The sequence below is a fragment of the Streptomyces sp. NPDC021356 genome (assembly GCF_040641015.1).
Taxonomy (GTDB): domain Bacteria; phylum Actinomycetota; class Actinomycetes; order Streptomycetales; family Streptomycetaceae; genus Streptomyces.
On the sequence record NZ_JBFACU010000040.1, the window covers coordinates 16005 to 65727 of the forward strand.

The following is a 49723-nucleotide window of genomic DNA, read 5'->3' on the forward strand; positions in this document are numbered from 1 at the left end:
ACGGGGCAACGGGCAACGGGCAACGGGCAACGGGCAACGGGCAACGGGCAACGGGCAACGGGCAACGGGCAACGGGCAACGGGCAACGGGCAACGGGCAACGGGCAGACGAACAGCCGGTCACGGCATCCGGCCGGCCCGCCTGGCGTCCCATGGCCACGGACGGAGGCGGCCGGCAGCCGGTCCCCCGGTCCCCCGGTCCCCCGGTCGTCAGCCGGTCATGGAGCGTACGGTCGTGTACACGTCGAAGACGGCGAGGGTCAGCGGCACGAGTGCCAGCAGGACGAAACCCTCGGCGATCTCCATGAAACGGCCCCAGAAGGGACTGAGCCCGCTGCGCGGCACGATGAGGCCGACGGCGGTGACCAGCACCGCTCCCGCGGCGACGGCGGCCGTGAGCCAGACGGTACGCAGGTCCAGGGCCCCGCGGTCGCCGTGGTACAGGAAGTCGGCCAAAGCCGTGCTCGGCGGGTTCAGGGCGAGGCCGAGCAGCAGCAGCGCGACGGCCGCGAGGCCGGCGACCAGGACGCACGACACCTGGGAGGTGTAGCGGAACAGACGCGCGCGGAACAGCATGGCCAGGCCCGAGGCGAGGGCGAGGAGCTGCGCCCAGACGTCGTGGGAGAAGCCGAGGACGGCCGCCGAGCCGACGACCACGGCGGCCGTGCCACCGACCAGTCCCAGCAGCATCTCGTGACCGCGCCGAGCCTGGGCGGCGATGCGCTCGGCGTCGAGTGGGTCGGCGTCCCGGCCGTCGGCGGGCTCGGGGTCGAAGTCGTCCTGGGCGGCCGAGCGCGGGGAGGCGTAGCCGATGGGCAGCCGCGCGAAGCGGCTGGAGAGGCCGGGCAGGAAGGCGACCAGACCGATCACGACGGTGGCGCACGCGGCGGCGGTCTCGGTGGCCGAGGCGTCGGCCAGGACGGCCGCGAAAGCGGCCAGGGTGCCGGTCAGTGCCGCGAACGCCGCGGCCACGAAGGGCGCGTCCCCTCCGGGGGTCAGGGCCACCAGCGCGACGGCCGCGACCAGGACGGCGACGCAGCCCAGCATGAACTGGAGCTTGCCCGGCCCTTGTCCGGCGTCGGGCCCGACGATTCCGGTGCCCGCGATCATCAGCAGCGGCAGGGCGCCGAGGCCCACGGAGGCCGCGGCGGCCCGGTCCCCGTACACCCGCGCGCGTATGCCCGCGAAGGCCGTCAGCAGCACGCCGAGGCCGCCCGCGACGACCCCGGGCAGCCCGTGCATGTCGTGGCGGGCGGGGTCGGCGCACCACAGGACGAATCCGCACAGCAGCAACAGCAGCGCCCCGCCCGCCAGCCCCGCGCCCCGCAGCAGGTCGTCGCCCCACAGGTGCCGGTCGCGTACGACGGCGGAGGCGACGGCGTCCGAGACGTCGTCGTAGACCGCGGGCGGGAGGGACTCCGCGAAGGGCCTGAGGCCGAGCACCTCTCCGTCGAGCACCCGCTCGTCCGCCAGGGTTCGGGCGCTGTCGAGGACACGACCGTCGCGGCGCACCAGGTGGTACCCGGTCGGCGTGCCGACGGGCTGCGTCTGGCCGGTCAGGCGCAGGATCTCCGGGTAGACGTCGGCGACGGCGATGTCCACCGGGAGCGCCACGTCGATCCGGCTGTCGGGTGCCACGACAGTGACTCTGCAGAACCCCGTCGCCGCGGTCGTACTCACCTTCACTGACCCCCTGTTCGCGGATGCGTACGCTGCGTGCGTCACCCTACCGGCAGGGGGTGCCGGCGCCGGCAAGTAGGATCGCCGCCAAAGCGGGAGACGACCGTCGCCACGGGGGTGCCGGCGGGCAACCGTTCGTCCGTACAGGGGGATTGATGCTCCGGTGAGCCAGATCGTCATCAAGCGCCCGCCCCGCACGCTACCGCCCGAAGTGCCCTCCGACGAGCTGCAATTGGAGACTCCTCCCGAGCTTCCGCGCGGGCAGCAGGAGGGCATGCTGATGCAGGTCCTGCCGACCCTCGGCATGGGCTCGTCCGTGGTGTTCTACTTCGCCTCGCCGAACGCCCACCCCTTCATGCGGATCATGGGCGTCGTGATGCTCGTGTCCACCGCCGCGATGGTGGTCTCGCAGATCGTCCGGCACCGCCGCGGTACGCAAGGGCAAATGGCCGATGTGCGCCGTGACTACCTCCGTTACCTGGCGCAGACGCGTCGTACGGTCCGCAGGACGGCACTGCGTCAACGTGACGCCCAGTTGTACCTCCACCCCGCGCCCGAGCAGCTGTGGTCGGTGGTCGCCGAGGGCAGCCGGGTGTGGGAACGGCGGGTCGGGGACGACGACTTCGGGCAGGTGCGGATCGGCCTGGGCCCGCAGCAGCTGGCCACTCCCCTGGTGGCGCCGCAGACCGCGCCCGTGGACGAACTGGAGCCGCTGTGCGCCGGCGCGATGCAGCGCTTCCTGGCGGTGCACGGCCAGCTGGAGGCACTGCCCGTGGCGCTGTCGCTGCGCGCCTTCTACCACGTGACCGTCTCCGGCACGGCCGAGCGCGCCCAGGCCGCGGCCCGTGCGCTGGTGGCCCAGGCGGTCACCCTGCACTCCCCCGACGACCTGATCGTGGCCGTGGTGACGTCTCCGGGCGCCCTCGCCCGCTGGGACTGGACCAAGTGGCTGCCGCACTGCCAGTCGCCGGGCCAGTTCGACGGGGCGGGCACCCGCCGCCTGTTCAGCGACGACCTGGGAGAACTGGAGCAGTTGCTGGCGGGCGCCCTGGAAAACCGCCCCCGCTTCAGCCGGGACGGCCGGCCGCTGCTGGACCAGCCGCACGTCCTGGTGGTGCTGGACGGTGGCATGGTCCCTCCCACCTCGGCGTTCGCCGCCGTGGAAGGCCTCCAGGGAGTGACGGTCGTCGAGGTCGTCTCCGGTGACCTCGACCAGCCCCGCGGCGACCTCTCGGTGGTCGTACGGCCGGAGCGGCTGTGGCTCGACTCCGGGGGCGGTGTCGCCTACGAAGGTGTGCCCGACGGGCTGTCGCTGCCTGCCGCCGAGGCGCTGGCCCGGCAGCTCGCCCCCTTGCGCGTGGGTGGCGGGGACGACGACGAACCACTGCTGGCCAACCTGGACTTCACCGAGCTGCTGGGGCTGGGCGACGCGGCCTCCGTGGACGTGACGCGCACGTGGCGGCCCCGCTCCATGCCGGAGCGGCTGCGCGTGCCCATCGGTGTGGGAGAGGACGGCCAGCCGGTCATGCTGGACCTCAAGGAGGCGGCGCAGGAGGGCATGGGCCCGCACGGCCTGTGTGTCGGCGCCACCGGTTCCGGCAAGTCGGAGCTGCTGCGCACCCTGGTGCTGGGCCTCGCGGTCACGCACTCCTCGGAGACGCTCAACTTCGTCCTCGCCGACTTCAAGGGCGGCGCGACCTTCGCCGGCATGTCGCAGATGCCGCACGTCGCCGCCGTGATCACCAACCTCGCGGACGACCTCACCCTGGTCGACCGCATGGGGGACGCGATCCGGGGCGAACTGCAGCGCCGCCAGGAGCTGCTGCGCTCGGCCGGCAACCACGCCAGCATCCACGACTACGAGAAGGCGCGCGCCGCCGGTGCGCCGCTGGAGCCGCTGGCCTCGCTGGTCCTCGTGATCGACGAGTTCAGCGAACTGCTGACGGCCAAGCCCGACTTCATCGACATGTTCATCCAGATCGGCCGCATCGGACGCTCGCTGGGTGTGCACCTGCTGCTCGCCTCGCAACGGCTGGAGGAGGGCCGGCTGCGCGGTCTGGACACCTACCTCTCGTACCGGATCGGCCTCAGGACGTTCTCCGCCGCCGAGTCCCGTACGGCCCTTGGGGTGCCGGACGCCTACCACCTGCCGTCCGTCCCCGGTTCCGGCTACCTGAAGTTCGGCACGGTCGAGATGGTCCGCTTCAAGGCGGCATACGTGTCGGGAACGTACCGGGCGGGCGGCCCGGAGGTCACGCAGGACAGCCGGCCCGTCGCGCGCCGCCCGGCACTGTTCACGGCGGCGGCCGTTCCCGTCGCTCCGGTGGCTCCCGGGCCGGGCGGGGCGCCTACTGCCCGTCCCGACGACGACGCGCTGGCCGACACGGTGCTGGACGTCGTCGTGCAGCGGCTGGAGGGCCAGGGTGTGCCCGCCCACCAGGTGTGGCTGCCCCCGCTGGACCGTGCGCCGACGCTGGACCAACTGCTGCCCACGCTTTCCGTGTCGGCGGAACGCGGCCTCCAGGCTCCGCAGTACACGCGTCCGGGCGGCCTCACCGTTCCGCTCGGGCTGATCGACAAGCCGTTCGAGCAGAAGCGTGAGGTGCTGTACCGGGACTTCTCCGGGGCGGCCGGCCACATGATGGTCGTGGGCGGTCCGCAGTCCGGGAAGTCGACGGTCCTGCGGACCCTGGTGACCTCCTTCGCGCTCACGCACACCCCGTACGAAGTGCAGTTCTACTGCCTGGACTTCGGCGGTGGCGGCCTGGTGGCGCTGACGGACCTGCCCCACGTGGGCGGGGTGGCCTCCCGCCTGGACCCCGAGCGGGTCCGGCGTACGGTCGCGGAGGTGGCAGGCATCCTCAACCGGCGCGAGCAGTTCTTCCGGGCCAACGGCATCGACTCGATCACCACCTACCGCAGGCGACGCGCTGCGGGCGACCTGCCCGGTGAGGCCTGGGGCGACGTCTTCCTGGTCATCGACGGCTGGGGCAACTTCAAGACCGATTACGAGGGCCTGGAAGGCGTCGTCAACGACATCGCCGGCCGGGGCCTCGGCTACGGCGTGCACGTCGTCGTCACGGCGTCGCGCTACATGGAGGTACGAGCTGCGCTCAAGGACCAGATCCTGGGCCGGCTCGAACTGCGCCTGGGCGACCCCATGGATTCCGAGTTCGACCGCAAAGTGGCCGCGAACGTGCCCGCGGGCGTGCCGGGCCGCGGCCAGGTCGCGCAGAAGCTGCACTTCATGACGGCTCTGCCACGCATCGACGCGTCACCTTCCTCCGACGACCTGTCGGACGCGACGGCGCAGCTCGTCCGGTCCGTGCAGGCCGGCTGGCAGGGCCCGTCGGCCCCCACGGTCCGCCTCCTGCCCCGCAAGCTCCCCGCCGACCAGTTGCCCAAGGGCTTCGAGTTCCCGCAGCACGGCATCGCGATCGGCATCGACGAGGCGAACCTGGAACCGGTCTTCGTCGACCTCGACACGGACCCGTTCTTCCTGGTGTTCGGCGAGAGCGAGTCCGGCAAGACGAATCTGCTGCGGCTGATCGCGCAGCGGATCAGCGAGCGCTACACGCCCGACGAGGCCCGTATCGTCGTCGGCGACTACCGGCGCACCATGCTGGAGGCGGTGCCCGAGAGCCACCTGCTCGAATACGCGCCCATGGCGTCGGCGATGCAGGTCCACATGGACGCCATCCGGCAGTTCATGGAGATGCGGGAGCCGAAGCCGGACATCACCCCGCAGCAGCTGCGCGACCGCAGCTGGTGGAGCGGGCCACAACTGTTCGTCATCGTCGACGACTACGAACTGGTGGCCGCCAACTCCGGTAATCCGCTGGCCCAGTTGGTGGACCACCTGCCCTTCGCGCGCGACGTGGGCGTCAAGTTCGTCATCGCGCGCAACGCGGCCGGCGCCTCACGGGCCATGTACGAACCTTTCATGCAGCGGGTGAAGGAGCTGGGCGCGCAGGGTCTGGTTCTGTCCGGCGACCCCGGGGAGGGTGACATCCTCGGCAATGTCCGGGCTCGGCCGATGCCGCCGGGTCGTGGCGCGTTCGTGTCCCGCAAGCGCGGGACGTCGCTCGTGCAGGTGGGGCAGCTCCCGCAACGCCACTAGAGTGACAGATCAAGTTTTTCGCTCCGTCCACACTTCGGAGCGTACGGGGAGAACGGGGAGGCGGCTGAGGTGAGTTCGAACGGGGGAGGCGGCCCGGACGGAGCGCACCGCGCACCGGACACCGGCAAGTCCTTCGACAGCCTGGCGGGCGTGAACCCGCAGATGGCGCTGGACATCCAGCACAGCGCCATGAAGAAGTTCAAGCAGCGCGTCGACGCCTTGCTCGCGGAGCTGGACAAGTCGGAGGCCGCCCCGGGAAAGGTCGGCCAGGACCGCCTGACCCGCACCCAGCTGGGCTCCTCCGACTTCAAGGAAGCACAGTTCCTCTACGACTCCTACGCCATCGTCCACGACGAGTTGGAGAACCTCTCGAAGGCGCTGAGCGCCCAGATCGAGGGGATGGGCCTTGCGGTGCACGCGTCGCGAGTGGGTTACGCGAACCTCGACGAGGACATCAAGGCACGGATGAAGGCCGTCAACGCGGAGGCGGAGAGGTATTACGTGGTGGGGCGGGATCCGTACGTCCAGCAACCAGATCAGTCGACGGCGTCCGGCTCCGACGAGACAAAGGGGCAGTGGTGATGGGCGAGGAACAGAAGCCACGGGAGCCCCGACTCGCCCGCACGGACTTCGAGTCCATGACGCACGAGCAACTAGCCACAATGCTCAACTCGGCGAGTACGGCCGGAGCGTCCCACCTCGCGGTCAAGCTCTCCAAGGCGGCGTCGACGATCTCCAAGATCGGCTCCGACCTCATGGATCACGTCAAGGGCCTGGAATGGCAGGGCGAAGGCGGTGACGCGTTCCGCGACTGGGGCGGTCAGACGGCGAGCTCCACCCTGCGGCTGGGCCAGTACGCCGAGGTCGCGTCCCGCTGGATGGACACCGTGTCGCAGGCCATCGCCGAGGCGAAGGCCGCCATGCCCGACACCTCGGAGACGACGAAGGCAAAAGCGGCCCTCGCCAATGCCCACAAGACGATCGAGGCAACGCAACAACCCGGGGCCCACAACGATCCCGACGCACGCAAAGCCGCTCAGACGGCCCAGACCGACGCCACGGCCGCGCAACATCGCATCGAGGCAGCCCGAGGCGAGGCGATCCAGCAGATGCGGAAGCTGGCGCAGACGTATGAGTTCTCAGCACAACAGGTGAACAGCGTGCCACCGCCTACGTTTTCGCCGCCGGCGGGGCGAACAGGTCGGGACGACTGGTGGTACGACGACGGTAAAGGCCGGTTGCCCGAAGGCAGCCACTCCGCGAGCGGCAGTGCACCGGGAGCAGGTGTACACCGATACACGGGTGGCACGAGGACCTCTGCGGGAGCAGTCCCTGCGTCCCACACCGTCCATGGGCAGACCACCACACCCACGACCGGTCCGCACGTACAAGTCCCACACACACATCCGGCGCAGCCGACGTCCCTGGACCTGGACGGCCTAGAGACGCTACCGAGGCATCAGACACCGGGCACCACTGGTCCGGCCCACCCGCAGACAGGTGTTCCCCGCGTCGAGGTACCGGCGACTGCACAACACGTCGTTGCCCCGCCGCCGCTCAACGAGAGTGGACGCGTTCGTCTTCCGAAGTCATCGTCGCAGGTGGCGCTTCCTTCCAAGCCACCTCAGTCGGCCCGTTCCTCGGGTCTCGCCACCGGCCGGGTCCCCGCGCCGCCCCGGGAGGCGGGCATCGTCGGTGGCCGCCCTGTCCCCTCCGGGCCCGGCCGCCCTCAGAGCGGCGTCACCCGCGGCACGATCATCGGCAACAACAACGTCCAGGGCCGGACAGGCACGGCACGTGGAGTCACCACAGGCAGTCCCGGTGCTGTCGGCTCGCCGAGGGGTGCCGTTGGTGGGCGCCGTCTGGCACCGGAGACCGGTGGGGGCACCGGCAACCGGACGGTGCAGCAGAACCGCAGCGGGGGACGCCCCTTCACTCCGGGCGGATCGGGTCTTCTGCGCTCCTCATCGGGGGGCGAAACGAAGCCTGGTTCTGTGAACGGACGTACGAGGGCGGCATCGAATACGGCCAAGCCGACGGGCTCGCGCAAGGACCAGCGTCCCGACTACCTCGTCGAGGACGAGGAGACCTGGGTACGTGGCGGCCGTCCTCCCCTCCCACCCGTCGTCAGCTGACTCAAGGCCACTTGCTCACCAGGAAGGCACATGCGTAACAGCCTCATGCGAAGGCCACGCTGGTCGGCGGCGGCGGCTCTGGGCGCGCTACTCGTCGCCCTCACCACTACTCCGGCTCACGCGGAGTCCGTACGCTCACGCCAGTGGCATCTGGACTCCATGCACGCGCAGGACATGTGGAAGACCAGTACTGGACGCGGCATCACCGTGGCCCTCATCGACTCGGGTGTCGACGGCTCTCTCATCGATCTCAGAGGCCAGGTTCTGGACGGCAAGGATTTTTCAGGCCAGCAGGGAGACGAGCATACGGACATTTCCGGGCACGGCACCGACATGGCCGCGCTCATCGCGGCCACGGGTGCCCGTGGGTCCCTGAACGGGTCATACGGTCTGGCTCCGGGAGCGAAGATTCTCCCGATTCGTATGCGATACGCCACCGAGAGTTCCGAACAGCTCGACAACAAAGCCGAGTTCTCCCGCGTACTCAGCAAGGCCGTCCGCTACGCCGCGGACAGCGATGCCCAGATCATCAACATGTCTCTGGGTGCCTCCAATTCGCCAGGTACGCAGAATGTAGGAACGCCTGAACTGGCGTCGGCAGTAAAGTACGCTCTTTCCAAAGGAAAGCTGCTGTTCGCCGCTGTGGGAAACAGCGGCGACAAGTCCAATCTTACTGAGTATCCGGCCGCCACGCCCGGTGTGGTCGGCGTGGGTGCGGCGGACGAGAAGGCGAAGACCGCTTCGTTCTCCCAATCGGGCCCACAGGTCGACCTGGTGGCTCCGGGCGTGCATATGGTTCATGCCTGTATCGGCGGTAGTCAGATCTGCTGGACACGAGGAACAAGCGACGCCAGCGCAATCGCTTCCGCGTCCGCCGCCCTCATCTGGTCCAAGCATCCCGACTGGACCAACAACCAGGTCCTCCGTGTCATGCTGAACACCGCCAGCAAGCCTGCGGGCGGCGAGAAGCACAGCGACTTCGTCGGCTACGGCGGTGTCCGTCCACGCGTGGCTCTGGCCGACCCCGGGGCCCCCGGCCCCCCAGACGAGTACCCGCTCCCTGACCTCGCCGCATCCGCCTCTCCGTCTCCCACCGCCTCGCAGCCGACGCAGCCCGCGGCTGCGGAGCGGGATCAGGGCAGCCCCGCGGCCGCGGCCTCCCACGCCACCGGTGAGGGCGACACGGCTCTGTGGCTTGGGCTCGGCATCGCGGCTGCTGTGCTGGTCGGAGTCGTCGTCACGATGCTGACGCGCCGGGCCCGACGCCGCCCGACCGGCATGGCGACGCCGCCTGCCGTGCCTGCGGCGCCTCCGTACCCTCCCTTCACGGCCCAAACCCCGCCCCATCCACCGCAAGCCCCGTATCCACCGCCCGGCGGCCCCGGGCAGTCGGTGTGAGCCCACTGCTGTAAAGCACCAGTCCTGTCGAGAGTCAGTCACTCAACAAGGAGGTCCCGTGTCTTTCGAAGACCAGTGGGCAGTTGTGCGCGCTCAGGCGTTGACCGGGGCAGACGCGTCCGAAAACTCCCAGATGTCGCTGGCTTCCACGGGTTCGGGTGGAAGCAAACAAGGAAAATTGGTTTACGTGGAGTATCCGTGGACCGATGGAGCCAGGATTCTCGCCGAGTTGTACACCACTACGAACACATCGGTGACACAGGTGACGGAGGAGCAGGGCAGGGGTTCGGAAGGAACCGCGGGGCTCGCCTCCGCTCTGGCCATGGATGCGGTCAGGAGCAGTTGGCAACACCGGCTCAAGGCCGTTCGTGACGAATGCGAAAAACTGGAGCAGCCCATGCGGCAGGCGGCCAAGGATCACGGGGAGAACAGCGCACGGATCAAGGCTGCCATCGCGGCTGAGCGCATGGCGGCCAAGCCGTTCGAGAAGGGCCAGTAGTCGTGATCAGTCTCGACCAGCTTCGGAACCTCAAGTTGTCCGAGCTCACCGAAGAGGCCCGCAGTTGGTCCGCCATCAGCAATCGCTCCTACGCGTCCCGGGACAGAGTCAGCGATGAGATAGCGCCCGGCCTCTCCACGACGCAGCTGGGCGACGCCTCTTTCTGGGCCATCGTCGGGCTCGGTCGCCTCAGCAACAATTATCAGTACATTTACACCGAGTGCGGTTTGATCGCCGCTGCACTCACCGGGCTGGCGGAAGAATTGGCGCCACTTCAACGCAACCTGCTAAATGCCTTGCAGGATGCGAAGCAGGCCGGGTTCGAGGTGTATGACGACGGATCCGTGCGCTACCCGGAGACGGGCTCGGGTGACACGCAGGTACAGGGCGGTACAGCAGCAGGCAACAGTGACTTTATCGGCCAGGCCCTGGGAAATGCCGCCGCAATGACGAGCAGGAATCGAAACGCTGTCGCGGCCCAGGAAATCGCGGATACGATCGCAAGCGCGTTGTCACAGGCCACCGAGATCGATGAACAGTACGCGAATGCCATCCGTGGCCTCAAGGCAGCCGAAGGGCTGGACGTCACAGAATCGACGTGGGCCGATGTCAGCGGCGACACGGCCGCCGTGCACGGTGCGGCTGACGATGTACTGAAGGACAACATCCCAACCGATCAGTCACCGGCTGAACGCAAGGATTGGTGGAACGGCCTCAGCAAGGAGGAGCAGACGGAGTATCTGGCTGTCTACCCTGATGTCATCGGGAACCTCGACGGCATCCCGGCCGTGTCCCGGGACGAGGCCAACCGCCTGTACCTTCCGCAACTCATGGGCAAGCTCGAGTCCCAGGGGGACGAGGCGTCCATGACCAAGTTGGACGGCCTGCGTGGGATCGACGAACAGCTGAGGGCCGGCAGCGAACCCCCCGTGCTGCTCCTTGGCGTCGGCGAACAAGGCAACGGCCGAGCGATCGTGTCCTTCGGAGATCCCGACACCTCGAAGAACGTATCAGCTTATGTTCCGGGGCTGGGGACTAAACTCGACGGCGGCTTCGCGGACGGCACGGTGAAGCGAGCCAGAGATACGGCGGTCGGCGCACGGGAGATCGATCCCTCCAGTGCCTCGATCGTGTGGCTCGGTTATGACGCACCGCAGGGCGTGGATGTCGCGGGCACTGGTGACGCGGAAAGAGGCGCTCCCGCATACCAGACCTTCATGAGCGGTCTTGCCACAACCAATGAGAACGCCGATCTGCATCTCACCGCCATCGGGCATTCCTACGGTTCGCTAACCGTGGGCACGGCGAGCCAGCAGCCAGGCGGCATGCCGGATGTGGATGACTACGTCCTGCTGGGAAGTCCGGGAGTGGGCGTGGACCACGCCGAAGACCTGGGCGTGGGCAAGCAGCATGTCTTCGTCGGAGCGGCGGAGAACGACCTCGTGAGCAAGGCTCCTTCCAAGGGGTCGGTGGCCGGCGGAGTCATCGGCGGCGCCAGCGGGTTCGCCCTGGGAGGACCGGCCGGCGCCGTGGTCGGCGCCGGGGTGGGCGCGGATCTGGGCGATCTGGGTGATGACGACAACTGGTTCGGCAAGGACCCAGCCAGTGACGAGTTCGGAGCGACGCGCTTCCGGACCGAGGATGGCCCGAACGCTTTCACTCACTGGACATTCGAGGCGCATTCCAACTACTTCAACCCTGAAAAGGATCAGATGTCTGCCGACAGTATCGCCAACATCGTCGCAGGGAACCCGGGCGGCATCACTCCGGAGGCACGTCGATGAAAGCACGTCTAGGCCTGATCACGATCCTTGTGGCGTTGACCGCCGGGTGCAGCATGTTTGGTGAGAAAGAGGGAGGTGAGACTGTTTCCATGGACATGCAGGAAGCAGCCGATCGAGCCGACAGCATTCTGTACGACACCATGAGCCATATCACTCCGGAAGTCATTTGGGTGCACGGGATCTCCACCGACCTGACCTGCTCGGTATCGAGAAGAGTGTCCGTGACGACGGTCATCTCTGCAGAGCGGAGAGGCAGCTTCCTGGGCGTCGTGGAACGCTATTGGAAGACCGCTGGGTTCACCCATCGCGGTTCGAACAGCAGCAAGACCACTCCCGCCACCTATTTCAGGACTCCGGATGATTTCCAGGTCCGAGTACTGTTCAGCAAGCAAGGACAGGCGCAATTCGAAGTGACGACTCCGTGCGTGGAAAAGTCCGCGGTAGCACCACCGAAGCAACGGGAAGGTGCACCTGCGTACGACGGCTCGCAACCTCCCGCACCGAGTGAGCATTCCGACTTCTGGTCTGCCAGCACTCCGGTTCCCGGAACAACATCCCGTTGAGGGAGAGCAGGGGGCGGAAAGCGACGAGGAGGGAGGCAGCGCTACACGCGCTGTCTCCCTCCTCGCGTTTCGCAAGGGGGCGGGGTGGTCAGCCGCCCATCAGCATCCGAAAACGTGCCGCGTTGCCTTTGTCCGTGTCGTGGTAGCCGATGACAGAGTCGTCGAGGAGACGGGCGATGCGGCCCAACTTCTGGCACATCTGGGCCATCTGCTCGTTGCTGTCCCGCTGGATCTCACCGTAGGCCGTCTTGGCCTCGCCCTCCCAGGTCTCGGCCACGGCCTTGACCCGGCGCATGAGGTCCTCGAGTTGGTCTGCGAGGCTCTTGGCAGTGCTGCGTACGTCATTGGCGGCTTGGGTGACCGTGTCGTAATTGACCGCGGTACGGTCGGCGCTGAAGCTCATGTTGCTGTCTCCCTCAGAATTCGGCGCGAAATTCAGGCAAGGTCCGTGATGCGGCTGGTGACCTGGTAGGAGTTGTCCACCTTCCGGATCTCGGCGATGCGCTCCTGCTCCTGGTCGGTGAAGCCGCCGACGCTCGCCCGCATCGCCTCTTCGAGGTCGACCAGGTCGTCCTGAAGCTTCCGAAGGTGCTGGTTGACACCCTGCTGAACGGTGTCGAACTCCTTGCCCGCAGCGCCCTGCCAGCCGGCCTGGATCATGTCGACGACCCGGTTGAGCGAGGTCACGCGCTCGCTCACCTGGCCGTGGAAGTCGCGGATGTCGTTCGCGAGCTTGGTTAGATCGTGTGCACTGTGTGCAAGGCTCATGCCTGCTTGCCCTCCTCGAATTGCGACGGTGACCTTCACCACCGCCGTGGGTCCGTCCGGACGCCGGTCCGAACCTTCCTGGCGGGCAAGACCTGCTGCGCTCCACGCACCGCGTGACCGCAGCGTCGCGCCGCCCCCGTGCCGTACCGCGCATGGACACGCGCGTGGTACGCGGAGCCACTTTAGTCACTCGGCGTTGCCCTTCCAACTGCAAAGGGCGGCACGGTAGTTCTGTCAGCCACCCTTCGTGCCCTCTCGGCACACAGCCGCCCTCAGCCCCGGAGTCTGCCCCGGTCATGCCGACGCCGGCGCAGGTCGCGTAGGGCGACGGCTGTGCCGGTGATGACCGCGAGCAGTACGACGGTGAGGCCCAGGGCGTACGTGGCGTAGCGTTCGTCGCGCTCCCTGGGGGTCTCCGCGAGGGAGAACGGGGCCACGTCGGGGAGCGGGGCCTTGGCCGGGCCGCGGTCGGGGGCCGGGGAGGAGGGCGGGTCGGCGATGTCCGACTCCTGGACGGCGCGGACGGGGTCGACGATGCCCCAGCCGACGAAGTTGTCGTGGCCGTTGGTGGAGCGTTCTGCCGTCTGTTCGATCTGGGTGACGATCTGGGCGCTGGTCCAGTGCGGGTGCTTCTCCTTGAGGAGCGCCGCCACTCCGGCTACGAACGGGGCGGAGAAGCTCGTGCCGTTGTCGGCGCACTGGCCGCCGGCGGGGACGGTCGAGACGATGTCGACGCCCGGGGCCGCGACGCCCACGAAGGTACCGGCCTGGGAGAAGGACGCCCGCTCGTTGTTGCGGTCGGAGGAGGCCACGGCGAGGACGCCGGCGAAGGCGGCGGGGTAGGTGTTCTTGGCGGTGCCGTCCAGGCCGTCGTTGCCCGCGGAGGCGACCACGACGACGTTCCGGTCGATCGCCTTGCGCACGGCGCGGGCGAGGGCGGACGTGCCGGAGAGGGGCTTGGTGGTGTCCTGGGAGATGTTGATGACGTCGGCGCCCCGGTCGACGGCGTACGTGATGGCCGCGGCCATGGTGTCCGAGTCGCCGCTGTTCTCGGCGTCGTTCTGGCGGATGGGGATGATGGTGGCGTTCGGTGCCAGGCCGACGAAACCCGTGCCCTTGCGGGGGCGGGCCGCGATGATCCCCGCCACCTTGGTGCCGTGCCCCACCTGGTCGTTCGTCGGGTCGCCGCCCTTGCCCCCGGTGAGGTAGTCACGGCCGGCCGCCTTGTCGACGGCGGGCGCGAGCTGGGGATTCTTGTCGTCGACGCCGGTGTCGATGACGGCCACGCGCACCCCTTTGCCCTTGCCCGTGCCCTGCCACAGCTGGTCGAGCAGCACGCGCTGCAACGACCAGGGGGCGCCGGCGATCGGTTCGGCGGGGAAGGTGCATTCGCCGCTGCCGTCGAGCCGGAGGGCGGGAGCGGGCCGCGCAGTGCCCGAGCCGGTCAGGACCACGGCTGCTGCGATCAGTACGGACGCCTTCATCGGCAGCACTCGCGTGGTGCTCCTTGTCGGGCTTTTCGTCATGTCCATATGTCCATGGAAGGAGGCGGGTCACGAACCCTGGGGCTGACGTGCGCTGTTGGTGTCCAGGCGGGGGCCCTTCGCCAGCAGCTCCGACCAGGCGGCGGGGACCTTGGCGGGCCGCACGTTCTGGTAGCCGAGTTTGACCTGCGCCTCGCTGGGCTCGGGAGTGCCGTCCGGGCTCTTCTTCTTGCCGTCGGCGCCGATGTCCGACTTGCGGCTGTCACTGTCGCCGTTGGCCTGGACGGCGTACCGGAGGCCGGTGTCCGTGATCAGGAAGAGCGCTCCCGCGGCGGTCTCGGTGCCCTGGCTCTGGGTGTAGAGCAGACCGGTGCCCGGGGTGACGTACGTGCTGGTGCCGTCGGCGGTGGTCTCGGCCGGATAGTCGGTGGCCGCCCAGGTGCTGAGCGAGGTCGTGTTGTCGTCGCCGACGCGGCGCAGCACGCTGCACACGGTGTCGCGACCCGACGCGGCGGTGACGTCGTTGACCTGCCGGGCCCGCTGCCGCGGCCAGTGGGCGGCCTGCCCGGCGAAGGGGGCGGGGTCGGCGGTGAAGTCCTGCACGCCCACTGTGCGGGCCTTGCCGTTCATGTTCAGCGGGCCCGTCTGGGGCGAGGAGATGAGCAGCCAGGCGGTGAACTCGCTGATGGGCTGCACCTTCCCGGGCAGGACGACGTAGTACTTGGTGCCTTCGCCGGTCTCGGTCCTGAGGACCATGCCGACCCTGTTCTCCCCGGCCGAGAGCAGTCCCGGCACGTGCGCCGGCGAGCCGATGCCGTCAGGCAACCGCGGGAAGGCGACGGGGTCGCCCTGGTGGAGGGTGGCCAGCCATTCCTTGGTGACGAGTTGTGGCTTGCGGGTGCCGACGAGAGCGGTCGTCAGTGTGTCGGTCTCGGCTCCGGTGACGGCGTACGCCGTTCCTCGGGCGTCGACCAGGTGACGCTCGCCGGTTCGGGTCCTGACGTAGAGCACGTCACCGGCGGTGAGGCGGTGGGCGTCGTCCGTCCTGCGCTCGTCGCGCCGGGCCAGCACGAAGGTCGCCTGCTGGGTGGTCTCGCCCTTGCCGCCGGGCTGTTCGCACACGGCCCAGCGTTTGGCCCTGCCCGCCTCGTCGGACGACGGCAGCCGGTCGGGCGCGTAGGGGATGCCGAGGATGGGACCGCGCAGCGGCTTGCCCGAGTCCAGGATCTTGTCGCTGACTTGGATGACCTGGTAGTCCGCGTCGTTCATCAGAAGGCGTGCGGAGGCGAGGTTCAGCACCGGGTGGAGCCGGGTCGTCCCGTCCGTCTTGAGGACGACGTACCGGGTGGTCGACTGCTTGCCGACGATGACCCGGGTGCCGGGCTTGTCCCAGCCGGCCGGCGCGGTGGGCTGGAACATGCCCCAGGCGCCGAACACGGCCATGGCCACCGCGCCCGCGACCAGGCTGGGCACGACGGCCCGCAGCGGCTTGGGGGCGCCCTCTTCGGACCCGGACGGCGACGGCTGGAGGAAGGCGGCGAGCGTGCGCCTCTTCGCGAACGTATAGGCGTTGAGTTCGTCCCGCCGTGATGCCATGACTGCCTGTGTCTCCCCGTTGTCCCCACCCGCGGGTACCCGTCCCGCCCGGCGATGTCAGACCGGCCCCCTACTATGCATGGTGTCGGCGAGGACCGGTGGCGGGGGTAGGGTACCGGGGCCTTCCGGAGGTCCAAGTGCGCTGCGTGACGCAGTGAGTTATGAGCAAAACGGGGAGATGCAGTGATGGCTTCCGGTACGCGGTCGCGACCGCGTGGCCGACCGCGGGCCGACGACTCCCGGGCGCCCGGCCCGGGTTCCGCCGGCGGCGCACCCGATCGGCCGGCCCGTGCGCAGTCGGCGGGCACGCTGCAGCCGCGCGCACGGCGGACACAGGGCGGCCCGTTCCGGCTGCAACGGCTCGTGCTGTGGGAACTGGCGGCGGCGGTCCTGGTCGTCGGGTGGGCGGCCGGCCCGGTGGGGCTGGTTCCCGCGGTGGTCGTGGCGGTGTTCCTGGTGCTGTCGGCGGTGGTGCGCCGCAGAGGCCGTTCGCTGCCCGAATGGCTGGCCACCGCACACGCGTTGAAGACGCGGCAGCGACGGGCCGCCGCCACACCGGTTCCGCCCGGTACGGAGCCGGCACTGGTCCCTGCCGTGGAGTGCGAGCCCAGCCTGCGGACGTACACGTGCGGGGTGCGGGACAGGCGCCTCGTCGGAATCGTCGGGGACGGCACGTTCGTGACCGCGGTGATCCAGGTGGAGGCCGACGCGAGCGCACTGCGCGCCGAGCGGACCCGGCAGCCGCTGCCGTTGGCTCTGGTACGGGACGCCCTGGAGGTGGACGGCATCCGGCTGGAGTCGGCGCAGATCGTGCAGCACACCCAGCCGGCCCCCGCGCTGCATCTGCCGCGGCAGTCGGTGGCGGTGGCCAACTACCGGCCGCTCCAGGAACAGACGGGCGCCCCGGCGGTGCGGATCACCTGGATCGCGCTCAAGCTGGATCCCGAGCTGTGCGCGGAAGCCGTGGCCGCGCGCGGCGGCGGACTGGCCGGAGCCCAGAAGTGCGTGGTGCGCGCCGCGGACCACCTCGCCAGCCGGCTGACCGGGGCGGGGTTCCGGGCGACCGTGCTCGACGAGGAGGAACTGATCGCCGCGCTCGCCACCTCGGCCTGCGCGAATCCGCTGGTGACGGCCGAGTCCGGGCGCACGGAGGCACGCGAGCGGCGGACACAGGAGTCGGGGCGCAGTTGGCGGTGCGACAACCGCAGGCACACGACGTACTGGATCCGGCGCTGGCCTCAACTCGGCGGGGAGCGCGGCGCGTCGCTGCCCCAGTTCCTCGCCCGGGTCACGGCGATACCCGCCCTCGCCACCACCTTCAGCCTCACCCTCGCGCGCGGCGAGCGGCAGGAGGTCTCGTTGTGCGGGCATCTGCGGGTGACCGGCCGCAGCGACGACGAACTGGTCGCGGCCCGGCACGCGCTGGAGGGTGCGGCGCGGCAGGCCGGCGCCGGACTCAGCAGACTCGACCGGGAGCAACTGCCCGGCATGCTGGCCACGTTCCCTCTGGGAGGTGCGCGGTGACATTCCCCGCGACAGCGCGGCCGGAGGCCGACGCCCAGACGGCCCCGGACGGCGCCGGACCGTCCACCGCCCGCTCGGTGGGCGAGCGACTGCGGCACGGCTTCGGACTGTTCGGCCCCCGGCACGGGCGTCACGCCGTGCCCGCGCAGCAACTGGACGCCCTCGCCCTGCCCATCGGGGACGACGGCGTGGTCGCCGGGGTGGACACGGAGGGGCAGCCGGCCGTCCTGGGCATCAACCGGCCCACGCCCTACGACGTCGTGCTCATCGGCGGCCTGTGGACGGCGCAGGTGCTCGCGCTGCGCACCGCGGCGACGGGGGCGCGGGTCGCCGTGGAGACCGGCCGGCCGCAGGCATGGATGCAGATGGTCCACGCCATGGGCGGTGGGCAGAACGGGCTCGCCGTGTACGAGGTGGGCCGTGTGCCGCCCCAGGGCGCCTCGGCCGGAACGCCGGTGCTGGTGGTGCGGGACTGTGGCATGCGTCCGCCGCGCGGACGGGTGGGGTCCGGCCCGTGGCAGTCGGTGCTCACGCTGCTGCCGTACCTCAGCCCGGTCGCCCCCCGGCTGCTGCGGCAGGCGCGGCTCGCGGGGGTCCAGCGCGTCTCGCCGGACGAGGCGTCGGAGCTGGGGCGCACCATGGGACTGACCCGCACCGAGCGGGAATCCCTGCCGACGCTGCCCGACGGCGTCACACTCTGGTGCGCCGACCATGACCGGCAGTACGTGATGACCCAGCCCACCGATGCCGAGATCGGATTGTTGGGTACGCCACGCCGGATGGACTGAACTGTCCTTCCCTGACCCTTTTGTTCGCCGTTGGTGCGGTGGGGTCGTTCCTGGCTCCGCCGCTTCCTGGGCGCGTTGCGGCCGTGTGGGCGTGCGCCGGGGGACGGGCGGGCCTGCCGGGACGCCGCTCGCGGTGATTAGGCTGGGAGTGGACGCGATGCCAGTACCCGTGGACCAGGCATCGGCGGTCCGGGGGGAGCCGGTGGGATCGGACTGCCTCGAACGACTACGGACGACTCGGAACGACATGACATGGTCGCCCCGGCAGCATGAGCGTGCCCGACCACACCAGGAGGAACTGTGAGCAGCGATCGGGACGGGATCCGCGGGGGCTGGGCCACACCCGGCGATGACCAGCCCGACGCGGAATCGGCCATCGAGACGACCGGCGAGTTCACCATCGACTACGCACCACCTGCCTGGTACACGCAGAACGCCCACGGCGCTTCCGGGGAGCAGGAACCCCCGGACGGCGCGGGCCAGGCAGGCGGGGTCGCCGCATTCGGCGCTCCCGCTGCCCCCGCCGCTTCCGGTGTGCCGGAGGGGATGGTTCCGTCCGCGGATCCGGGCGGTTCGGGCGGTTCCGGCCCGGCTCCGTTCACACCTGCCGCGCCGACCACGCCTACCGCTCCTCCGCCTCCCTTCCCGCCGCCGACCGGGGAAGCGGTTCCCGGCGTACCGGCGCCCTTCACCCCTCCTCCCCCGGCGCCCGCCCCCGGTGTGCCGTCCTTCGCGCCCCCGGCCCCTCAGCCGAGCGCCCCCTTGGCGCAACCCGCGGCAGACCCGGTCGTCGTACCCGGGCTGCCGGCGGGAAGCGAGTTCGAACCGCACACACAGCCGCCGCGGCCCACACCGCAGGAGGAACAGCGGGCAGGCAGTGCGGTTCTCGGAGCCGCTGACCTCGAGAGCGGCGCCACCATGCGGTTCTCCGCCGCCTCCTTGAAGCAGGAGATCACGGCACGAGCCGCCGCGGGCGAGGAGGAGGGTCCGGGAACGGCGCGCGCACCCGGTGCCACGGACTCGCCCGAGACCGCTTCCGCACTCGCCTCCGCCTCCGCACTCGTATCCCCATCCGCATCCGCGGCAGATGACGCGCCCGCGTCGGACGGCGAGTCCGCGAACGGCGGCTCGCACCGCGGCGAATCGAAGGACGGTGGGGCGCAGGGCGGCGAGCCCGGTCCCGACGCCGTGGACGACGTGGGTACGGCATCGGATGCCGACTCCGCCGCGGACCCGGCCGGAACGGGAGCGCCGGACGCCGCACCGGCCGTCGTCACCGACGCACCGGACGCGGACGGCGACACCCCGGGCGGGACGCCGGTGGATTCCACGGCTCCGGACACTGGGTCCGGCACCGACACCCCTCCCGCCGCCACGGCAGCCGACGGACAGGACGCCGCCCCGCCGCACGACGCCGTCCCCGCGGACGCGTCGCCGCTCGCGGAACCTCAGGACGCCGCGCCTCCGGCCGCGCCGGCCGCCCCACAGAGCACCCCCGGTGCCTGGCCTCCGCCGCCCGCGCCGCAGGGCCCGGTGCCCCCGCTCCCCCCGTCCTACCAGCCGGCCGCGCCGCCGCCCGCGCCCCAGTGGCCCGCGCAGCCGCAGCCCGGGGCCGTGCCCGCACAGCCGCAGCCGCCCTTCCAGCCGCAAGCTCCACGGCCGGAGGAGGCCGCTGGTTCGCACCATCCCGGGTACGGCTTCCCGCAGCCCGGGCCTCAGCAGGCTGCCGCCCAGCAACCGCCGAGCGCCGCCCCGGCCGGGTACGGCTTCCCGCCCGCTCCGGGGGTGCCCGGCGCCCCCGTCCCGCCGGCCGCGCCGACCGGGTACGGATTCCCCCCCAACCAGCCCTCCGCACCGAGCGCGCCCACCGCACCCGTCCCTCCCGGCCAGCCCGGCCGTCCCGACGGTTACGGCTTCCCGCAGCCGCCCGTGCAGTCGGACGGTACGCAGCACCCGGGGGCGGCGCCCGCACCCGGTGCTCCGCAGCCGCCCGTCGACCCCCGCACCGGGGCCGGCTGGCCGCAGCCCGTACAGCATGACCAGCGGCAGCCGACCAACCCCGGGGTCGCGCCGCTGGGGTACACGGCGGCCGTCGAGTTGTCGTCCGACCGGCTGCTCAACAACAAGAAGCAGAAGGCGCGCAGCGGGCGGTCGGCGGTGGCCGGGGGGCGGTTCCGGATCGGGGCGAAGAAGGAGGAGGCCGAGCGGCAGCGGAAGCTGGAGCTGATCCGTACGCCGGTGCTGTCCTGCTACCGGATCGCGGTGATCAGCCTCAAGGGCGGTGTCGGCAAGACGACCACCACCACCGCCCTGGGCTCCACGCTCGCCACGGAGCGGCAGGACAAGATCCTCGCCATCGACGCCAACCCGGACGCGGGCACGCTCGGCCGCCGGGTGCGGCGGGAGACCGGGGCCACCATCCGCGACCTGGTCCAGGCGATCCCCTACCTCAACTCCTACATGGACATCCGGCGGTTCACCTCGCAGGCGCCCTCCGGTCTGGAGATCATCGCCAACGACGTCGACCCGGCCGTGTCGACGACGTTCAACGACGAGGACTACCGGCGCGCGATCGACGTGCTCGGCAACCAGTACCCGGTCATCCTGACCGACTCCGGTACGGGTCTGCTCTACAGCGCCATGCGGGGTGTGCTGGACCTCGCCGACCAGCTCATCATCATCTCCACGCCGTCGGTCGACGGCGCCAGCAGCGCCAGTACGACGCTGGACTGGCTCTCCGCGCACGGGTACGCCGATCTGGTCGCGCGGTCCCTCACCGTGATCTCGGGGGTGCGCGAGACCGGGAAGATGATCAAGGTGGAGGACATCGTCTCCCACTTCGAGACGCGTTGCCGGGGTGTCGTCGTCGTGCCGTTCGACGAGCATCTGGCGGCCGGTGCCGAGGTCGACCTCGACATGATGCGGCCGAAGGTGCGGGAGGCGTACTTCAACCTCGCGGCGATGGTCGCCGAGGACTTCGTCCGGCACCAGCAGGCGCACGGTCTGTGGACGTCCGACGGGAATCCGCCCCCGGTGGCGGCCCCGCCGATGCCCGGCCAGCCGTTGCCGCCGTACCAGCCGCTGCCGGGGCAGCCCATGCCCGGCCGGCCCATGCCCGGGCAGCCGTACACCGGTCAGCCCCAGCCTGGTCAACCCCCGGCCGGTCAGCCGTACCCCGGTCAGCCCTACCCCGGGCAGCCGGGGCAGTTCGCGCCCCCGCCGCAGCCCGGACAGCCCGGACAGCCCGGACAGGTTTACGGGCAGCAGGCCGGCCCCGCGCCCGTACCCGGGGCTCAGCCCATGCCCGGACAGCCCTACCCGCAGCCGGGCGCCGGCCCCCAGCCGGGACACTTCGGCCAGCCCGCTCAGCCCGGGCAGTTCCCGCCGCCGCCCCAGCCCCCGGCCCAGCCCGGCCAGCCCTATCCCCCGCAGCCCCCGCCGGGTCACCCCCCGGCCGGGCCGCCGCAGGCCCCGCAGGACGGTCAGGCTCCGCCGCCTCCCCCGCCCGCGCAGCAGCAGTAGGCAGCCGCACTCGCAGACGCGAAGGCCCGTTCCGTCTCCCGACGGGGCGGGCCTTCGCGCATGCGCAGGCAGAAGCGGCGGAAATCGGCCGCCACGCTCTCACCAGCGAGGCGTCAGTGGTCTCCACCAATGGGGGCCACGGAGCGGCGCATTTGTTGTTTCCGCAGGCCACATGGGGTTTGACATACCGTTGACGCGCGCAGACTGCCGCTGATAGACACACATTTCATTCCGTCGGCGTCTCCCGATCAAGCTCGTTCCAGCACCTTTACAGCTCGTTCCAGCCTGTTCACTTCTGTTCAAGCCCGCCTCGCGCGGGGCGCCCCGCGTCCCGCGCGGGCGACGACGCGAGGTCACCGAGCCATGAACACACACGATCAGCACGGCAGTGGACGTAACGGCCCCCGACCGGGGAGAACACGGTTCCTCGCCGCCGCGGGCGCCGCCGCGCTCCTCCTCGCGTCCGGGCTCGCCGCCCCCTCCGCGTCGGCCGCCCAGCCGGCCCGCACCGCCCAAGGCGCACAAGCCGCCCAGGCTGACCAGGCCGCGCAGGACAGCCAGGGCGACCAGGGCAAGAAGGTGCTCACCGTCGCCGTCGCGCAGAGCGTCGACTCGCTCAGCCCCTTCCTGGCCGTACGGCTGCTCAGCACGAGCATCCACCGGCTGATGTACGAGTACCTGACGAACTACGACCCCAAGGACAACCACGTCATCCCGGGTCTGGCCACCAAGTGGCAGTCGTCGCCGGACAAGCTGACCTGGACGTACACGATCCGCACCGACTCGAAGTGGTCGGACGGGCAGCAGGCCTCCGCCGAGGACGCGGCGTGGACGTTCAACAAGATGATGACCGACGAGGGCGCCGCCACCGCCAACGGGAGCTTCGTCGGCAACTTCGCCGAGGTGACCGCGCCCAGCCCCACCCAGCTGGTGATCCGGCTCAAGAAGCCGCAGGCCACGATGACCGCGCTCGACGTGCCGATCGTGCCCAAGCATGTCTGGGAGAAGGTCAAGGACTTCTCGAAGTTCAACAACGACAAGACCTTCCCGATCGTCGGGAACGGTCCTTTCGTGCTCACGGACTACAAGCCGGACAGCTATGTGCGACTGAAGGCCAATCAGGACTTCTGGCGGGGCGCCCCGAAGTTCGACGAACTGGTGTTCCGTTACTACAAGGACCAGGACGCCGCCGTCGCCGCGCTGCGCAAGGGCGAGGTGTCGTTCGTCGCCGGTTCGCCCTCGCTGACCCCCGCCCAGGCCGCCTCCCTCAAGGGCGACAAGGACATCCACGTCAACGACGCCCCCGGGCGCCGTTTCTACGCCCTGGCCACCAACCCGGGCGCACAGGCGAAGAACGGCACCGGGATCGGTGACGGCGACCCGTCGCTGCGGGACGAGCGGGTGCGGCACGCGCTGTTCATGGCGGTGGACCGCAAGACGATCGTCGACAAGGTGTTCCAGGGCCACGCGGTGGAGGGGCAGGGCTACGTCCCGCCGCGCTTCACGCAGTACTTCTACAAGCCGACGGCCGCTCAGGAGCTGAAGTACGACCCGGTCGAGGCGGGGCAGCTCCTCGACCAGGCCGGGTACGAGAAGAACGCCGACGGCAAGCGCGTGGGCAAGGACGGCAAGCCGCTGAACTACCGCGTCCTGTGCCACGCCACCGACCCGAACGACAAGGCGGTCGGCAAGTACCTCCAGGAGTGGTGGGGCAAGCTCGGCATCGGGATCACCCTCGACTGCCTGGACAACGTGACCGACCCGTGGCTGGCCGGCAAGTACGACCTGGCCTTCGACGGCTGGTCCGTCAACCCCGACCCGGACTTCGTGCTCTCCATCCACACCTGCGCCGCCCGCCCGCAGACCCCGAAGGACACCGGCGCCACCGACAACTTCATCTGCGACAAGACGTACGACGACCTGTACGCCCAGCAGCTCGCCGAGTACGACCCCGCCAAACGGGCGGACATCGTCAAGCGGATGGAGTCGCGGCTGTACGACCTGGGGTACATGAACGTCATGGCCTATCCGAACGCGGTCGAGGCCTACCGCACGGACCAGATCAAGTCGATCACCACCATGCCGTCCGCGGCGGGCAACATCTACGGGCAGGACGGCTACTGGAGCTGGTGGTCGGCCGTTCCCGCGGACTCCGGCGACTCCTCCGGCGGTTCGTCCTCGACCGGTGTCGTGATCGGGATCGTCGTGGGCGTCGTCGTCCTCGGCGGCCTCGCGGTGCTCTTCACCGTGCGCCGCCGCGCGACGGCCGAAGACCGTGAATAGGACGCCGACGACCGTGTCCCCGCGTACAGGTGCAGGTGCTCATGACCACTGAAGCGACATCCTCGCCGGCCGGGGGCGCCGCCGCCGGTCCGGCGGGATCCGGACCGGCGGCGGGATCAGGACCGGCGGGTTCCGGACCGGCGGCGGGATCAGGACCGGCGGGTTCCGGACCGGCGGGCGGGGGGCGGGCGGCCGGGGCGGCCCAAAGGCTCCTCGCCACCGGCTATCCGCGGTACGTGGCGGGCAAGCTGGCCGGCGCGGCCGTGTCCCTGCTCGCCGTCCTCGTCACCAGCTTCTTCCTCTTCCGGCTGATCCCGGGCGACCCGGTGAAGTTCATGACCGGCGGCCGTCCGGTCTCGGCGGAGCAGATCGCCGTCTACCGGCGGGAGTTCGGGCTCGACCTGCCGCTGTGGGAGCAGTTCACGCACTACTGCGGCAAGGCCCTCACCGGCGACCTCGGGACGTCGTACCAGTTCCGGGCGCCCGTCGTCGACAAGATCACCGAGGCGCTGCCCAACACCCTGCTGCTCACCGGCACGGCCTTCGTCCTCTACACCGCGCTGGGCGTCTTCCTCGGCACCCGCTCGGCGTGGCGGCACGGCAAGCTCGGGGACCGTGTCCACACCGGGCTGGCGCTGACGCTGTACTCCATCCCGTCGTTCTGGCTGGGGCTGCTGCTCATCATCGTCCTGTCGGTCGGCGTGGGCCCGGTCCCGGGCCTGTTCCCGACCGGCGGCATGGAGTCGGGCGGCAAGGAGGGCTTCGCCTACGTCCTCGACGTCGTCCACCATCTCGTGCTGCCGGTGGTGACGCTGGTCGCGGTCGAGTACGGGCAGACCCTGCTGGTCACCCGGTCGGCGCTGCTGGACGAGATGGGCAGCGACTATCTGACGACCGCGCGGGCGAAGGGGCTGCGCGACGATCTCGTACGGCGCCGGCACGCCGTGCCGAACGCGCTGCTGCCGACCGTGACGCTGATCTTCGTCAACCTGGGCCGGACCGTGGCCGGTGTCATCCTCGTCGAGACGGTCTTCTCCTGGCCGGGGCTCGGCGGGCTGTTCTACCAGGCGCTGAGCGTGCCCGATCTGCCGCTGGTGCAGGGGCTGTTCTTCGTCTTCGCCGCGGCGGTGATCGTGATGAACACTCTCGCCGACCTGCTGTATCCGCTGCTCGATCCGAGGGTGGGCCGATGACCGCCGAGACCACCGAAGCCGCCGAACCCGCCGGGAGCCGAGGGGGCACCGGGGACACGGGGAGCCCCGGAAGCCCCGGAAGCGCCGGGAAGAAGGCCGCGGCGCTCGGGCCCCGTGCGCTCGCCCGGCGGCGCCGCCGTGCCTCCGCCGCACGCTTCTGGAAGGAGTACCGCAAGCACCGCGCAGGCGTGTTCGGCCTCGCCGCGCTCGTGCTGTTCGCGCTCGTCGCGCTGACCGCGCCGCTGACCGTCGGGTCGGACGTGGACAGCGTGACCGACGCGCCGGGGCAGCCGTTGCAGGGCCCGAGCGGCCACTTCCCCCTCGGCACCGACCAGTTCGGGCGGAACCTGCTGGGGCTGCTCGTCTGGGGTTCGCGTGTCTCCCTGCTGGTCGGGCTGCTCGCCGCCGTGCTGTCCGTGGCGATCGGCGCGCTCATCGGGGTCACGGCGGGGCACTTCCGCGGCTGGTACGCCACGGTGATGATGCGGGTCACGGACTGGTTCCTGGTGATGCCTACCCTGGTGCTCGCCATCGCGCTCGCGACCGTCCTGTCCCGCTCCCTCGGCACGATCGTGCTGGCGATCGGCGTGACCACCTGGCCCACGACGGCCCGCCTGGTGCGGGCGCAGACGCTGGCGGTGGAGTCACGGCCGTACATCGAACGCGCGAAGGCGCTCGGCGGCGGGCACTGGCACGTCATGTCCCGGCACGTCCTGCCCAACGTCATGCCGCTGGTCCTCGCCCAGACGACCCTGATCATCTCCTCCGCGATCCTGGCCGAGGCGACGCTCGCCTTCCTCGGACTCGGGGATCCGACGGTGGTGTCCTGGGGCGGGCTGCTGCAGGACGCGCGGGAGGCGGGGGCGGTCAGCTCCGGCGACTGGTGGTACCTGGTGCCACCGGGCATCGCGATCGCCGTCGTGGCACTGGCGTTCACGCTGTGCGGGCGTGCCGTGGAAGCCGTTCTCAACCCCAGGCTGGGGGTGGCCCGTTGAGCCTCCTGGAGGTCCGGGACCTGCACGTGACGTATCCCGGCGGTGCCGCCGCCGTACGCGGCGTCGACCTGTCCCTCGGCGCGGGCGAGAAGCTCGGCATCGCGGGCGAGTCCGGCTGCGGCAAGTCCACGCTGGCGCTGTCTCTGCTGCGGCTGCTGCCCGCCGGGGCCCGTACCGGCGGGGAGATCCTGCTGGACGGCGAGGACGTGCTGGCGATGAAGTGGGGCCGGGTGCGGGCGGTGCGCTGGGCCGGGGCGTCGATCGTCTTCCAGGGCGCGATGCACTCGCTGAACGCCGTGCACCGCGTCGGCGACCAGATCGCCGAGCCGATCCTGCTGCACCGCAAGGCGAGCCCCGCCGGCGCCAGGAGGCGGGCCGGTGAGCTGCTGGAGCAGGTGGGACTGCCGGCGGCGCGCGCGTCCGCGTACCCGCACGAACTGTCCGGCGGCCAGCGGCAGCGCGTGATGATCGCGATGGCGCTGGCCTGCGACCCGCGGCTGATCATCGCCGACGAGCCCACCACCGCGCTGGACGTGATGATCCAGGCCCAGATCCTGCGCCTGATCGAGGAGTTGGTCAGCGAGCAGGACGTGGGCCTGATCATGATCAGCCACGACCTGGCCGTACTGGCCGACACCTGCGACCGGCTCGCGGTGATGTACGCCGGCCGGGTCGTCGAGGAGGGCCCGGCCCGGCAGGTCTACGAGGACGCCCGGCACCCCTACGGCAAGGCCCTGTCGGGGGCGTTCCCCCGGATCGGCGACCCGGGCTCGCGGTTCGCCCCGCGCGGTCTGCCCGGCGACCCGCCCGATCCGGCGGCGGTGCCGCCCGGGTGCGCGTTCCACCCGCGGTGCCCGGTCGCCCTGGACGTCTGCGCGACGCAGGACCAGGCACTGCGGGCGGCGGGCGCCGACCGGCGGGCGGCGTGTGTGCGCGTCGGGGCCGGGGACGGCGACGGGGAGACAACTGGCGACGCGGCGTCCGCGCAGTCCGGGCATTCCGGGCGGTCCACGCAGGAGGCGCAGTCCACGCAGGACGCGCAGGACGCGGAAGTGAGGAGCAGCACCGCATGACGACCACCCCGCCCCCGCTGCTGAGCGTCGCGGGGCTGCACGTCGCCTTCCCCGGCCGGCACGGCGCGCCGACCGCCCGGGCCGTGGACGGCGTGGACCTCGAGATCCGGCCGGGCGAGATCGTGGCACTGGTCGGTGAGTCGGGCTGCGGCAAGACGACGCTGGCCCGTTCGCTGCTCGGCCTGGTCCCGCCGACCGCGGGCCGCGTCACCTTCGACGGCGCACCGCTCGACCACTCCGCCCGCGCCTTGAAGGCGTACCGCAAGCGGGCCCAACTGGTCCTCCAGGACCCGAGCGGCTCGCTCAACCCGCGGCACACGGTGTACGACGCCGTCGCCGAGGGCCTGCGCATCCACGGGTACGCGGGCGACGAACGGGCCGCGGTGGCCGAGGCCCTGTCCCGCGCCGGGCTGCGCCCGCCGGAGCGGTTCTTCCTGCGCTATCCGCACGAGCTGTCCGGCGGCCAGCGCCAGCGGGTCGTCATCGCGGGTGCGCTGGTCCTGGAACCGGAACTGCTCGTCGCCGACGAACCGGTCGCCTCCCTCGACGCGTCCGTGCGCGGCGAGATCCTGGCGCTGCTGCTGCGGCTGCGCACCGAACTCGGCCTCTCCGCGCTGGTGGTGACCCATGACCTGGGGCTGGCCTGGAACATCGCCGACCGCGTGGCGGTGATGTATCTCGGGCGGATCGTGGAGACGGGCGACGTGGAGCAGGTGCTGACCGCGCCCCGGCACCCTTACACCCAGGCCCTGCTGTCCGTGCTGCCGGAGGCGCCCGGGGCACCGGTCGTCCTCGCCGGTGAGCCCCCGGACCCGTCCCGTATCCCCGGTGGCTGCCGCTTCCACGCCCGCTGCCAGATCCTGGCCGGCGGCGAGGCGGCACGCGCCGGTGTAGCCGACGCGTGCCGGAGTGAGGACCTGGAGATCCTGCACGGCGGCGCCGAGACCCAGGTCGCCTGCCACTGGGCCCGGGCACGGACCGAAGGGGCTGCGTCGGGAGCCGCGGACGGCGCGGGGACGGCAGCGGGAGCCGCGGACGGCGCGGGGGCGGCGACGACGGCGACGGCAGCGTCAGCGGACTGACGGACGCGGGGCACGGCCGCGCGCTCCTGCGGGACGGCCGACCGCCGGACCGCCGACCGGCTGACGCGCCGACCACCGGACTACCGGCGGACGGACTATCCGCGGACGGACTGCCGGCGGGCGGACTGCCGGGCGTCCGGTCACCGGCCCACCGGACGTCCGGCGGCCCTGCGACGCCCACCGGTCAGCCGGCCTGCGGGGCAGCCGGGCCGTGCGTCAGCGCTGCTGCTCGTCCGCCGCGATGATCTCGCGGCACTTCTTGACGTCCTCGGACATCGTCTCCAGCAGGGCGTCCAGCGAGTCGAACTTGGCCTGGCCGCGGACGAAGGCCAGGAAGTCGACGGCGACGTGCAGACCGTACAGGTCGAGGCCGACGCGGTCGATCGCGTACGCCTCGACGGTGCGCTCGGTGCCGTCGAACTGCGGGTTCGTGCCGACGGAGACGGCGGCCGGCATCACCTCGCCCTGGGCGTGGAGGTAACCGGCGTAGACGCCGTCGGCGGGGATCGCGGTGTGCGGGAGCGTCTCGACGTTGGCCGTGGGGAAGCCCAGTTCGCGGCCCCGCTGGGCACCGCGGACCACCACGCCCTCCACCCGGTGCGGGCGGCCGAGGATCTCGCGGGCGCCCGTGACGTCGCCCTCGGCGACCAGACGGCGGGTCAGCGTCGAGGAGAACGGCTCGCCGCCGCCCGCCTCACCGGTGACGTACAGGTCGACGACCTCGACCTCGAAGTCGTAGAGCTTGCCCTGCTCGACGAGGAAGTCGACGTTCCCGGCGGCCCGGTGGCCGAAGCGGAAGTTCGGGCCCTCGACGACCGCCTTGGCGTGCAGCTTGTCGACCAGCACCTTGACGACGAAGTCGGCCGGGGACAGCTGCGAGAACTCGGTGGTGAAGGGCAGGACGAGGACCGCGTCCACGCCCAGCTCGGCCATCAGCTCGGCACGGCGGTGGTGGGGAGCGAGCAGCGGCGGGTGGCTGCCGGGGCGCACGACCTCGCTGGGGTGCGGGTCGAAGGTGACGACGACGGAGGGCACGCCCAGCTCCCGGGCGCGGTTCACGGCGTGCTCGATGATGAGCTGGTGGCCGCGGTGGACTCCGTCGTACGAGCCGATGGTGACGACGCTGCGCCCCCAGTCCTGGGGGATGTCCTCCAAGCCACGCCAGCGCTGCACTGTGACCGCTCCTCGTCGAACCCGTGTCCGTGTTGCCTAGATGCCGTCGTCTAGGTCGGCTTGCTGCCTTGTCCGCAGGTCTAAGGGTGCCATGCCGCGCGTTCCGCGCCCGCATCGGCATGGACGCTGTGACCGGGCGCACGTACCTGGACGGGGTGACCGGACCACGCTCCCGCACTCCGTCCACCTGCCCCTCCTCGCGCCCCGCCCCGGACGCCGTCAGACGGGGACCACCGCCCCGGCCAGGTTCTCGATCGCGCGGCGGGCGCTGGGGCCCACGACGGCGGCCCAGTCGTACGGGGCTCCGGTGAGCCAGCCGGCCACGCGTGCGGCGAAGCCGGGGACGTGCCGGGCCAGTTCCACGAGCGCGCGGTCGAACACGGCCGCGCCCTCCGGGGTGCGGACGAGCAGCAGGCCGACCCGGTGCACGAGGTGCCCGAGATCCTCGTCGGCGTTCGGCGCGGCGGCGCGCAGCACCGCGTCGAGCACGGCCGGGTCGCTCTCGTGGGCGAGCAGGAGGTCGAGGAGTTCCCGGCGCAGCGCCCGGGAGGCCGGGAGACCTGGAGCGACCAGCATCCCGCCGAGCGCCGACCGCAGCGCTGCCGGGCAGCCGCTCTCCAGGAGCCCGCTGACCAGGGGGAACAGCACCGAACGGGCATCCGGCCCGGGGCACAGGCGCCGGTCGACGCAGGCGGCCACGGCCTCCGCGGTGTCCGGTCGCCGCGCCACCGCCTCGCGGACGACGGCGGCGACGCGGCGGGCGAGGGCGGGCGTGGTGACCTCGGTGAGGGTCCGCAGTGTCTCCCCGGCGTCGGGGCCGTGCCGCAGCCGTTCCCCGAAGGCGGCCAGGACCGTCTCGGGGTGGGTGGCGAGAGCGGGGGCCAGCGCGCTCGGCGGGAGCTGGGCGTCGCCGGTCGCGAAGTGCCGCAGGGCCTGCGGCAGATGGCGGGCGCGCGCGGCGGGGTCCGCGACTAGGAGGGCGAGCGCGTGGCCGTGCAGGGCGGTGTCGGCGGGGCGGGCGAGGACGGCGAGGGCGGCGCGGCACAGCAGTTCGCGGTCGGTCCCGGTCCGCGCGTGGGGGGCGGTGCGCAGGCCGTACTCGACCGCCGTCGTGCGGCGGTCCTGGCGTTCGTCGCACGCCCACCGGTCGACGGCCCGGCACAGCGCGGACGGTTCCTCCTCGGCGAGCGCGGTCAGCAGTTCGGCGGCCCGCGGGTGCGCACAGTCGGCAAGGGTGTCGGCGAGGTCGTCGGGGGCGCGGTGCCGGTGGGCGTAGAGCAGCGCCTGGGCGGCCGTGGCCACGGTGGCCCGCGGGGCCGCGGGCAGGGGCCGCTCGTCGTCGAACCAGCGGGTGAGGTGCGGTCCTACGGCGGCCGGGTCGGCGGTGAGGAGGCACGCGAGGGCGTCGAGGTAGCGGGGCGGGCGCGGGGCGCGTGGAGCGCGGGCCCGCGTGCCGAGAGAGGGCGCGGTCGGGGCGGCTGCGTCGGCACGGGTGAGGGATGTGCCGGGCGAGTCGGGCGAGTCGGGCGGCTCCCGGGTCGGATCGTCGGCGACGAGGAGGCGCCTGAGCAGGTCGCAGCGGTCGGTGACCGGCAGGTGCAGCGCGGTCCAGAAGGCGGGTCCGAAACCGCCGGGCACGGGCAGGCCGCACTCCCGCCAGACGCCGAGCCGGTCGGCGAGCAGCCGCAGCACACCGGCGTACGGCGCCGCGTCCGGGACGCGCAGGAGGACCGCGGCGAGCAGCCGCGACGCCCACCAGGAGTGCGGGTCGCCGTCCAGGGCGCACAGCAGTTCCTCCAGCCGGACGGCGAGCCGGCGCGTGCCGTGGTGGCGGGCCAGCAGGAGCAGGGCCTGGACGACCGGGCCGATGCGGTGGTGCGGGACGGGCCGGGGGTGGCGCGGTTCACCGGGGACGTGCCGCCGGTGGACCAGGACGCGCAGGGCTTCGTCCAGGTCGAGGTGGGCGCCCTGGATCCAGTCGGCGAGTTCCTCGTGCGCGAAGCGGTAGCCGTCGCCGGCCGGGACGAGAAGTCCCTCGGTGAGGACGGCGGACGCCCAGCCGGTGCCGCCGCCGAGACGGGCGGGGGCCGGCCCCCACGGGAACACCTCTTCGAACGTCGCCCGGTCCAGTCCGCCCGGACCGGGGCCGAGGCTGCGGCGGGCGGCCTCGTGCACCTGGCCGGAGACCTTGGCCGCGAGGCGGCGGACCGCTGTACCGCGCAGGTCGTTCTCCGCGGCGAGGCGGACCGCGACGCGCAGGCACATCAGGTCCAGGTGGGCCGCGAGGACGTCGGTACGGTCCAGGCGGGGGTGGCCGCCGGTGCCGGGCAGGGCCGCGCGCACCTCGGCCAGGAGCCGGAGGGTGAGCGGGTGCCGGGCGTCGGCCTCCGCCAGGGCGCCGTCCGGGACGCCGTACCGGGCGCGGGCCTCACGCGCCTCCTCCGGCCGCAGGTCGCCGAGGAGCAGACAGGGCGGCGGAAGGCCCGGCAGGCAGGCCCGGCCCTCCGCACCCTCATGGCCCTCCGCACCCCCGACGCCTTCCGCGCCCCCGATGCCCTCGGCACCCCCGATGCCCTGCGTACCCGGGACCTCCCCCAACCGGCCGGCGTGCTCGGCGGGGCCCGGCTCCCCGGCGCGCCCGCCCGCCTCCGATCCGGTCGGCAGATGCAGCAGATCCGGCGGGAACAACGCCCCCGCTCCCTCCCAGTACTCGTCCCGGCACGCCACCACCAGCCGCGCTCCCGTGGCACGCAGCCACCGCGCGGTCGCCCCGGTCCACTCGGCGAGCCGTCGGGCGAGGACGGCCGGCATCTCCTCGGGGCCGTCCAGCAGGACCAGCAGCGGGCGTCCGTGGGCGCGGGCGAGACGGGCGACGCGCTCCGGGGTGAGGTCGGTGAGGTCGGTCGGCAGCGGTGCCCGAGCGGCGGACACGATCCGGGCGGCGCGGTCCAGCGCCCGGCCCGCCGCGTCCGCCACCGAGGCGTCGGCGCCGTCCAGGTCGGCCCCGCGCAGCCAGAGGGTGGGCGCGGGGGCGTCTCCCCGGGCGCGGCGCCCGGCCAGCGCCGCGAGTTCGGTGGTACGGCCGCTGCCGGGCGCCCCCACGAGGCCCAGCACGGCGGCCGGGCCGTGCCCGAACGCCTCCAGCTCCCGCAGCACGCCGGCCCGTTCGACCGGCCCCCGGGGCCGGCCGCTCGCCGGGCCCGGCCGGACGGTCACCGGGCCGGACCCGGCGGCCGGCGGGCTGGACACTGCCGTCACCGGACCGGTCAGGACGGTGGCCGAGCCCGCCAGGACGGTAGCCGGTCCCCCCGGGACGGCTTCCGAGCCCACCGAAGCGGCCCCGGGCCCCGTCAGGACGGTCGCCGGGGCGGACGCGTGGTCCGGCAGGGCGCCGCGGGGCGCGTCCTGCGCCACGGAGGTGGCCGTCAGTTCCAGAACGCCCGCCACGTTGAGATCGGGGCCGTAGGCGGGCACGGTGGCCGCGTTGCGGGCGAGCAGCTCGGTCAGGGGGCCGTCGTCGAACGGCAGCGGCACGGCGAACCCGGCGCCCCCGGTGCCGGAGCGCAGCGCCGTGCCGAGGACGCCGACCACGGCGCCGGTCTCCAGGTCGAGCACCGGTCCCCCCGCCGCCCCACCGCCCGGCCGGAGCGCGTCGCGGCCAGCCGTGCCGATGGCCAGTTCGAGGACGCCGGGCAGGAGATGGAAGCGGTCCGCGGCCGGGTAGGTCACGGCGGTCGTGCCCAGTACGCGGGCCTCGCGCCAGCCCCCGGCGGGGAACCGTACGTACTGTCCCGTCCGCACCCGGCCGCGCACCGACACGGGCAGCGGGGGCACGTCCAGGCCCTCGGTCCGTACGAGGGCGAGGCCCAGCCCGGGCAGCGAGGTCACCGCGGCGGAGGTCACCACGCAGGAGCGGTCGTCCGCGCCCGGGGTGTGCAGCACGAGGCGGGTGAGGCCGTCGACGGCCTCGTGGCTGGTGATCACCGTGCCCCGGTGGTCGGCGGCGAAGCCGGTGCCGCGGGGGCGCCCCGCCGGGTCGCGGACGCACACCAGGGCGCCCTCCAGGAGGCGGTCGCGGGCCCCGGCCGTGGCCAGGTGGACCGATCGGCGGGCCGCCGCCGCGCCGTACGGGTCGGCGCACGCCGGTGCCCTCAGGGCGGGCCGACCGCCGCCGCTCCCGACGGCGGGGGCATCGGCGGGCGTCTCGGCGGCCGGCCGGCTCCCCCGGCCGTGCGCGGCCGTCGGCCGCGGGGCCCCTGCTCCCATGGTCGGACCTCCCCGCCGTGCCGTCGTGCAGCCTGTCCAGGCTCTGCCCTGACTCGACGGTAGGCACGGAACGATCAGCCGGGAAGATCGTGAGGCGAACGCGCCCCCCTGCGCTCCCTCCGTTCACTCCGAGCGCCTGCACGGTCGGGTGAATAGCCGGGGGTCGCCGGATACACCCTAGGAGTGGGGGAACCGAGGGGGGACCGTGGAGCGGCGGCCGGGGAACACCCCGTGTCCGCCGCCGCCGCTCCACGGGCGACCGGGTCAGCCGAAGACTGCCAGGCTCTTGGCCTTGCCCCGCTGGTCCTCCACCAGCGCGAGGAAGCGTCCCTCGGGGTCGAAGACGGCGACGGGGCCCGCGCCCGCGTACTCCTCGGGCATCTCCAGGCGCACGCCGTTGGTGAGCAGCCGGGCCCGCCGGGTGTCGACGTCCCAGCGGGGGAAGGCAGCGGTGGCGGCGTCGGCGACCGGCATGACGGTCAGCTCCTGCTGGAGCTGGTCGAGCGTCCTTGCGGCGTCCAGCTTGTAGGGGCCCACGCGGGTGCGCCGCAGCGCCGTGAGGTGGCCGCCGACACCGAGGTCGGCGCCCAGGTCGCGGGCGAGGGCGCGGATGTAGGTGCCCGAGGAGCAGACCACCGAGACGACCAGGTCGAGCACGGGGGTGCCGTCCTCGGCGACGGCCTCGCGCACGTCGTACACCTGGAAGGAGGAGATGGTCACCGGCCGGGCCGGGATCTCGAACTCCTCGCCCTCGCGGGCCCGCTTGTACGACCGCACGCCGTTGATCTTGATGGCGCTGACCTTGGACGGCACCTGCATGATGTCGCCGGTCAGCTTGGCCACGGCGATGTCGACGGCCTCGCGGGTGACCCCTGAGGCATCGGCGCAGGAGGTGATCTCCCCTTCGGCGTCGTCGGTGAGCGTGTTCTGGCCGAGCCGGACGGTGCCGACGTACTCCTTCTCGGTCAGGGCGAGGTGCCCGAGGAGCTTGGTGGCTTTCTCCACGCCGAGGACGAGGACCCCGGTCGCCATGGGGTCGAGGGTGCCGGCGTGGCCGACGCGGCGGGTCTTCGCGATCCCGCGCATCTTGGCCACGACGTCGTGCGAGGTGAAGCCCGACGGCTTGTCGACGATGACGAGGCCGTCGGGCGGGGTGGGCTTGCTGGTCATTCGGTGCTGTCGTCCGTCTCGTCGGCGTCGTCCTCGGAGCCCGGCTTGCGGTACGGGTCCGCGCCGGCGGCGTAAGCGGCGCCCGCGGACGCCTCCCGCACCTTGGCGTCGGACTGGCGTGCCTTGTCGAGCAGGTCCTCGATGGTCCGGGCGGTGTCCGGGAGGGCGTCCGCGACGAAGGTGAGGGTCGGGGTGAACTTCACCCCGGCCGCCCGGCCGACCTCGGAGCGCAGGATGCCCTTGGCGCTCTCCAGCCCGGCCGCCGCGGCCGCGCGCTCCTCGTCGTCGCCGTAGACCGTGTAGAAGACGGTCGCCTCCCGCAGGTCGCCCGTGACCCTGGTGTCCGTGATGGTGACGTGCGAGCCGAGCCGCGGGTCCTTGATCCCGCGCTGCAGCTTCTGGGCCACCACCTCTCGGATGAGGTCCGCCAGCCTTTTCGCCCGCGCGTTGTCGGCCACTGGTCCGTCTCCCGTTCTTTTCTCTTCTACGTTCTGTGGTGTGGTGCCATGTGGTGCGCTCCGCCGCGCCGCTAGCCGTCGTCCTCGCCGTGGAAGCGCCGCCTGACGGACAGCAGCTCCACTTCGGGACGCCCGGCGACCAGCCGCTCGCACCGGTCCAGTACGTCGGTCAGGTGTGTCGCGTCGCCCGAGACCGCGGCGAGGCCGATGACGGCTCGCCGGTGGAGGTTCATGTGGTCCACCTCGGCCACGCTCACCGCGTACTTGCGCTGGAGCTCGGCGACGATCGGGCGGACGACGGAGCGCTTCTCCTTCAGCGAGTGGACGTCGCCGAGGAGGAGGTCGAAGGACAGAGTCCCCACGTACATGTGTGTCCGGGTTGCCCGCCGGTACGGGGTCGATGGTCCTGCCTTCGATACGGGCAGGGACATCAAGAACGGTACCCCGAACCCGGCGGAGGCTCGACGGGGTTTCCCTCCCGCCCGGCCGGAGCGGTGCGCAGCGGGGCCCGACACGGCGCACCGGCCGACGGGAAGCAGTCCCGTCGGCCGGTGCGCGCGCTGCGTGGGGTGTTACACCCGCGGCTTCTCGCGCATCTCGTACGTCGCGATGACGTCGTCGACCTTGATGTCGTTGAAGTTTCCGAGGTTGATACCGCCCTCGAAGCCTTCGCGGATCTCGGTGACGTCGTCCTTGAAGCGACGCAGGCCCTCGATGTTGAGGTTCTCCGCGATGACCTTGCCATCGCGCAGGAGCCGGGCCTTGGTGTTGCGCTTGACCTCGCCGGAGCGGATGAGGACACCCGCGATGTTGCCCAGCTTGGACGACTTGAAGACCTCGCGGATCTCCGCCGTGCCCAGCTCGACCTCTTCGTACTCCGGCTTGAGCATGCCCTTGAGGGCCGCCTCGATCTCCTCGATCGCCTGGTAGATGACCGAGTAGTACCGGACGTCCACACCTTCGCGCTCGGCCATCTGCTGCGCACGGCCGACCGCGCGCACGTTGAAGCCGATCACGATGGCGTCGGAGCCCATCGCCAGGTCGATGTCGGACTCCGTGACCGCACCGACGCCGCGGTGCAGGACGCGGATGTCGACCTCTTCGCCGACGTCCAGCTGGAGCAGCGAGGACTCGAGGGCCTCGACGGAACCGGAAGCATCACCCTTGATGATCAGGTTCAGCTGCTGGACCTCGCCGGCCTTGAGCACCTTGTCCAGGTCCTCCAGGGACACGCGGCGCGTGCGCTTGGCGAACGCGGCGTTGCGCTCACGGGCTGCGCGCTTCTCCGCGATCTGGCGGGCCGTACGGTCCTCCTCCACCACGATGAAGTTGTCACCCGCACCCGGGACGTTGGTCAGGCCCAGGACCTGGACCGGCGTCGACGGGCCGGCCTCGGCGACGTTGTTGCCGTTGTCGTCGAGCATGGCGCGCACGCGGCCGTAGGCGTCGCCCACCACCATCGTGTCGCCGACCCGCAGGGTGCCTCGCTGGACGAGGACCGTCGCCACGGCACCGCGGCCGCGGTCGAGACGGGACTCGATCGAGATGCCCTGCGCGTCCTGGTTCGGGTTGGCCCGCAGGTCGAGCGAGGCGTCGGCGGTCAGGACGACCGCTTCCAGCAGGTTGTCGATGTGCAGACCCTGCTTGGCGGAGATGTCGACGAACATGGTGTCGCCGCCGTACTCCTCGGCCACCAGGCCGTACTCGGTCAGCTGACCGCGCACCTTGGTCGGGTCCGCGCCCTCGACGTCGATCTTGTTGACCGCGACGACGATCGGCACGTCGGCCGCCTTGGCGTGGTTGAGCGCCTCGACCGTCTGCGGCATGACGCCGTCGTTGGCCGCGACGACCAGGATCGCGATGTCCGTCGACTTCGCACCACGGGCACGCATGGCGGTGAACGCCTCGTGACCCGGGGTGTCGATGAAGGTGATCGCGCGGTCCTCGCCGTTGACCTCGGTCGCGACCTGGTAGGCACCGATGTGCTGGGTGATGCCGCCGGCCTCGCCCGCGATGACGTTCGTCTTGCGGATGGCGTCGAGCAGTCGGGTCTTGCCGTGGTCGACGTGACCCATGACGGTGACCACCGGCGGGCGGACGACCAGGTCCTCCTCGGTGCCCTCGTCCTCGCCGAACTCCAGGTCGAAGGACTCGAGCAGCTCGCGGTCCTCCTCCTCGGGGCTGACGATCTGGACGTTGTAGTTCATCTCGCCGGCCAGGAGCTGCAGCGTCTCGTCGGAGACGGACTGCGTGGCCGTGACCATCTCGCCCAGGTTCATCATGACCGCGACGAGCGACGCCGGGTTGGCGTTGATCTTCTCGGCGAAGTCGGTGAGCGACGCGCCGCGGGAGAGACGGATGGTCTCGCCGTTGCCGCGCGGCAGCATCACGCCGCCGACGCTCGGGGCCTGCATGGCCTCGTACTCCTGGCGCCGCTGCCGCTTCGACTTGCGGCCACGACGCGCCGGACCGCCGGGACGGCCGAAGGCACCCTGCGTGCCGCCACGGCCACCGGGACCGCCCGGACGACCGCCGAAGCCGGGACGGCCACCGCCGCCACCGAAGCCGCCGCCACCGGGGCCACCGCCACCGGGACGACCGGCGAAGCCGCCGCCGCCACCGGGACGACCGCCGCCGCCACCGCCCGGACGGCCGGCGAAGCCGCCGCCACCGGGACGACCGGCACCGCCGGGACGACCCGCACCGCCCGGACCGCGGCCGCCGGGGCCACCGCCGGGACGCGGGCCGGCAGCGGGACGCTGCGGCATCATGCCGGGGTTCGGACGCGGGCCGCCGGGACGGGGACCGCCCGGACCGCCCTGCGGACGGGGCATCGAGCCCGGGGTCGGGCGCGGACCGCCCGGAGCCTGCGGACGCGGACCGCCGCCCTGGGCGCCGGCCCCCTGCGGACGGGGACCGCCGCCGGGAGCGCCGGGGCCGCCGGGCCGCTGGCCCTGCGGACGGGGCGCCTGCGGGCGCGCCATACCGGTGGAGCCACCGGAGGTGAAGGGGTTGTTGCCCGGACGCGGACCGGCCGGACGGGCGCCCGGACGCGCGGCCTGGCCGCCGGGACGCGCGGCGCCCTGGCCCGGACGGGCCTGACCCTGGCCACCGCCGGCGGGACGACCGCCGCCGGGCTTGGGAGCACCGGGACGGGCGCCACCGGGGCGCGGGCCCTGGGAGGCGGCCGGGGACGGAGCCGGGGCCGACGGCGGAGCGGTGAACTCCGGCGCGGCCGGCGCGGCCGGGGCCGGACGCGGGGCGGGCTTGGGACCCGGCACCGGACGCGGGCCGGGAGCGGCCGGCGCGGGGGCCGAGGGGGCCGAGGGCTGCTGCGCCGCGGCGGGCTTGGGGGCGGCCGGCGGCTTGGGCGCAGCCGGACGGTCCCCCACTGGCTTAACGCCGTGGGAGGGGCCCCCAGCCTGCGCCGGGGAGGGCGCCGGGGGCCTGGGGGCGGCCTTCTTCGGGGCACCCGGCTTGGCGGACCTGCCGCTGCCGTTGCCCTGCTGGAAGGCGTCAGTCAGTTTGCGTACTACGGGCGCCTCGATCGTCGAGGATGCCGATCGGACGAATTCACCGAGTTCCTGGAGCTTGGCCATGACGACCTTGCTCTCCACACCGAACTCCTTGGCGAGTTCGTATACCCGGACCTTAGCCACTTCGCTCCTTTGAGGTCCGGGTTGCGGCCGGACCGTCGCTAGTTCATGGGCGTACTCATCGCGTACTCATCGAGTGCTCATCGCAATCTCGACCTGCTTTCGACTCGCGAGGTACCAGGCCGCACGGAGGCTTCCGTACGACATGTCTTCCTACCGTGTTGCCTGTTCGGCAACTGTTGTCCGCTCGACGTGCCGGCGCAACGCCTTTGTGTCGAGCGCTCCCGGGGCGCGCAACGCCCGCGTGAACGCCCGGCGGCGTACCGCCTGGTCGAGACAGACCAGGGCGGGGTGTACGTACGCACCCCGGCCGGGCAGCGTACCGCGAGGATCAGGGGCGCACTCGCCCTCGATCGCCACGGTCCGCAGCAGATCCGTCTTGGCCGCTCGTTCCCGGCACCCCACACAGGTGCGCTCAGGGCATGCTCGGGCCCGCGTCCGGCCAGACACCCTCAAGTCTACCTCCCCGCGCACACCTCACCCCTTTGGGGCAGGAATCGAACGGCCTGTTGTCGTGTTCGCAGCGCTGTGCGGTCCGGATCTATTCCCCGGCCTGCTCGGTGTCCGGCCGGATGTCGATGCGCCAGCCGGTGAGGCGGGCGGCGAGGCGGGCGTTCTGGCCCTCCTTGCCGATCGCCAGGGAGAGCTGGTAGTCCGGCACGGTCACGCGGGCGGAGCGGGCCGCCAGGTCCACGACCTCCACCTTGGAGACGCGGGCCGGGGAGAGCGCGTTCGCCACCATCTCGGCCGGGTCGTCCGACCAGTCGACGATGTCGATCTTCTCGCCGTTCAGCTCGCCCATGACGCTGCGCACCCGGCCGCCCATGGGGCCGATGCAGGCACCCTTGGCGTTCAGGCCCGAACGGGTGGACCGCACCGCGATCTTCGTACGGTGACCGGCCTCACGGGCGATCGCCGAGATCTCGACGGAGCCGTCCGCGATCTCCGGCACCTCCAGGGCGAAAAGCTTCTTCACCAGGTTCGGGTGCGTACGCGAAAGGGTGACGGAGGGACCGCGCACGCCCTTGGCCACCCGGACGACGTACGACCGCAGGCGCATGCCGTGCGGGTACGTCTCGCCGGGCACCTGCTCCTGCACCGGCAGGATGGCCTCCAGCCTGCCGATGTCCACGAGGACGTTCTTCGGGTCGCGGCCCTGCTGGACCACGCCGGTGACGATGTCGCCCTCGCGGCCGGCGTACTCGCCGAGCGTCGCGTCGTCCTCGGCGTCGCGCAGCCGCTGCAGGATGACCTGCTTGGCAGTGGTGGCGGCGATACGGCCGAAGCCGGACGGGGTGTCGTCGAACTCGCGGGCCTCCTGGCCCTCCTCGAGGTCCTCGGGGTCCTCCTTCGCCCACACGGTCACGTGGCCGGTCTGCCGGTTCAGCTCCACGCGCGCGTGGCGGCGGCTTCCCTCGGTGCGGTGGTAGGCGATGAGGAGGGCCGACTCGATCGCCTCGACCAGCAGGTCGAAGGAGATCTCCTTCTCCCGCACCAAGCCCCGCAGGGCGCTCATGTCGATGTCCACGGCTACGCCTCCTCCTCTTCCTTCATGTCCTTCTTGACCTTGTCGTCCTTGCGGCTGAACTCGACCTGCACGCGCGCCCTGACGACGTCCGGGAAGGCGACGCGGCGGGCCGTGGGCCTGCGGCCCTTGACCCCCGGCACTTCGAGGTCGAGTCCTTCCTCGTCGACGGCGACGATCCTGGCCACCAGTTCGCCGCCCTCGGACAGCTGGAACTTCACCAGGCGGCCCGTGGCGCGCACGTAGTGGCGGTGCTGCGCAAGGAGGCGCTCGGCGCCCGGGGTACCGACCTCGAGGGTGTACTCCCCGTCGCCCATCGCGTCCGTCTCGTCGAGCTTCGCCGAGAGCGCGCGGCTCACATCGGCGATCGCGTCCAGGTCCGCTCCGGTGTCGGAGTCGACGACGACGCGCAGCACCCGCTTGCGTCCTACGGAGTCCACGGCGATCTCTTCGAGATCCAGTCCCTCGGAGGTGACGAGCGGTTCCAGCAGTTCCCGCAGCCTCTCGCTCTGGGTGGTGCTCATCCGGGTGACTCCTCGGCCGCGTGTGCTGTTGTGGGACGGTTCGCGTGTCTGGTCAAAGGGTATCCGGTCGCAGGGGGTGTTGCGGTCCACCTGGGCGAGGGTGGTGCCGCTGAGTCGTGCCCGGGGCACGCGCGGGTACGGTGATCACGGGCGAGCCGCCCCTCCCGCTTCCGTACGTACGCACCCGAGGACGTCTGCCGTGCCGTTCCCCTCACCCTCGCGGGCCCCCTCGGGCCCGCGCAGAAGGAGTCTGCTCGCCTCGGCGGCGGGAGCCGCCCTGATCGCCGGGGGCTCCGCCTGCTCCGCCGGGAGCGACGGCTCCGGGTCCGTCAGCGGCGGCCCCTCGCTCGCCGACCGGGTCCGCGCCGCCGCGGCACGCGACAGCCAGGGGCTGGTGCGGCGTTACGACGCCGTCCTCGCCGCGCATCCGTCGCTGGCCGGACGGCTGGGGCCGCTGCGGGCGGAGATTGTGCGGCACGTGGCGGCCTTCGGCGGTACGGACCGCTCCTCCCCCTCCGCCACGGGCTCCCCGGACGCCCCGGCCGGCTCCGGAACGCCGCCGACGGCCACGGCGACGGACGCCGTCAGGGCGGCAGCGGGAGCGACCGGGCCGGCCGCTCCTCCTGGTCCCGCCGGGGCCACCGTCCCGGCGAGCGAGAAGGACGCGCGCGCGGGGCTCGCCGCCGCGGAGCGGTCGCTCGCCGACCGCCGCACCGAGACGCTGCTCCAGGTGCCCGGCGAACTGGCGCGGCTGCTGGCCTCGGTGGCGGCGGCCGGGGCGGCGCACGCGTACCTGCTGACGGAGGGAGACAAGTGAGCCGGGCGACGGCGGACCGGGAGGTCCGCGCCCTCCAGGCGGCGCTGGCCGCGGAGCACGCGACGGTGTACGGCTACGGCGTCGTGGGCGGCCGGATCGGCGGACAGCGGCGCGGCCAGGCCCGGTCCGCGTACGACGCCCACCGGGCACGCCGCGACGCCCTGGTCCGCCAGGTCCGGGACCTGGGCGGCAGCCCGGTCGCCGCGGCGGCGGGGTACGCGCTGCCGTTCCCCGTGCCGGACTCGGCCGCCGCGGTGCGCTTCGCGGCCGAACTGGAGGACCGGGTGGCCGGGGTCTACTCCGACCTGGTGCGGGCCTCGGCCGGGCAGCGCAGGCGGGACGCGGCCGGGGCGCTGCGCGAGGCGGCGGTCCGGGCGGCGCGCTGGCGCGGGGGGAGCGTAGCCTTCCCGGGGCTCGCCGAACGCGCCGGTACCGACGGGAGCCCGTCGGCGACCCCGAGGGCGTAGCGCGGCAGGCGCCCGGCGGCGGGGCCGGCCCGGCGTCCGCCCAGGACGCGCGGAGATCGGCCGCTGAGAGCACGCGGACCACGGAGACCGGGGAACGCGCCCGAACGCATCGGCACCACCCGAACCATCCACCGCGCAGGAAGGAAACACTCGCGCATGGCTTTCGAACCGCCGCGCCGTCTGGTGCGGGCGCTCGGCGAGACGGCACCGGACGGTGACGACTGGCTGGAGCAACTGCCCGCGCTGGCCGAACAGGCTGTAGCGCTGCGCGAGTTGAGCGTCGAGCGGGTGCAGGTGCCCGGAGGGCGCAGCAGCCTGGTGGTGCTGGTCCGGACGGCGCAGGGGACGCCGGCCGTACTGAAGCTCGCCCCGCCCCGGGCCCGGCCCGAGAGCGAGCGGGCGGCGCTCGCGCACTGGGGCGGCCGTGGTGCCGTACAGCTGCTGGAGCCGGCCGGGACGGGCGAGGGGGTGCTGCTGCTGGAGCGGCTGCATCCGGACGTGTCGGTGCGTTCGCTGCCCGAGGCACGCGCGCTGCTGGAGGCCGCGGGCACGCTGCGGCGCCTGTGGGTGGAGCCGCCCGACGCGCACCCGTTCGAGACGGTCGCGGGGCGGACGGCGCGGCAGGCGGAGGCGATGCGGGCGAGCGCGGAGCGCGACGCGGAGGTGGCGCCGCTGGTCGAGGCGGCGCTCGCGGCTCGCGAGGGGCTGCTGGCGGCGCCGCCCGAACAGCGGTTGCTGCACGGCACCTTCCGGCAGAGCAAGGTGCTCGCCGGGGACCGGATGCCGTGGCTGGCCGTGGGGCCGGATCCGGTGGTCGGCGAGGTCGCGTTCGATCTGGCGCGGCTGGTCCGCGACCGGGTGGAGGACCTGATCGCCTCGCCGTCCGGGCCGGCCATCACGCGGCGCCGGATCAAACGGCTGGCGGAGTCACTGGAGGTGGACCGGGAGCGGCTGGGCGGCTGGACCCTGTTCCGCGCCGTGGAGTCGGGTGTGCGGGCACGCCGGGTGGGCCGCCACCAGGACGCCGAACTGCTCCTGGAGTTCGCCGGCTGGCTCTGACCCGGCGAACACGCTCAGGGGCGTCGCAGCGGCCCTTCGGCACTGGCGGCGTCCGGGCACCGTGACCGCGCGGGGCGGCCGCCCCGCCGGGACGGGTCAGGCCCCTCCCGGGTGCGGGCGGGGCCTGACCTGCTGTTCCGTGGGGCCGCTGGACGCTATGCGGTGAGGCGGGCGATGGCCTCGTCGACCGTCAGTTCCTCGCGCTCGCCGGTGCGGCGGTCCTTGAGTTCGACGACGCCCTCGGCGGAGCGGCGGCCGGCGACGAGGATCTTGGGGACGCCGATCAGTTCGGCGTCCGTGAACTTCACGCCCGGGGAGACTCCGGCGCGGTCGTCGACGAGGACGCGGACGCCGGCGGCGGCCAGCTTCCCGGAGACGTCGAGGGCCAGTTCGGTCTGGAGTGCCTTGCCCGCGGCGACCACGTGCACGTCGGCCGGGGCCACCTCGGCGGACCAGACCAGCCCGTGCTCGTCGGCGTGCTGCTCGGCGAGGGCCGCGACCGCGCGGGAGACGCCGATGCCGTAGGAGCCCATGGTGACGCGGACCGGCTTGCCGTTCTGGCCGAGGACGTCGAGCTTGAGGGCGTCGGTGTACTTGCGGCCGAGCTGGAAGATGTGGCCGATCTCGATGGCGCGGTCCAGCTTGAGGCCGGTGCCGCACTTCGGGCAGGGGTCGCCGTCCTGCACCACGACCACGTCCACGTACGCGTCGACCTGGAAGTCACGGCCGGCCACGACGTTCTTCGCGTGCGTGTGCTCCTTGTTGGCGCCGGTGATCCAGGCGGTGCCGGGGGCCACGCGCGGGTCGGCGATGTAGGTGACCTTCTCGCCCAGGCCCTGCGGGCCGACGTAGCCGCGCACCAGGTCGGGACGGCCGGTGAAGTCCTCGGCGGTGACCAGTTCGACGGCGGCCGGGGCGAAGTGCGCCTCGACCTTGTCCATGTCGACCTCGCGGTCACCGGGGACGCCGACGGCGACGATCTCGCCGTCCACCTTCACGAGGAGGTTCTTCAGCGTGGCGGAGGCGGGGACGCCGAGGGAGGCGGCGAGGGTCTCGATGGTGGGGGTGTCCGGGGTCGGGATCTCCTCGGCCGCGGGTACGGCGGAGCCGTCCACCGGCTGCAGCTCGTAGGTGATCGCCTCGGTGTTGGCGGCGAAGTCGCAGTTCGGGCAGTCGGCGAAGGTGTCCTCGCCGGCCTCGGCCGGGGCGAGGAACTCCTCGGAGCGGGAGCCGCCCATGGCGCCGGCGGTGGCGGCGCAGATCCGGTAGTCGAGGCCGAGGCGCTCGAAGATGCGCTGGTAGGCCTGGCGGTGCAGGCCGTAGGACTCGGCGAGGCCCTCGTCGGTGGTGTCGAAGGAGTAGGAGTCCTTCATCAGGAACTCCCGGCCGCGCAGGATGCCCGCACGCGGCCGGGCCTCGTCGCGGTACTTGCTCTGGATCTGGTAGAGGATGACCGGCAGGTCCTTGTAGGAGGACGCCTGGTCCTTCACCAGCAGGGTGAAGATCTCCTCGTGGGTCGGGCCGAGCAGGTAGTCGCCGCCCTTGCGGTCCTGGAGGCGGAACAGCTCGGCGCCGTACTCGTTCCAGCGGCCGGTCGCCTCGTACGGCTCCCTCGGCAGCAGGGCGGGCAGCAGCACCTCCTGGGCGCCGATGGCGTCCATCTCCTCACGGACGATCCGCTCGACGTTCGCGAGGACCTTCTTGCCCAGCGGCAGCCAGCTCCAGACGCCCGCGGCGGTGCGGCGGACGTAGCCGGCGCGGACCAGCAGCTTGTGGCTGAGGACCTCGGCGTCGGCGGGGTCGTCGCGCAGCGTCTTGGCCATCAACTGGGACATGCGCTGGACCGGTGCGTTCGCCATCGTTCTCGTACTCCTGCCGGGGATCGGTGATGGCTAGGAGGTTAGCCGGGCGGAAGGCGGCGGCGGTAATCGCCTCAGCGGCCGCCGGCCGGGCGGCGGCGCAGGGGCAGCGGGGCGCCCATCACGGCGTACGGCTTCGGGGCGCTGGGGAAGAGGACCTGCCGGGCCAGGTCGACGTACCCCAGGGAGTGGTAGAGGCCGCGGGCCGGGCTGTCGGTGTCGATCGCGGAGAGGATGGAGCGGGGCTCGGTGGCGCTGTCGGTGATGGTGGTGATCAGGGCGCGGCCGACGCCGCGGTTCTGGTGGCCGGGGTGGACGTGCAGTTCGGTGATGACGAAGGAGCCGTCGAGCCATTCCTCGTGTCCGCGGGCGCGCAGGTACGGCTCGACGACGGTGGACCACCAGTGGGTGCGGTCGTTGGGCATGCCGTAGACGAATCCGACCAGCCGTCCGCCCGTGGTGGCGCCCAGGGCGCGGGCGCCCGGGCACGTCATGTGGCGCAGGACGATCTGGCGGCGCATGGCGACCTCCTCGGCGCCGAGGCCGAAGGCGACGGCCTGGACGGCGAGTGCCTCGTCCACCCGCGCCGACAGGTCGAGGGGGCCGATCACGATGTCGGCGGAGCGGCCGGGGCCGTGACCGGGAAAGTGCGCCATGCCGGGGAGACTACCCGGCCCGCACCAGCCTCAGAACCGTACGGATGTGACGCCCGCGACAGCGGGCCCGGGAACCGCGACCGGGCACCGACTCCGGCTAGAACAGCACGCTCGTGAACGCGCCGGCCTCCTGGAAGCCCACGCGCAGATAGGTGCGCCGGGCCGCGGTGTTGAAGTCGTTGACGTAGAGGCTGACCACGGGGGCCACGTCGGCCAGCGCGTAGCGCAGCACCGCGGCCATGCCGGGGGCGGCGAGCCCGCGGCCCCGGTACTCGGGGGCGACCCATACGCCCTGGATCTGGCAGGCCCGGTCGGTCGCGGCGCCGATCTCGGCCTTGAACACCACCTTGCCGTGCTCGTCGATCCGGGCGAAGGAGCGGCCCGCGCCGACGAGTTCGGCGACCCGGGCCTGGTAGAGCAGGCCGCCGTCGCCGGCCATCGGGGAGACACCGACCTCCTCGGTGAACATGGCCACGCACGCCGGCATGATCGTCTCCACCTCGTCCTTGCGGACGCGGCGGACGTAGGGATCGGCGGCGATGTCGGCGGGCATGCGGTCGGTGACCATGAGCGGCTGGCGGGCGCGGACCTCGCGGGCCGGTCCCCAGCTGGGTTCGAGCAGCCCCCACAGCTGGGTGGTGGGGCCGGAGGGGCCGACGATGGAGGAACAGCGGCGGCCGGCCCGCCGGGCGCGGTCCGCGAAGGCGCGCACGGCGCGCGGGGTGGCGCAGATCGGGACGAGGTTGGCGCCCGCGTAGCACAGGGACGTCAGCATGCCGCCCTCGTACCAGCCCCACATCTCGCCGCCGAGCCGCCAGGGGTCGAGGCCCGCGATCCGCACGCGGGAGGTCACGAAGGCGTTCGCGACCGGCTCGCGGTCGAGGACGGCGAGCGCCGCGTCCAGGTCGCTCGGTTCGAGCACCCGTGAGGTGGTCTGGGTCAACACGTGCGGGGCCTCACGCTGGGGTTTCGGCTGATCTCCGCACTGTACCCGCCGGATCCTGGCGGCGCCGCCCCCCGGGAAAGCCGGGCACGGGATGCCCCGATGCGTGGCAGTAGAGGCTGTTCTGGGTACCCCTTGTGTCAGGCACGGTCTGGCGAAAGCGGTGATCTACGGTGGCAGCACGCCGGGCGGCGGTCCGGGTCGACGCGGGGCAGGGCCCGTGAACGGGGCGGGCGTGGCCCAGGAGCCCGACTTCCCGCGGGCGGTCCTGTGCGACCTGGGGACCGGCGTCTTCACCATCGACGCCGAGGGGCGCATCACCTTCGTCAACCCGTGGGCCGAGCGGCTGCTGGGCCGCTCCGAGGCGGACATGCTCGGCCGGGACGCGCACGATCTGCTGCACCGCCGCGCCCACGGCGCCCCGGTGCCGCGGGAGCGGTGCACCATGCGGACCCCGCTGACCGGCGGCCGCTCCGTCGAGGAGGGCTGCGAGGAGTACTTCCTGCGGGCCGACGGCTCCACCGTGCCGATCATCTGGACGACCACGTCCCTGCGGGTGGCCGGCCGCGCGGCGGGGCTGGTGGTGGTCTTCAACGACTTCGGCCCGCAGCGCGCGGCCGAGGAGCGGATGGCCGCGCACGCGGCGGCCCTGGAGGCGCTGACCGCCCGGCTGAACCTCCTGGCGGACATCTCCTCGGTGCTGATGTCCGCGCTGGACGCCTCCGGGCGGTTGCGCAGGCTGCTGCAACTGCTGGTGCCTGAACTGGGCGACTGGGCGGCGGTGGCCCTGCTCTCGGAGCGGACCGGGATGCTGGAGCGGGTCGCCGTACGGTGTCCCGCGCACCCGCGGCGGGCACGGCGGCTGGAGGGGGCGCTGCCGCTGCTGTCGGCCGGGGCGCGGGCGTCGGTGGAGCGGGTCATGAGCGCCGACGATCCCGTGCTGCTGACCGCCGAGGGGCTGCGGGACCCGGACGCGCCGCTCGCCGCGACCCACGGCAAGCTCTTCGAGCGGCTGGGCGGCCACGCGGCCGTGGTGGTTCCGCTGCGCGCCCGCCGCAACCCCTACGGGATGCTGACCCTGGGCCGCGCGGCGGGCTCGCCCGCCCCCACGGAGGCGGAGGTGCGGCTGCTCTCCGACATCGGCCGCCGGGTGGGGCTGGTGCTGGACAACGCCCGGCTCTACCAGGAGCAGCGCAACGTCTCCGAGACCATGCAGCGCCAGTTGCTCGCCCCGCTCCCGCAGGTGGACCACCTGCGCATGGCCGCCCGCTATCTGCCCGCGCAGAGCGCCATGGAGATCGGCGGCGACTGGTACGACGCCTTCCTGCTCTCCGACGGCGTGATGGCGCTGGTGATCGGGGACGTCGTAGGTCATGACCTCCAGGCCGCCGCGCACATGGCCGAGGTCCGCAACATGCTGCGCGCGCTGGCGTGGGACCACGGCAAACCGCCCAGTCTGATCATGTGCCGCCTGGACGAGGCGGTCACGAACACCAGCGACGCGCCGATGGCCACGCTCGTCTTCGCCCGGATCGAGGGTCCCGAGGGCGGTCCGTGGCGGATGAACTGGGTCAACGCGGGGCATCCGCCGCCACTGCTGGTGACGAGGGACGGCGGGACCCGGTTCCTGACCGGCGGGCACGGCCCGCTGATCGGGATGAGCGCGGTGCTGCATCTGGGGCTGGACTGGCCGGACGCGTACGAGGACCTGCCGCCGGAGTCGACGCTCCTGCTCTACACGGACGGTCTGGTGGAGAGCCGCAACCGTCCCATCGACCTGGGCATGGCCAAGCTCCGCCACCATGCCTCCGTCCTGGCCCGGCGGACGACCGTGGAGACGGTGGACGACTTCTGCGACGAGCTGCTGGAACGCATCAGGCCCAGTGGCGACGACGCCGCCCTGCTCGCGCTGCACCTGCCTGCGAGGGGGGCGGGCGCCCCGGGCGACCGGGAACCGCCGCCGCCCCCGCAGTCGCCGTACGGCAGTCCGGCCGCGCCCGGCCGGGCGGCGCCGGGTTCTCTCCAGGAGGACGCCCCGGTGGCGGACCCCACTCGGGGGGTCAGGGAGGAGGAGTGACACAGGGGTGTGGAGGTGCGGGGGGCGCGGGAAGTGGGGGCGCGGGGGCTGTGGATGCGGCGCCCGGTCCGGCGGGGCCGGGGCCCGCGGCTCGTTCGTGGAGCAGGCCCGCTGCTGCCCTGCGGGGTCGGCGCTCGGCCTCTTCGCGGACCGGGCTCAGCCCTCGGCTCCTTCGCGGGCCGGTTTCAGGTCCCGGCTCCGTCGCGGACCGGTTTCAGGTCCCGGCTCCGTCGCGGACCGGGCTCAGCTCTCGGCTCCGTCGCGGACCGGACTCAGGTCCCGGCTCCTTCGCGGGCCGGTTTCAGGTCCCGGCTCCGTCGCGGACCGGGCTCAGCTCTCGGCTCCTTCGCGGACCGGTTTCAGGTCCCGGCTCCGTCGCGGACCGGACTCAGCCCTCGGCTCCTTCGCCGGCCGGGCTGGCTCAGCCCGCGACGGAGATCTCGGGCTCTCCGGAGGCCACGCCGTCGGCCTCCATCTGCTCGGCGAGCTTCATCGCCTCTTCGATCAGGGTCTCCACGATCTTCGACTCGGGCACCGTCTTGATCACCTCGCCCTTGACGAAGATCTGCCCCTTGCCGTTGCCGGAC

At 72.3% G+C, this 49723-nt stretch carries 36 protein-coding genes and 1 pseudogene; 19 read left to right on the forward strand and 18 right to left on the reverse strand.

What is annotated here, in order from left to right; translation table 11 throughout:
• Positions 1 to 209: 209 nt before the first annotated feature.
• The gene (gene eccD, locus AB0G56_RS35710; RefSeq protein ID WP_360978313.1) at positions 210 to 1679 is read right to left on the reverse strand and encodes a type VII secretion integral membrane protein EccD; all 1470 of its coding nucleotides are present in this window, start codon (positions 1677 to 1679) and stop codon (positions 210 to 212) included.
• Between the two features lie 163 nt (positions 1680 to 1842).
• Between eccD and eccCa the strand changes: the two genes are divergently transcribed.
• From eccCa to AB0G56_RS35745, 7 genes are all read left to right on the forward strand, one after another.
• Positions 1843 to 5799 (forward strand): type VII secretion protein EccCa, encoded by a 3957-nt coding sequence (gene eccCa / locus AB0G56_RS35715; RefSeq protein WP_360978316.1) that lies wholly within the window; start codon positions 1843 to 1845, stop codon positions 5797 to 5799.
• Positions 5800 to 5868: 69 nt separating this feature from the next.
• Positions 5869 to 6381, forward strand: a complete 513-nt coding sequence (locus AB0G56_RS35720; protein WP_360978319.1) for a hypothetical protein — start codon at positions 5869 to 5871, stop codon at positions 6379 to 6381.
• Entirely contained in the window at positions 6381 to 7934 is a 1554-nt protein-coding gene (locus AB0G56_RS35725; protein ID WP_360978322.1) for a hypothetical protein, read from the forward strand. The genes AB0G56_RS35720 and AB0G56_RS35725 overlap by 1 nt, the downstream gene beginning before the upstream one ends.
• Before the next feature lie 159 nt (positions 7935 to 8093).
• On the forward strand, positions 8094 to 9332 hold the full coding sequence (gene mycP, locus AB0G56_RS35730; RefSeq protein WP_360978325.1) for a type VII secretion-associated serine protease mycosin: 1239 nt from the start codon (positions 8094 to 8096) through the stop codon (positions 9330 to 9332).
• A gap of 58 nt (positions 9333 to 9390) precedes the next feature.
• Positions 9391 to 9831 carry a hypothetical protein gene (locus tag AB0G56_RS35735; protein ID WP_360978328.1) on the forward strand — a complete coding sequence of 147 codons (441 nt, stop codon included), beginning with the start codon at positions 9391 to 9393 and terminating at the stop codon, positions 9829 to 9831.
• Between the two features lie 2 nt (positions 9832 to 9833).
• Positions 9834 to 11615 (forward strand): alpha/beta hydrolase, encoded by a 1782-nt coding sequence (locus AB0G56_RS35740; RefSeq protein ID WP_360978331.1) that lies wholly within the window; start codon positions 9834 to 9836, stop codon positions 11613 to 11615.
• An 89-nt stretch (positions 11616 to 11704) separates the two neighbouring features.
• Positions 11705 to 12178, forward strand: a complete 474-nt coding sequence (locus AB0G56_RS35745; protein WP_360978334.1) for a hypothetical protein — start codon at positions 11705 to 11707, stop codon at positions 12176 to 12178.
• An 88-nt stretch (positions 12179 to 12266) separates the two neighbouring features.
• Here AB0G56_RS35745 and AB0G56_RS35750 read toward each other — a convergent pair whose 3' ends face one another.
• The 4 genes from AB0G56_RS35750 to eccB all read right to left on the reverse strand — a co-directional run bounded on the left by AB0G56_RS35750 (position 12267) and on the right by eccB (position 16026).
• Positions 12267 to 12581 carry a WXG100 family type VII secretion target gene (locus tag AB0G56_RS35750; protein WP_360978337.1) on the reverse strand — a complete coding sequence of 105 codons (315 nt, stop codon included), beginning with the start codon at positions 12579 to 12581 and terminating at the stop codon, positions 12267 to 12269.
• Between the two features lie 32 nt (positions 12582 to 12613).
• On the reverse strand, positions 12614 to 12946 hold the full coding sequence (locus AB0G56_RS35755) for a WXG100 family type VII secretion target (protein ID WP_360978340.1): 333 nt from the start codon (positions 12944 to 12946) through the stop codon (positions 12614 to 12616).
• Positions 12947 to 13218: 272 nt separating this feature from the next.
• Positions 13219 to 14439, reverse strand: a complete 1221-nt coding sequence (mycP, locus tag AB0G56_RS35760; protein ID WP_360978343.1) for a type VII secretion-associated serine protease mycosin — start codon at positions 14437 to 14439, stop codon at positions 13219 to 13221.
• A 60-nt stretch (positions 14440 to 14499) separates the two neighbouring features.
• The gene (gene eccB / locus AB0G56_RS35765) at positions 14500 to 16026 is read right to left on the reverse strand and encodes a type VII secretion protein EccB (protein ID WP_360978346.1); all 1527 of its coding nucleotides are present in this window, start codon (positions 16024 to 16026) and stop codon (positions 14500 to 14502) included.
• A gap of 186 nt (positions 16027 to 16212) precedes the next feature.
• Here eccB and eccE point away from each other — a divergent pair, with 186 nt between their 5' ends.
• The 8 genes from eccE (at position 16213) to AB0G56_RS35805 (ending at position 28486) form a co-directional block, all read left to right on the forward strand.
• A complete protein-coding gene (gene eccE / locus AB0G56_RS35770; protein WP_360978349.1) occupies positions 16213 to 17550 on the forward strand; it encodes a type VII secretion protein EccE in 1338 nt (445 codons plus the stop codon).
• 77 nt (positions 17551 to 17627) lie between these two features.
• The gene (locus AB0G56_RS35775) at positions 17628 to 18338 is read left to right on the forward strand and encodes a hypothetical protein (RefSeq protein WP_360978415.1); all 711 of its coding nucleotides are present in this window, start codon (positions 17628 to 17630) and stop codon (positions 18336 to 18338) included.
• A gap of 300 nt (positions 18339 to 18638) precedes the next feature.
• Positions 18639 to 21860: an SCO5717 family growth-regulating ATPase gene (locus AB0G56_RS35780; protein ID WP_360978352.1), complete on the forward strand. Its 3222-nt coding sequence runs from the start codon at positions 18639 to 18641 to the stop codon at positions 21858 to 21860.
• 363 nt (positions 21861 to 22223) lie between these two features.
• Positions 22224 to 24143 carry an ABC transporter substrate-binding protein gene (locus tag AB0G56_RS35785; protein ID WP_360978355.1) on the forward strand — a complete coding sequence of 640 codons (1920 nt, stop codon included), beginning with the start codon at positions 22224 to 22226 and terminating at the stop codon, positions 24141 to 24143.
• A gap of 41 nt (positions 24144 to 24184) precedes the next feature.
• Positions 24185 to 25336 (forward strand): ABC transporter permease, encoded by a 1152-nt coding sequence (locus AB0G56_RS35790; RefSeq protein WP_360978358.1) that lies wholly within the window; start codon positions 24185 to 24187, stop codon positions 25334 to 25336.
• Positions 25333 to 26331, forward strand: coding sequence for an ABC transporter permease (locus AB0G56_RS35795; RefSeq protein ID WP_360978361.1), 999 nt, complete (start codon positions 25333 to 25335; stop codon positions 26329 to 26331). Before AB0G56_RS35790 ends, AB0G56_RS35795 begins: the two co-directional genes overlap by 4 nt.
• Positions 26328 to 27404, forward strand: coding sequence for an ABC transporter ATP-binding protein (locus AB0G56_RS35800; protein ID WP_360978364.1), 1077 nt, complete (start codon positions 26328 to 26330; stop codon positions 27402 to 27404). The genes AB0G56_RS35795 and AB0G56_RS35800 overlap by 4 nt, the downstream gene beginning before the upstream one ends.
• Entirely contained in the window at positions 27401 to 28486 is a 1086-nt protein-coding gene (locus AB0G56_RS35805) for an ABC transporter ATP-binding protein (protein WP_360978367.1), read from the forward strand. Before AB0G56_RS35800 ends, AB0G56_RS35805 begins: the two co-directional genes overlap by 4 nt.
• A gap of 216 nt (positions 28487 to 28702) precedes the next feature.
• Here AB0G56_RS35805 and AB0G56_RS35810 read toward each other — a convergent pair whose 3' ends face one another.
• The 9 genes from AB0G56_RS35810 to rimP form a co-directional block, all read right to left on the reverse strand.
• Positions 28703 to 29659: a bifunctional riboflavin kinase/FAD synthetase gene (locus AB0G56_RS35810; protein WP_360978370.1), complete on the reverse strand. Its 957-nt coding sequence runs from the start codon at positions 29657 to 29659 to the stop codon at positions 28703 to 28705.
• A gap of 219 nt (positions 29660 to 29878) precedes the next feature.
• Positions 29879 to 33709, reverse strand: a complete 3831-nt coding sequence (locus AB0G56_RS35815; RefSeq protein WP_360978418.1) for a trypsin-like peptidase domain-containing protein — start codon at positions 33707 to 33709, stop codon at positions 29879 to 29881.
• A gap of 480 nt (positions 33710 to 34189) precedes the next feature.
• Positions 34190 to 35095, reverse strand: coding sequence for a tRNA pseudouridine(55) synthase TruB (truB, locus tag AB0G56_RS35820; RefSeq protein ID WP_360978373.1), 906 nt, complete (start codon positions 35093 to 35095; stop codon positions 34190 to 34192).
• Positions 35092 to 35553, reverse strand: a complete 462-nt coding sequence (gene rbfA, locus AB0G56_RS35825; RefSeq protein ID WP_360978376.1) for a 30S ribosome-binding factor RbfA — start codon at positions 35551 to 35553, stop codon at positions 35092 to 35094. Before rbfA ends, truB begins: the two co-directional genes overlap by 4 nt.
• Before the next feature lie 71 nt (positions 35554 to 35624).
• The gene (locus tag AB0G56_RS35830) at positions 35625 to 35921 is read right to left on the reverse strand and encodes a DUF503 domain-containing protein (protein WP_360978379.1); all 297 of its coding nucleotides are present in this window, start codon (positions 35919 to 35921) and stop codon (positions 35625 to 35627) included.
• A gap of 204 nt (positions 35922 to 36125) precedes the next feature.
• Positions 36126 to 39212, reverse strand: coding sequence for a translation initiation factor IF-2 (infB, locus tag AB0G56_RS35835; RefSeq protein ID WP_360978382.1), 3087 nt, complete (start codon positions 39210 to 39212; stop codon positions 36126 to 36128).
• 150 nt (positions 39213 to 39362) lie between these two features.
• Positions 39363 to 39659, reverse strand: coding sequence for a YlxR family protein (locus AB0G56_RS35840; RefSeq protein ID WP_360978385.1), 297 nt, complete (start codon positions 39657 to 39659; stop codon positions 39363 to 39365).
• A gap of 91 nt (positions 39660 to 39750) precedes the next feature.
• The gene (nusA, locus tag AB0G56_RS35845) at positions 39751 to 40737 is read right to left on the reverse strand and encodes a transcription termination factor NusA (RefSeq protein ID WP_360978388.1); all 987 of its coding nucleotides are present in this window, start codon (positions 40735 to 40737) and stop codon (positions 39751 to 39753) included.
• A gap of 2 nt (positions 40738 to 40739) precedes the next feature.
• Complete coding sequence (gene rimP / locus AB0G56_RS35850; RefSeq protein ID WP_360978391.1) at positions 40740 to 41258, reverse strand: ribosome maturation factor RimP; 519 nt, start codon at positions 41256 to 41258, stop codon at positions 40740 to 40742.
• Between the two features lie 199 nt (positions 41259 to 41457).
• On the opposite strand from rimP, the gene AB0G56_RS35855 reads away from it, so the two are divergent.
• The 3 genes from AB0G56_RS35855 to AB0G56_RS35865 all read left to right on the forward strand — a co-directional run bounded on the left by AB0G56_RS35855 (position 41458) and on the right by AB0G56_RS35865 (position 43601).
• Positions 41458 to 42075 (forward strand): hypothetical protein, encoded by a 618-nt coding sequence (locus AB0G56_RS35855; RefSeq protein WP_360978394.1) that lies wholly within the window; start codon positions 41458 to 41460, stop codon positions 42073 to 42075.
• Positions 42072 to 42542, forward strand: a complete 471-nt coding sequence (locus tag AB0G56_RS35860) for a ferritin-like domain-containing protein (RefSeq protein ID WP_360978397.1) — start codon at positions 42072 to 42074, stop codon at positions 42540 to 42542. The genes AB0G56_RS35855 and AB0G56_RS35860 overlap by 4 nt, the downstream gene beginning before the upstream one ends.
• A 156-nt stretch (positions 42543 to 42698) precedes the next feature.
• Positions 42699 to 43601 (forward strand): aminoglycoside phosphotransferase family protein, encoded by a 903-nt coding sequence (locus AB0G56_RS35865; RefSeq protein WP_360978400.1) that lies wholly within the window; start codon positions 42699 to 42701, stop codon positions 43599 to 43601.
• A gap of 155 nt (positions 43602 to 43756) precedes the next feature.
• Here the strand turns inward: AB0G56_RS35865 and AB0G56_RS35870 are convergent, their stop codons facing one another.
• The 3 genes from AB0G56_RS35870 to AB0G56_RS35880 form a co-directional block, all read right to left on the reverse strand.
• Positions 43757 to 45460: a proline--tRNA ligase gene (locus AB0G56_RS35870; RefSeq protein ID WP_360978403.1), complete on the reverse strand. Its 1704-nt coding sequence runs from the start codon at positions 45458 to 45460 to the stop codon at positions 43757 to 43759.
• 74 nt (positions 45461 to 45534) lie between these two features.
• Entirely contained in the window at positions 45535 to 46116 is a 582-nt protein-coding gene (locus tag AB0G56_RS35875; protein WP_360978406.1) for a GNAT family N-acetyltransferase, read from the reverse strand.
• A gap of 97 nt (positions 46117 to 46213) precedes the next feature.
• Positions 46214 to 47062 (reverse strand): GNAT family N-acetyltransferase, encoded by an 849-nt coding sequence (locus AB0G56_RS35880; RefSeq protein ID WP_360978409.1) that lies wholly within the window; start codon positions 47060 to 47062, stop codon positions 46214 to 46216.
• A gap of 217 nt (positions 47063 to 47279) precedes the next feature.
• Between AB0G56_RS35880 and AB0G56_RS35885 the strand changes: the two genes are divergently transcribed.
• A complete protein-coding gene (locus tag AB0G56_RS35885) occupies positions 47280 to 49136 on the forward strand; it encodes a SpoIIE family protein phosphatase (protein ID WP_360978412.1) in 1857 nt (618 codons plus the stop codon).
• A 421-nt stretch (positions 49137 to 49557) separates the two neighbouring features.
• Here the strand turns inward: AB0G56_RS35885 and AB0G56_RS35890 are convergent.
• A pseudogene (locus tag AB0G56_RS35890) lies at positions 49558 to 49723 on the reverse strand (4-hydroxy-3-methylbut-2-en-1-yl diphosphate synthase); the annotation flags it as partial.

Coding starts and splice junctions, on each gene's coding strand:
- AB0G56_RS35725 (WP_360978322.1), top strand. CDS start 6,381: ATGGGCGAGGAACAGAAGCCACGGGAGCCCCGACTCGCCCGCACGGAC.
- mycP (WP_360978325.1), top strand. CDS start 8,094: ATGCACGCGCAGGACATGTGGAAGACCAGTACTGGACGCGGCATCACC.
- AB0G56_RS35745 (WP_360978334.1), top strand. CDS start 11,705: ATGGACATGCAGGAAGCAGCCGATCGAGCCGACAGCATTCTGTACGAC.
- AB0G56_RS35750 (WP_360978337.1), bottom strand. CDS start 12,581: ATGAGCTTCAGCGCCGACCGTACCGCGGTCAATTACGACACGGTCACC.
- AB0G56_RS35755 (WP_360978340.1), bottom strand. CDS start 12,946: ATGAGCCTTGCACACAGTGCACACGATCTAACCAAGCTCGCGAACGAC.
- eccB (WP_360978346.1), bottom strand. CDS start 16,026: ATGGCATCACGGCGGGACGAACTCAACGCCTATACGTTCGCGAAGAGG.
- eccE (WP_360978349.1), top strand. CDS start 16,213: ATGGCTTCCGGTACGCGGTCGCGACCGCGTGGCCGACCGCGGGCCGAC.
- AB0G56_RS35785 (WP_360978355.1), top strand. CDS start 22,224: ATGAACACACACGATCAGCACGGCAGTGGACGTAACGGCCCCCGACCG.
- AB0G56_RS35790 (WP_360978358.1), top strand. CDS start 24,185: ATGACCACTGAAGCGACATCCTCGCCGGCCGGGGGCGCCGCCGCCGGT.
- AB0G56_RS35795 (WP_360978361.1), top strand. CDS start 25,333: ATGACCGCCGAGACCACCGAAGCCGCCGAACCCGCCGGGAGCCGAGGG.
- AB0G56_RS35805 (WP_360978367.1), top strand. CDS start 27,401: ATGACGACCACCCCGCCCCCGCTGCTGAGCGTCGCGGGGCTGCACGTC.
- truB (WP_360978373.1), bottom strand. CDS start 35,095: ATGACCAGCAAGCCCACCCCGCCCGACGGCCTCGTCATCGTCGACAAG.
- AB0G56_RS35830 (WP_360978379.1), bottom strand. CDS start 35,921: ATGTACGTGGGGACTCTGTCCTTCGACCTCCTCCTCGGCGACGTCCAC.
- rimP (WP_360978391.1), bottom strand. CDS start 41,258: ATGAGCACCACCCAGAGCGAGAGGCTGCGGGAACTGCTGGAACCGCTC.
- AB0G56_RS35865 (WP_360978400.1), top strand. CDS start 42,699: ATGGCTTTCGAACCGCCGCGCCGTCTGGTGCGGGCGCTCGGCGAGACG.
- AB0G56_RS35870 (WP_360978403.1), bottom strand. CDS start 45,460: ATGGCGAACGCACCGGTCCAGCGCATGTCCCAGTTGATGGCCAAGACG.
- AB0G56_RS35875 (WP_360978406.1), bottom strand. CDS start 46,116: ATGGCGCACTTTCCCGGTCACGGCCCCGGCCGCTCCGCCGACATCGTG.